Annotated in this window: 62 protein-coding genes and 1 riboswitch; of the genes, 50 read left to right on the top strand and 12 right to left on the bottom strand. The window is 39.7% G+C overall.

From position 1 onward, the window contains the following. The first annotated feature begins 117 nt into the window (after window positions 1-117). The 6 genes from MKX65_RS20390 (at window position 118) to MKX65_RS20365 (ending at window position 7,306) form a co-directional block, all read left to right on the top strand. The gene (locus MKX65_RS20390; protein WP_160546298.1) at window positions 118-1,662 is read left to right on the top strand and encodes a cobyric acid synthase; all 1,545 of its coding nucleotides are present in this window, start codon (window positions 118-120) and stop codon (window positions 1,660-1,662) included. Continuing rightward, window positions 1,659-2,441 carry a uroporphyrinogen-III C-methyltransferase gene (gene cobA, locus MKX65_RS20385; RefSeq protein ID WP_160546297.1) on the top strand — a complete coding sequence of 261 codons (783 nt, stop codon included), beginning with the start codon at window positions 1,659-1,661 and terminating at the stop codon, window positions 2,439-2,441. The genes MKX65_RS20390 and cobA overlap by 4 nt, the downstream gene beginning before the upstream one ends. A gap of 128 nt (window positions 2,442-2,569) precedes the next feature. Continuing rightward, a complete protein-coding gene (aroD, locus tag MKX65_RS20380) occupies window positions 2,570-3,346 on the top strand; it encodes a type I 3-dehydroquinate dehydratase (RefSeq protein WP_160546296.1) in 777 nt (258 codons plus the stop codon). 131 nt (window positions 3,347-3,477) lie between these two features. Then, a complete protein-coding gene (locus MKX65_RS20375) occupies window positions 3,478-3,939 on the top strand; it encodes a MarR family winged helix-turn-helix transcriptional regulator (protein ID WP_340906341.1) in 462 nt (153 codons plus the stop codon). A gap of 3 nt (window positions 3,940-3,942) precedes the next feature. Next, on the top strand, window positions 3,943-6,978 hold the full coding sequence (locus tag MKX65_RS20370) for an MMPL family transporter (protein ID WP_340905317.1): 3,036 nt from the start codon (window positions 3,943-3,945) through the stop codon (window positions 6,976-6,978). 103 nt (window positions 6,979-7,081) lie between these two features. Continuing rightward, the gene (locus MKX65_RS20365; RefSeq protein ID WP_340905315.1) at window positions 7,082-7,306 is read left to right on the top strand and encodes a hypothetical protein; all 225 of its coding nucleotides are present in this window, start codon (window positions 7,082-7,084) and stop codon (window positions 7,304-7,306) included. A gap of 35 nt (window positions 7,307-7,341) precedes the next feature. On the opposite strand, the gene MKX65_RS20360 is transcribed toward MKX65_RS20365, so the two are convergent. Beyond that, window positions 7,342-7,479: a hypothetical protein gene (locus MKX65_RS20360; protein WP_340905314.1), complete on the bottom strand. Its 138-nt coding sequence runs from the start codon at window positions 7,477-7,479 to the stop codon at window positions 7,342-7,344. A gap of 205 nt (window positions 7,480-7,684) precedes the next feature. On the opposite strand from MKX65_RS20360, the gene MKX65_RS20355 reads away from it, so the two are divergent. Beyond that, window positions 7,685-8,545: a GNAT family N-acetyltransferase gene (locus MKX65_RS20355; protein WP_340905312.1), complete on the top strand. Its 861-nt coding sequence runs from the start codon at window positions 7,685-7,687 to the stop codon at window positions 8,543-8,545. 24 nt (window positions 8,546-8,569) lie between these two features. On the opposite strand, the gene MKX65_RS20350 is transcribed toward MKX65_RS20355, so the two are convergent. From MKX65_RS20350 to spoIIP, 3 genes are read right to left on the bottom strand one after another with little or no spacing between them, the layout of a single operon-like run. Beyond that, window positions 8,570-9,319 (bottom strand): (S)-benzoin forming benzil reductase, encoded by a 750-nt coding sequence (locus tag MKX65_RS20350; protein ID WP_160546328.1) that lies wholly within the window; start codon window positions 9,317-9,319, stop codon window positions 8,570-8,572. A 59-nt stretch (window positions 9,320-9,378) separates the two neighbouring features. After that, window positions 9,379-9,567, bottom strand: a complete 189-nt coding sequence (locus MKX65_RS20345; RefSeq protein ID WP_340905310.1) for a hypothetical protein — start codon at window positions 9,565-9,567, stop codon at window positions 9,379-9,381. Beyond that, window positions 9,560-10,684, bottom strand: a complete 1,125-nt coding sequence (gene spoIIP, locus MKX65_RS20340) for a stage II sporulation protein P (RefSeq protein WP_340905308.1) — start codon at window positions 10,682-10,684, stop codon at window positions 9,560-9,562. Before spoIIP ends, MKX65_RS20345 begins: the two co-directional genes overlap by 8 nt. 237 nt (window positions 10,685-10,921) lie before the next feature. Here spoIIP and MKX65_RS20335 point away from each other — a divergent pair, with 237 nt between their 5' ends. Beyond that, a complete protein-coding gene (locus MKX65_RS20335) occupies window positions 10,922-12,094 on the top strand; it encodes an FtsW/RodA/SpoVE family cell cycle protein (RefSeq protein WP_160546290.1) in 1,173 nt (390 codons plus the stop codon). A 104-nt stretch (window positions 12,095-12,198) separates the two neighbouring features. On the opposite strand, the gene MKX65_RS20330 is transcribed toward MKX65_RS20335, so the two are convergent. Then, on the bottom strand, window positions 12,199-13,176 hold the full coding sequence (locus MKX65_RS20330) for an ABC transporter substrate-binding protein (protein WP_160546289.1): 978 nt from the start codon (window positions 13,174-13,176) through the stop codon (window positions 12,199-12,201). A 238-nt stretch (window positions 13,177-13,414) separates the two neighbouring features. Between MKX65_RS20330 and MKX65_RS20325 the strand changes: the two genes are divergently transcribed. The 6 genes from MKX65_RS20325 (at window position 13,415) to MKX65_RS20300 (ending at window position 18,728) form a co-directional block, all read left to right on the top strand. Then, window positions 13,415-14,419: a FecCD family ABC transporter permease gene (locus tag MKX65_RS20325; RefSeq protein ID WP_340905306.1), complete on the top strand. Its 1,005-nt coding sequence runs from the start codon at window positions 13,415-13,417 to the stop codon at window positions 14,417-14,419. Next, window positions 14,416-15,471 (top strand): FecCD family ABC transporter permease, encoded by a 1,056-nt coding sequence (locus MKX65_RS20320; RefSeq protein WP_340905304.1) that lies wholly within the window; start codon window positions 14,416-14,418, stop codon window positions 15,469-15,471. Before MKX65_RS20325 ends, MKX65_RS20320 begins: the two co-directional genes overlap by 4 nt. A 25-nt stretch (window positions 15,472-15,496) precedes the next feature. Next, window positions 15,497-16,318, top strand: coding sequence for an ABC transporter ATP-binding protein (locus tag MKX65_RS20315; RefSeq protein WP_340905302.1), 822 nt, complete (start codon window positions 15,497-15,499; stop codon window positions 16,316-16,318). Further along, on the top strand, window positions 16,311-17,108 hold the full coding sequence (locus MKX65_RS20310; RefSeq protein WP_340905300.1) for an IucA/IucC family C-terminal-domain containing protein: 798 nt from the start codon (window positions 16,311-16,313) through the stop codon (window positions 17,106-17,108). The genes MKX65_RS20315 and MKX65_RS20310 overlap by 8 nt, the downstream gene beginning before the upstream one ends. Continuing rightward, entirely contained in the window at window positions 17,105-17,353 is a 249-nt protein-coding gene (locus tag MKX65_RS20305) for a YusU family protein (protein WP_340905299.1), read from the top strand. The genes MKX65_RS20310 and MKX65_RS20305 overlap by 4 nt, the downstream gene beginning before the upstream one ends. Window positions 17,354-17,810: 457 nt before the next feature. After that, window positions 17,811-18,728, top strand: a complete 918-nt coding sequence (locus MKX65_RS20300; protein ID WP_340905298.1) for a proline dehydrogenase — start codon at window positions 17,811-17,813, stop codon at window positions 18,726-18,728. Window positions 18,729-19,375: 647 nt separating this feature from the next. On the opposite strand, the gene MKX65_RS20295 is transcribed toward MKX65_RS20300, so the two are convergent. Then, a complete protein-coding gene (locus MKX65_RS20295; RefSeq protein WP_160546284.1) occupies window positions 19,376-19,507 on the bottom strand; it encodes a YuzL family protein in 132 nt (43 codons plus the stop codon). Between the two features lie 223 nt (window positions 19,508-19,730). Between MKX65_RS20295 and MKX65_RS20290 the strand changes: the two genes are divergently transcribed. The 27 genes from MKX65_RS20290 to MKX65_RS20160 all read left to right on the top strand — a co-directional run bounded on the left by MKX65_RS20290 (window position 19,731) and on the right by MKX65_RS20160 (window position 45,413). Next, complete coding sequence (locus MKX65_RS20290; protein WP_340906339.1) at window positions 19,731-22,115, top strand: 3-hydroxyacyl-CoA dehydrogenase/enoyl-CoA hydratase family protein; 2,385 nt, start codon at window positions 19,731-19,733, stop codon at window positions 22,113-22,115. A gap of 44 nt (window positions 22,116-22,159) precedes the next feature. Further along, the gene (locus MKX65_RS20285; RefSeq protein ID WP_160546282.1) at window positions 22,160-23,335 is read left to right on the top strand and encodes an acetyl-CoA C-acetyltransferase; all 1,176 of its coding nucleotides are present in this window, start codon (window positions 22,160-22,162) and stop codon (window positions 23,333-23,335) included. A 17-nt stretch (window positions 23,336-23,352) separates the two neighbouring features. Then, window positions 23,353-25,137 (top strand): acyl-CoA dehydrogenase family protein, encoded by a 1,785-nt coding sequence (locus MKX65_RS20280; RefSeq protein WP_160546281.1) that lies wholly within the window; start codon window positions 23,353-23,355, stop codon window positions 25,135-25,137. 144 nt (window positions 25,138-25,281) lie between these two features. Next, window positions 25,282-25,644, top strand: a complete 363-nt coding sequence (locus MKX65_RS20275; protein WP_160546280.1) for an arsenate reductase family protein — start codon at window positions 25,282-25,284, stop codon at window positions 25,642-25,644. Window positions 25,645-25,679: 35 nt separating this feature from the next. Then, window positions 25,680-26,063, top strand: coding sequence for a glycine cleavage system protein GcvH (gene gcvH / locus MKX65_RS20270; RefSeq protein ID WP_340905296.1), 384 nt, complete (start codon window positions 25,680-25,682; stop codon window positions 26,061-26,063). 102 nt (window positions 26,064-26,165) lie between these two features. Next, window positions 26,166-26,405, top strand: a complete 240-nt coding sequence (locus tag MKX65_RS20265; RefSeq protein ID WP_160546279.1) for a YusG family protein — start codon at window positions 26,166-26,168, stop codon at window positions 26,403-26,405. Window positions 26,406-26,533: 128 nt separating this feature from the next. Then, window positions 26,534-26,890 carry a toprim domain-containing protein gene (locus tag MKX65_RS20260; RefSeq protein ID WP_160546278.1) on the top strand — a complete coding sequence of 119 codons (357 nt, stop codon included), beginning with the start codon at window positions 26,534-26,536 and terminating at the stop codon, window positions 26,888-26,890. A gap of 14 nt (window positions 26,891-26,904) precedes the next feature. Beyond that, window positions 26,905-27,210: a thioredoxin family protein gene (locus MKX65_RS20255; protein ID WP_160546277.1), complete on the top strand. Its 306-nt coding sequence runs from the start codon at window positions 26,905-26,907 to the stop codon at window positions 27,208-27,210. A 244-nt stretch (window positions 27,211-27,454) separates the two neighbouring features. Further along, window positions 27,455-27,805, top strand: a complete 351-nt coding sequence (locus tag MKX65_RS20250) for a hypothetical protein (RefSeq protein ID WP_160546276.1) — start codon at window positions 27,455-27,457, stop codon at window positions 27,803-27,805. Between the two features lie 21 nt (window positions 27,806-27,826). Then, entirely contained in the window at window positions 27,827-29,140 is a 1,314-nt protein-coding gene (locus MKX65_RS20245; protein WP_160546275.1) for an aminotransferase class I/II-fold pyridoxal phosphate-dependent enzyme, read from the top strand. Window positions 29,141-29,246: 106 nt separating this feature from the next. Then, window positions 29,247-29,352, top strand: a riboswitch (SAM riboswitch). A 178-nt stretch (window positions 29,353-29,530) separates the two neighbouring features. Continuing rightward, window positions 29,531-30,556: a methionine ABC transporter ATP-binding protein gene (locus tag MKX65_RS20240; protein ID WP_160546274.1), complete on the top strand. Its 1,026-nt coding sequence runs from the start codon at window positions 29,531-29,533 to the stop codon at window positions 30,554-30,556. Then, a complete protein-coding gene (locus tag MKX65_RS20235; RefSeq protein ID WP_160546273.1) occupies window positions 30,549-31,217 on the top strand; it encodes an ABC transporter permease subunit in 669 nt (222 codons plus the stop codon). The genes MKX65_RS20240 and MKX65_RS20235 overlap by 8 nt, the downstream gene beginning before the upstream one ends. A gap of 13 nt (window positions 31,218-31,230) precedes the next feature. Next, window positions 31,231-32,079, top strand: a complete 849-nt coding sequence (locus tag MKX65_RS20230; protein ID WP_160546272.1) for a MetQ/NlpA family ABC transporter substrate-binding protein — start codon at window positions 31,231-31,233, stop codon at window positions 32,077-32,079. Window positions 32,080-32,194: 115 nt separating this feature from the next. Then, a complete protein-coding gene (locus tag MKX65_RS20225) occupies window positions 32,195-32,566 on the top strand; it encodes a carboxymuconolactone decarboxylase family protein (RefSeq protein WP_160546271.1) in 372 nt (123 codons plus the stop codon). Between the two features lie 167 nt (window positions 32,567-32,733). Further along, entirely contained in the window at window positions 32,734-32,946 is a 213-nt protein-coding gene (locus tag MKX65_RS20220) for a hypothetical protein (protein WP_340905293.1), read from the top strand. Window positions 32,947-33,203: 257 nt separating this feature from the next. Continuing rightward, window positions 33,204-33,989 carry a Fe-S cluster assembly ATPase SufC gene (sufC, locus tag MKX65_RS20215; protein WP_160546270.1) on the top strand — a complete coding sequence of 262 codons (786 nt, stop codon included), beginning with the start codon at window positions 33,204-33,206 and terminating at the stop codon, window positions 33,987-33,989. A 16-nt stretch (window positions 33,990-34,005) separates the two neighbouring features. After that, window positions 34,006-35,316 carry a Fe-S cluster assembly protein SufD gene (gene sufD, locus MKX65_RS20210; RefSeq protein WP_160546269.1) on the top strand — a complete coding sequence of 437 codons (1,311 nt, stop codon included), beginning with the start codon at window positions 34,006-34,008 and terminating at the stop codon, window positions 35,314-35,316. Next, on the top strand, window positions 35,316-36,545 hold the full coding sequence (locus MKX65_RS20205; protein WP_160546268.1) for a cysteine desulfurase: 1,230 nt from the start codon (window positions 35,316-35,318) through the stop codon (window positions 36,543-36,545). The genes sufD and MKX65_RS20205 overlap by 1 nt, the downstream gene beginning before the upstream one ends. After that, a complete protein-coding gene (gene sufU, locus MKX65_RS20200) occupies window positions 36,535-36,972 on the top strand; it encodes a Fe-S cluster assembly sulfur transfer protein SufU (protein WP_340905290.1) in 438 nt (145 codons plus the stop codon). The genes MKX65_RS20205 and sufU overlap by 11 nt, the downstream gene beginning before the upstream one ends. A gap of 44 nt (window positions 36,973-37,016) precedes the next feature. Further along, window positions 37,017-38,414 carry a Fe-S cluster assembly protein SufB gene (sufB, locus tag MKX65_RS20195; RefSeq protein WP_160546266.1) on the top strand — a complete coding sequence of 466 codons (1,398 nt, stop codon included), beginning with the start codon at window positions 37,017-37,019 and terminating at the stop codon, window positions 38,412-38,414. A gap of 84 nt (window positions 38,415-38,498) precedes the next feature. Continuing rightward, window positions 38,499-39,341, top strand: coding sequence for a DUF72 domain-containing protein (locus tag MKX65_RS20190; RefSeq protein WP_340905287.1), 843 nt, complete (start codon window positions 38,499-38,501; stop codon window positions 39,339-39,341). A 27-nt stretch (window positions 39,342-39,368) separates the two neighbouring features. Continuing rightward, a complete protein-coding gene (locus MKX65_RS20185) occupies window positions 39,369-40,733 on the top strand; it encodes a bifunctional metallophosphatase/5'-nucleotidase (protein ID WP_340905285.1) in 1,365 nt (454 codons plus the stop codon). Window positions 40,734-40,803: 70 nt separating this feature from the next. Continuing rightward, window positions 40,804-41,106, top strand: coding sequence for a YunC family protein (locus MKX65_RS20180; protein ID WP_340905284.1), 303 nt, complete (start codon window positions 40,804-40,806; stop codon window positions 41,104-41,106). Window positions 41,107-41,333: 227 nt separating this feature from the next. Further along, window positions 41,334-42,431, top strand: coding sequence for an HD-GYP domain-containing protein (locus MKX65_RS20175; RefSeq protein WP_340905282.1), 1,098 nt, complete (start codon window positions 41,334-41,336; stop codon window positions 42,429-42,431). Between the two features lie 286 nt (window positions 42,432-42,717). After that, the gene (yunB, locus tag MKX65_RS20170; protein ID WP_340905281.1) at window positions 42,718-43,458 is read left to right on the top strand and encodes a sporulation protein YunB; all 741 of its coding nucleotides are present in this window, start codon (window positions 42,718-42,720) and stop codon (window positions 43,456-43,458) included. Window positions 43,459-43,791: 333 nt separating this feature from the next. Beyond that, on the top strand, window positions 43,792-45,309 hold the full coding sequence (locus MKX65_RS20165) for a sodium-dependent transporter (RefSeq protein ID WP_340905280.1): 1,518 nt from the start codon (window positions 43,792-43,794) through the stop codon (window positions 45,307-45,309). Continuing rightward, a complete protein-coding gene (locus MKX65_RS20160) occupies window positions 45,309-45,413 on the top strand; it encodes a methionine/alanine import family NSS transporter small subunit (protein ID WP_160546260.1) in 105 nt (34 codons plus the stop codon). Before MKX65_RS20165 ends, MKX65_RS20160 begins: the two co-directional genes overlap by 1 nt. Window positions 45,414-45,470: 57 nt before the next feature. On the opposite strand, the gene MKX65_RS20155 is transcribed toward MKX65_RS20160, so the two are convergent. Beyond that, window positions 45,471-46,385, bottom strand: a complete 915-nt coding sequence (locus MKX65_RS20155; protein ID WP_340906337.1) for a M23 family metallopeptidase — start codon at window positions 46,383-46,385, stop codon at window positions 45,471-45,473. A gap of 275 nt (window positions 46,386-46,660) precedes the next feature. On the opposite strand from MKX65_RS20155, the gene lipA reads away from it, so the two are divergent. Beyond that, window positions 46,661-47,578, top strand: a complete 918-nt coding sequence (gene lipA, locus MKX65_RS20150; protein WP_340905278.1) for a lipoyl synthase — start codon at window positions 46,661-46,663, stop codon at window positions 47,576-47,578. 43 nt (window positions 47,579-47,621) lie between these two features. On the opposite strand, the gene MKX65_RS20145 is transcribed toward lipA, so the two are convergent. Further along, on the bottom strand, window positions 47,622-48,281 hold the full coding sequence (locus MKX65_RS20145) for a YhcN/YlaJ family sporulation lipoprotein (protein WP_340905276.1): 660 nt from the start codon (window positions 48,279-48,281) through the stop codon (window positions 47,622-47,624). A gap of 109 nt (window positions 48,282-48,390) precedes the next feature. On the opposite strand from MKX65_RS20145, the gene MKX65_RS20140 reads away from it, so the two are divergent. Beyond that, window positions 48,391-48,690, top strand: coding sequence for a YutD family protein (locus MKX65_RS20140; protein WP_066055444.1), 300 nt, complete (start codon window positions 48,391-48,393; stop codon window positions 48,688-48,690). 38 nt (window positions 48,691-48,728) lie between these two features. Here the strand turns inward: MKX65_RS20140 and MKX65_RS20135 are convergent, their stop codons facing one another. Continuing rightward, window positions 48,729-48,980 (bottom strand): cytosolic protein, encoded by a 252-nt coding sequence (locus MKX65_RS20135; RefSeq protein ID WP_340905275.1) that lies wholly within the window; start codon window positions 48,978-48,980, stop codon window positions 48,729-48,731. A gap of 53 nt (window positions 48,981-49,033) precedes the next feature. Beyond that, window positions 49,034-49,300: a DUF3055 domain-containing protein gene (locus tag MKX65_RS20130; protein ID WP_160546256.1), complete on the bottom strand. Its 267-nt coding sequence runs from the start codon at window positions 49,298-49,300 to the stop codon at window positions 49,034-49,036. A gap of 177 nt (window positions 49,301-49,477) precedes the next feature. On the opposite strand from MKX65_RS20130, the gene MKX65_RS20125 reads away from it, so the two are divergent. The 3 genes from MKX65_RS20125 (at window position 49,478) to MKX65_RS20115 (ending at window position 52,106) form a co-directional block, all read left to right on the top strand. Further along, window positions 49,478-50,779 carry an EAL domain-containing protein gene (locus MKX65_RS20125; protein ID WP_340905272.1) on the top strand — a complete coding sequence of 434 codons (1,302 nt, stop codon included), beginning with the start codon at window positions 49,478-49,480 and terminating at the stop codon, window positions 50,777-50,779. Between the two features lie 38 nt (window positions 50,780-50,817). Beyond that, window positions 50,818-51,255 (top strand): type VII toxin-antitoxin system HepT family RNase toxin, encoded by a 438-nt coding sequence (hepT, locus tag MKX65_RS20120; protein ID WP_340905271.1) that lies wholly within the window; start codon window positions 50,818-50,820, stop codon window positions 51,253-51,255. Window positions 51,256-51,341: 86 nt separating this feature from the next. After that, entirely contained in the window at window positions 51,342-52,106 is a 765-nt protein-coding gene (locus MKX65_RS20115; protein ID WP_160546254.1) for a TIGR01457 family HAD-type hydrolase, read from the top strand. A 38-nt stretch (window positions 52,107-52,144) separates the two neighbouring features. On the opposite strand, the gene MKX65_RS20110 is transcribed toward MKX65_RS20115, so the two are convergent. After that, window positions 52,145-52,645 (bottom strand): phosphatidylglycerophosphatase A family protein, encoded by a 501-nt coding sequence (locus MKX65_RS20110; RefSeq protein WP_340905268.1) that lies wholly within the window; start codon window positions 52,643-52,645, stop codon window positions 52,145-52,147. A 194-nt stretch (window positions 52,646-52,839) separates the two neighbouring features. On the opposite strand from MKX65_RS20110, the gene yutH reads away from it, so the two are divergent. From yutH to thrB, 4 genes are all read left to right on the top strand, one after another. After that, window positions 52,840-53,841 carry a spore coat putative kinase YutH gene (yutH, locus tag MKX65_RS20105; RefSeq protein WP_340905267.1) on the top strand — a complete coding sequence of 334 codons (1,002 nt, stop codon included), beginning with the start codon at window positions 52,840-52,842 and terminating at the stop codon, window positions 53,839-53,841. A gap of 168 nt (window positions 53,842-54,009) precedes the next feature. After that, window positions 54,010-55,302, top strand: coding sequence for a homoserine dehydrogenase (locus MKX65_RS20100; RefSeq protein ID WP_160546252.1), 1,293 nt, complete (start codon window positions 54,010-54,012; stop codon window positions 55,300-55,302). A 3-nt stretch (window positions 55,303-55,305) separates the two neighbouring features. Continuing rightward, entirely contained in the window at window positions 55,306-56,367 is a 1,062-nt protein-coding gene (gene thrC / locus MKX65_RS20095) for a threonine synthase (protein ID WP_160546251.1), read from the top strand. Further along, entirely contained in the window at window positions 56,364-57,284 is a 921-nt protein-coding gene (gene thrB / locus MKX65_RS20090; protein ID WP_340905266.1) for a homoserine kinase, read from the top strand. The genes thrC and thrB overlap by 4 nt, the downstream gene beginning before the upstream one ends. Before the next feature lie 43 nt (window positions 57,285-57,327). On the opposite strand, the gene MKX65_RS20085 is transcribed toward thrB, so the two are convergent. Further along, complete coding sequence (locus MKX65_RS20085; protein ID WP_119709799.1) at window positions 57,328-57,564, bottom strand: NifU family protein; 237 nt, start codon at window positions 57,562-57,564, stop codon at window positions 57,328-57,330. Window positions 57,565-57,671 lie beyond the last annotated feature (107 nt).

Here is a 57,671-nt window from a genome sequence, read left to right as displayed (position 1 = left end):
CTTAACAGGAACCACATTTGAAGGTTATTAGAATGGCAAGTTCGTAGGCGATATAAGTTCTTAGGAGCTGTTCTTCATTTATAGAAACTTTTTATTTCACGGTGTAGGGGGAACATCATGCGTAGAGCACAGTCCATTATGATTCAAGGAACACATTCAGATGCAGGAAAAAGCGTGATATCAACAGCGCTTTGCCGAATTTTTTCAGATATGGGCTATAAAACAGCCCCATTTAAATCTCAAAATATGGCATTAAACTCTTATATCACGTTGGATGGTAAGGAGATTGGAAGAGCTCAAGGCGTTCAAGCTGAAGCCGCACGAACAATAGCAACTACAGATATGAATCCGATTTTAATTAAACCATCGAGGGACTATGAGGCACAGATCGTTGTTCATGGGAAGCCATATAAAAATATGCAAGCAGGAGCTTATCGTCAAGATTTCTTCCAACAAGGACTAACCTTAATTAAAGAAGCGTACGAGCGACTCGATCAACAGTTTGAGCGCATTGTGATTGAGGGGGCAGGAAGTCCAGCCGAAATTAATCTAAATGATCGTGAATTAGTAAATATGAGGGTCGCGAACATGACGGAATCACCTGTCATCCTAGTAGGTGACATTGAACGTGGTGGTGTGTTTGCAAGCTTAGTCGGAACGCTTCAGTTAATTGAAGCGAGTGATCGAGACCGAGTGATAGGGGTGATTATCAATAAGTTCAGGGGAGATGTAAGCTTACTCGAACCAGGTCTTGATTGGTTTACGGAGTATACAGGGGTGCCAGTTCTAGGTGTCGTTCCTTATACGAACGTGAAGGTGGATGCAGAGGACTCCGTTGCCTTAAAGCTATACAGCACAGAAAGAGATTCAGAGAAAGAAATAGATATCGCAGTCATTCAATTTCCTAAAATATCAAATTTTACAGATATTGACCCGTTCTTATCAGAAGAAGACTGCCATGTACGCCTTGTCAGCAGCAAGGAACAGCTTCAAGATCCTGATCTGCTTATCTTGCCTGGCAGTAAAAATACCATCGAGGATTTGATATTTCTTAAGCAATCCGGATTGTATGATGAAATTCAGAGGCTCACGAAAAATGGGAAAACTTTTGTGTATGGAATATGTGGAGGCTACCAAATGCTTGGAGCAACCGTCGAGGATCCAGAGGGTATTGAATCCAAGGTATCAATCGAAGCCGGTTTAAACCTATTACCAATCTATACAATCATTACATCTGAGAAAACGACGACCCTATCAAAAGGGACCATTCAGACAAATGGCCAAACTCATTATGTGGAAGGTTATGAAATTCATATGGGAGTCACGACGTTTCTAAAGCCATGTACACCATTAATAACTCAAGGTACCACCACCGATGGAGTCATAAGTGAAAATCAACAAATAATCGGAACGTACTTTCATGGAATCTTTGATAATGATTCGTATCGTGCAGCCCTTATTAATCAGATACGGAAAGTTAAGGGGCTAGAAGAAAAACATGACCGAGTAGCGTTTCGCTCTCAACGTGAGGAAGCGTATAACCAGCTAGCGGAACATGTAAAAGAACATATCAATCTTTCATTTATAGAAGAGAAGATGCGAGAGTATTACGATAAGAAGATACGTTTAGGAATGGAAACAACGATGGAGGGATCTCAATGAAAAAAGGGAAGGTATATCTCGTTGGAGCAGGTCCTGGTGACCCGAAATTACTAACATTGTATGGGCTGGAGTGCATTCAAAAAGCGGATGTTATTTCTTATGATCGGTTAGTGAATAAAGAATTACTGAAACATGCGAAAGAAGACTGTGAACTGATTTATAGCGGGAAAAGACCGGGGAAACACCATTTGATTCAAGATGAAATCAATCACCTGCTTGTGGATCAGGCGATGAAAGGAAAGATTGTAACAAGGTTGAAGGGCGGAGATCCGTTTGTATTTGGTCGAGGGGGAGAGGAAGCGGAGTTTTTAGCAAGACATGGAATCTCTTTTGAAGTGGTCCCTGGAGTAACAGCAGGAATCGCCGCTTCAGCTTATGCGGGTATTCCTGTCACACACCGAGATTATGCCACCTCTTTTGCGATGGTAACGGGACATGGGTGTGTGGAAAAGGGAAGTGAATTTTTAAATTGGGAGGCTCTTGCTAAAGGGATTGATACGATTGCTTTTTATATGGGTGTAAACAATCTTTCAAATATTTGTAAGAACCTAATATCTCATGGGAAAAAGGCAACAACACCGGTAGCAGTCATTCATTGGGGGACGACCTCAGTTCAAAGAACCGTAACAGGAACGTTGGAAACAATTGAAGAGATTGTGAGTAAGCACCAAATCTCTCACCCTTCTATCATTCTAGTAGGAGAGGTTGTTCAAATGAGAGAAAAGATTCATTGGTTTGAAGAAAATCACGCTGAAGCGCTAGTTAAGGCAATGGCGTAAGGAATGCAAGAAAAGGGAACGGCAGGATGGAAAAAAGGGTACTCTTTTTTGTAGAGTATCCTATTTTTTTGTGGTCATAAAGAGCAGTTGTAGGATAAAGTAGAGGATAAGAATGGAGGGATCGTAACTTGGCGAATTTCATTGCGGTAAAAAATATTCGTATTGGGGTAGGAACACCTAAGATTTGTGTACCTATGACAGGGAATACAGTGGAAGACCTTTTAGCGGAGGCAGAACTTATTCAATTGAATAAGAATTTTGTCGATATGGTTGAATGGAGAGTAGATTTTTTCAATGATAGTGAAGATCTTAGTAAGGTGATGACTGCACTTTCAACGATCCATCAGCGTTTGAAAGAGCTTCCTCTTGTTTTTACATTTCGAAGCCTTGAAGAGGGTGGGGAAAAGGAAATTCATCCTTCTTATTATTTCGACTTGAATGAAGCGGCAGCAAAGTCAGGTATGGTGGATTTAGTAGATATTGAGCTACGTCATCGAGATGAGGATATTAGTCAGATTCTCTCCATCATTCATGAGAACGGCCGATTAGGGATCCTTTCTAGCCATAATTTTGCCAAAACGCCTTCAAAGGATAAAATGGTGGAAATTCTTGAACGTGGAAAGAAGCTAGGAGGCGATATTCCCAAAATAGCAGTGATGCCGACCTCTGCTAGAGATGTGCTAGCATTGTTGGAAGCCACTGTTGAAATGCAAGAAAAACATCCAGATACTCCGATTATCACCATGTCAATGGCAGGGCAAGGCGCCATTAGTCGCCTATCTGGTGAGGTGTTTGGATCAAGTGTTACATTCGGAGCGTTAAAGAAAGCGTCAGCACCAGGACAAGTTCAAGTAAGTGATCTTAGACGTACATTAGAAATCCTTCATCATAGCTTACAAAAGTAGCGAGCCAATTTGATTGGTTCGTTTTTTTTTGTTTGACAGAAAAATGTGACTCCATTATGATAATCGAGTAGATAGTTAAACAGTTGAACAATTAAATAATGAAACTATTTTCTGGAGGTGACATGCTACAGATGCCAGACCAGCATATTAAAGAGGTTGTGAATAAATATATCTCTCTATCTTTTTCCGTTAACAAGATAGGGGAAGCGCTTGTTAAGGAGCAGTTAGATTGTGATCTAACAAGTGAGCAGCATTATATGTTGCGCTATATCTATCAAAATCATTCTTGTACATCGTCAGAGCTTGCCGACGTATTTTCTGTAAAAAAAAGTGCGATTACAGCCATCATTACCCGATTATGGACGAAGGGCTTTATTCAAAGAACAAGAGATGAAAATGACCGTCGAGTGGTGTACTTAACGTTGACGGATAAAGGCAATGAGCTTTATTTAGAAACGGAAGCTAGAATTCATAAACTGGTGGAATCGATTATCACAAAATTCGACCAAAACGAAATCGAAATGTTTATCCAGTCATACGAAAAATTGTATAGCGTACTTTTAGAAACAAAGAAGAATCAACTGGAGGATTAGCCCATGTATGCGATTATTAAAAATAAGTGGTTAGTACTAGTCGCATGGATAGCTCTCATTGTGGGACTATTTATGCTGGCTCCGAACATGGCCGATCTTGTGCGTGAAAAGGGGCAAATTGATGTTCCGGAAGGATATTCCTCTACACTAGCCTCTGACATTATGGAAAACGTCCAAGAACAGGAAGGCGGAGGGGATGATACGCAGGTCGCCCTCGTGTTTCATAGTGAGGAAAAACTAACGGAAAAAGAAATACAAGAAGCTGAAAAAGCGATTCGGGCACTTGAAAACAAGAAAGAAGAGCTGGGGATTGCAGAAATTCTGACTCATTTTAATGAAGAGGTTTTAGAAGAACAGCTTGTTTCAAAGGATGGAAAAGCGATTCTGACGTCGTTAACCATTGAGTGGAAGGACCGTGAACCGAAAGAATTAAGTGAAGCCCTTTATGAAACGATCGAAGACGTGAAGATCGACCATGATTACACGAGTAATTGGTTAATTAATGAAGACTTGATGACAAGTTCTCAAGAAGGATTGAAAAAGACAGAAGGAATAACTGTTGTTTTCATCTTAGTGGTATTGTTACTCGTATTCCGTTCGGTAGTAGCACCGGTCATCCCATTGTTAACGGTTGGATTCTCGTATTTAGCCGCTCAATCGATTGTTTCGATTTTAGTAGATAAATTAGATTTTCCCGTTTCGAGTTATACGCAAATCTTTCTTGTGGCGATATTATTTGGAATAGGAACGGACTATTGTATCCTTTTACTAAGCCGTTATAAAGAAGAACTTACACATTACGAACATCGTGCAGATGCGATCGTAGCGACGTATCGTAATGCCGGCCGTACGGTATTTTTCAGTGGATTAGCCGTAATGATTGGTTTTGCTGCAATCGGGTTTTCAAAATTTGTGCTTTATCAATCAGCAGCAGCTGTTGCGGTTGGAGTAGGACTTTTGTTGATTGCCTTGTTTACGATTGTTCCATTTTTTATGGCTGTACTTGGCGGGAAAATCTTCTGGCCTTCAAAGAGTACGGCGGAGCACGGAGAAAGCAAATTCTGGGGTGTAGTTGGTCAATTTTCTCTGAAGCGCCCAGTAATTGCACTTCTTATAGTAGCAGCTGTTTGTGTACCGTTCTTGGTCACATACGATGGAAAACTTTCTTATAATTCTCTGGAAGAAATCAGTGGAGATGTCCATTCTATTCGTGCCTTTAATGCTATTGCTGATAGCTTTGGACCGGGCGAATCGATGCCAACCCAAATCGTTTTAAAAAATGATGAGGCAATGGATTCGATAGAATATATTAATTTAGTGGAAGAAATTAGTAAGCAGTTAGCACGCGTTCCACTAGTAGACACCGTTCGTTCGGTGACACGACCAACGGGTGAACCGATTGAAGACTTTTTAATCGCGAAACAAGCTGATACCTTACAAGAAGGGCTTGGGGAAGGAAAAGAAGGACTTGATCAAATTAGCTCAGGTCTAAAGGAAGCAAGCGATGGTCTTGAGAGTTCAGCACCACAACTTGAACAGGCAACAGCGGGTATCGGGGAACTCGTAACCGGAACATCGCAGGTTCAGTCAGGATTAACCGAAATTCAAACAAATTTAGCAAAAATAGAAGATGGTATTCGCCAAGGAGCAGCAGGTTCTGCTCAAATCAAAACAGAGCTTGGAAATATGAAGTCTGGTGCTGAGCAGCTGTTAGCGGAGTATAAAAAGCTTGCTGGTGCTTATGGACAAATGGGTGCTGGGTTAAACGAGCTTTCTGCGGCACTTGCTTCTACTGAACAGTATTTTGCCGCTTTAGAAACCAGTTATCCAGCGTTACAAATGGATGAATCTTATCAAAGATTAAAGGGAACGGTTCAAACGGTCCAGCCGCAATTAGCTGGAGTAGCTAGTGGCATGGCGGAGGCTAATGCTGGATTTTCAGTCATTAATGAGAACCAGCAGAAAATTGTTTCTGGTTTAGAACAGTTTATCGTGGGAATTGACAAACAGCTTGCCGGCCTTAACCAGCTTGCAAATGGTCAAGGTCAAATTGTTGATAATATGCCAAAGCTAACTTCCGGATTAGCCGGAATTCGTGACGGTCAACAGCAGCTTGCAGATGGATTTGGTGAATTAGGCGGTCAATTGGGCCAACTAACAGATGGCTTGAACCAAAGTGTGGATGGCTTAAATCAAATCTCAGATGGATTAGGCTCGGCTCAAGACTATATTAAAGGTCTTTCTGAAAATGAGAATGGTGCGTTCTATCTACCACCTGAGGTTCTTGAAAGTGAAGATTTCGTACAGGTGTTAGACACCTATATGTCTGAAGATCGTAAAGTAATGACGATCGATGTCATTCTTGAAGCCAATCCTTACTCCAATGAAGCCATCAATCAAGTGGATAAACTCAATGAAGCAGTAAAGAGTGCCACCGCGAATACGAAGCTTGAAAATGCCGTGGTTGCTGTGGGTGGAGTAACAAGAACAAATGCTGACCTTGATGCGATTTCAGGAGAAGATTACTCTCGAACGGTTGTCTTGATGTTAGTGGGGATAACCATCATCTTAGTTATTCTATTCCGATCAATGATCATGCCAGCGTATATCATTGCGTCGTTGATACTAACGTTCTACACATCTATGGGAATAAATGAAGCGATATTTGTTAACCTCCTAGGCTATACAGGAATAAGCTGGGCCGTACCATTTTTCGGCTTTGTAATCTTAATCGCACTGGGAGTTGACTATAGTATCTTCTTAATGGACCGTTTTAATGAGTATAAAGATCTCACTATTCGCGAAGCTATGCTTGAATCCATGAAAAAAATGGGTACAGTTATCATTTCAGCAGCTGTCATCTTAGGTGGGACCTTTGCTGCGATGATGCCTTCAGGAATGCTATCCTTACTACAAATTGCATCCATTGTGTTAGTAGGATTATTCCTATATGCCCTAGTGATTCTTCCATTATTTATCCCGGTCATGGTCAGAACCTTTGGGAAAGCCAACTGGTGGCCATTCTTACGGGAAAAATAATTAGATTGTGGGAACCCCGCCATGGTTGGCGGGGTTTTTAGTTGGAAATAAATCAACGGATAAGAAAAAGGAGTAGAAAGATACTATACAAGAGGTGAGTGAATTGAAAAATAAAGAAAATGAAGTGGCGGCCATTAATGATGCCAATATTGAGCTAACTGAAAGACTTGAGGATAGTGAAGTTCATTCTTCAAGCCCTGGTGATACAGAAGCAACGAAAGCCAATTTAGAAATTGACAAGGCGTTCTCTCATGATCAAACGGCGGATCCTCTTCCTACGTATGTAATGTACAACACACCAGCAATCAAGATTAATCCAAAAAGATAGGTGCTGAAGAAATTCAGCACCTTTTTTCATTTTCATTAATCAAGATCGGTCTTATCGGTTTTAGCCTTATTATTACGCTTGTTACCTTTACTATTGTCTCCACTTCCATTCAAGACGCCATGGTTTTTAGGAGAATTTTGGTTTTTACTGCCTTTATTATACTTTTTAGTCATGTTATGAGCTCCTTTCAAAATACCTTCGATGATAGTTTGGCTCACAACGGGTTTCTTCAACCGTGAAAAAGAAAAAGACCTCCACTATTGGGAGGTCAAAGAAAAAGGGGGAATTACACTTGTACTATTATATTCGCCAATGTGTTACCATTTTATACATGTATAGGAAAAAAATTATATAAAAATTTGATAATGGAGAAAGTATATGGAGTTCGTAAGGAATTACAAAGACCAATTGACGCTTCGGCAAAGTTTTAATGACCTTGCATCATCGACCTTTGGTATTCAATTTGAAAAATGGTATAAAAGAGGCTACTGGAATGAACGGTATATTCCGTATTCATTTGTAGTGAATAACAAGGTAATTGCCAATGTGTCCGTAAATGTATTAACTCTTCTTATAAATGGGGAATTAAAAAAAGCCGTACAGATTGGAACGGTTATGACTGATGACCAATTTCGAAACAAAGGGTTATCAAAGGCTCTTTTACAAAAAGTGTTTGAGGATTATGACAAACAGGTAGACCTCTATTATTTATTTGCGAACCATACTGTTCTTGATTTTTATCCGAAATTCGGATTTAGTCGAAGAAAAGAACATCTTTTCAGCAAAAAACTCCCAACAAAACAACATGACAAAACGCTCAGAAAGATAAACCTAGAAAAAGACATCTATTTACTTGAAGACTACAGTACCAATAGAAAGCCACTATCACAAACATTTTCAAGTTTGCATACAGAAGGAATTAACTTTTTCCATTTTCTTCATGTGTTTTCAAACGATCTTTATTATGATGAATCATGTGAATCGATTCTTATCTATAAAGTGATCGACAGCGAGATTCATTTATTTGATTGTATTAGTAAAAGGGAAGTAGCCTTGGACGAGCAAATTCAAGCATTATCAGCATTAGGGGAAAACGTGTATATTCATTTTACACCTGATCAACCTGAGAATTACAGAGTTCATCCAATCGATTCGACTGATGATGTACTGTTTGTAAAAACCACTTCGCCATGTGAGTTTCCCCATTATTTTAAGCACCCAGTTACCAGTCAAGCATAAAAAAGTAGCTTCAGGAAATGGAAGCTACTTTAGTAGATTATTTACGCTATAAATTTTTCCGTTTTCAATCTCTTCAGTAAGAAGCAAGTCAATGAGTGCATCGGCAACAATTTTTGTGCTTCTTAGCATCCCATTTTCTTTATAAGCAATAAATTTATTCACCTCTTGGAAGGCATGCTCCGTTGAAGAGCGTATAACACCTTGCATATCAGTATCCATAATTCCTGGACTATAACCAATAATCGTCGCATTGTCGGAATGGTCTTGTTCTACTGCCACGGTTTTAGTAAACATATTTAAGGCTGCCTTTGTACTACAATACACACTCCATCCTTGAACCGGTCTTTCGGCAGCACCAGATGTAACATTGACAACGGTTAGCTTTGTTCCGTTTGCCTTTTGTAAGAAAAGGTTCGTCGCGAACATCGGAGCAGCAACATTGAGTTGAAGGGATATTTCAATTGCCTCATGATCTAAACTTCCAACTCGGTCAATCGGTTCAACCACACCTGCGTTATTAACGAGTAAAACTTCATTTTCTGTGCTGGAAAAAATAATCTCTGTAACTGCAGAAAAAGCTTGCTCGGTCTCCATTCTATTCGTCAAATCGCACGTTACATGCTTATAAAACAATCCATTTTCCTGAGCAAGCTGTTTTAGTGCAGGATTTTCATTTCTAGAAATAGTAATGAGCCCGAATTGTTCCTGTAGAACTCTTTCGGCAATCGAGGCACCAAGTCCTTTGGAAGCCCCAGTAACAACTGCATATTTCATCACAACACGTCCTCTCATCATATGAAATATTTTACCATACGAGATAAAAAATCAGCACATCATAAGTCTTTTTCAGATTGCTGAAATTTAAGGAGCTGATCCTCAATCAGAATGTAAATCGAGGTAATAATCCCTGCTGCAAGCCAAGCAATTGTAATTAAGTGGTAGCCTAAAATGAGATACAGTAAAAAGGAAGAAATAAAAGTGAAAAATAAATAGTGGTGAGGGAGAACATGTACTTTATCCATTTACCTTCTCTGCCTTCCAATAGTATTCACTAAAGATCTCTGCAAAGGCCTCAACCGTGTTATACAGTTCGGTTAAGTCATTATCCACTCCGCCAAACTCTACGAGAATCGACCCAGATGATAAATCTTGATTGTAGACTCCATTTCCTTCCGTTAGTCCTTTTGCTAAAACCCCACGGCTCAGGTTCGGATATTTCTCATCTATCATTGCATTTAATTCTGTTGCCACTTGTAGATTCTGTTCGTAATTTTTATTTGCTTTACCGACAACAAAGAATAGCCTCGCATAAGACTTGCCATTAATCACCTGTGTTGTTTTTTCTTTTCGAAGCGCGTCTCGGTGGATATCAATGACGTAATCAATAGCATCATTGCCTCCAAGTGCTTCTTGGACGAGTTGTCGGGAAAGATCGTAGGAATGATCAGTTGTTAGATTATTTTCTTTTAATAGGTTAGGCATGCTGGTTGTATCGTGAAGAACACTAATGCCATTTGTATTTAATTCCTCTGTAAGCTTTTTCCCGACCGCAATAATGTTTGCGGATTCATTGTTACTCGTCGCTTCTTCAGGTTCCTTAGCATCTTTTAATAATGGTAAAAATGATTCCCAGCTATGTGTATGATAGATAAATACACTTTTTTTCCCTGCCACAACTGGGGTGTTACCGCCTTCCGCCTCTTTAAGCATTTCCTTTGCTATTTCTCTTTCTTGTAATAAAATTTCTACCGGTGGAGCGGATTCGATCGGAAGGTTAGTGAAATTCGTACCGCTACCAGCAACGACGATATTTGTATCAAACACGGAAAATCCAGGGAGTTCTCTGCCAAGAAACGTTCTTGTATCCTCCGGTTGGATATTGGTTGCTAGTTTTAGAGCGAGCTTTGATAAGGAGGAAACCGTTATACTCGCTTTTTCGTTGTATATATGATGGTTCTCTGACTTTACGAAATAAACAAGCCATTCATGGGTGTCAATATTCGAAATCCACTTCTTGACGGTTTCAGATGCAAAGGTATTTGTGTAGGTGGTTGTTATTCCTGCAAGTAAGAACGTAGCTAGCATGATAGCCAACCAGCCTTGAAAAAAGGTCCATAATGATAGTTTTGAAGACTTCATGTCAACACCTCCTTAGCTACTATATGAGCCTTTCCACCTTTTCAGAAGAGAAAAAAGAAACAAGCAGGTCCTTTACAGTCTTAGAAATATCAATTTCTCACTTTTTTCACATTTGTAATGTACATTAGGTAGAACCGATATGTAATCATTCCCAAACAAGAAAGAAGAGTTGTGCTTTACAAGAATTAAAAATATAATGGAGAATTGAATACCATGTTTTCAGATGGGAGTATTACTATGTCTTCAAATCAACAGCCTTCGTCTAAAATAGACTTTCATTTAATATTTATCTTAATTCTTTTGTTTCTATCGAGCTGTATTGCTATTTACAGCGCGCAATCAACAGGACAGTATGATTCAAACTTTTTATTAAAACAGATCATTTGGTATGGAATTGGAATAGGGATTATTGTTGCAGTCATCACCCTTGATTCGGACCAGCTTAAAAAGCTCTCATGGTATGCCTATGGATTTGGGGTATTTCTATTGGCCTTTCTCATTATTGCTCCATCTAGTATTGCGCCTGTAATCAATGGGGCAAAGAGTTGGTATAAGGCACCGTTTATCGGATCGCTTCAGCCAGCTGAGCTGATGAAGGTTTTTATTATCCTCGCACTTGCCAGAGCAATAGGAGATCATCATGAAAAATACCGAATCAAAACGATTCAAACGGATTTTATTTTATTAGGAAAAATTGTTCTTATTACGATGGTGCCGTTACTGCTCGTCATGCAGCAACCGGATTTAGGGACTTCTCTTGTGATGATAGCGATAATGATAGGGATGATCTTTATTTCGGGGGTATCATGGAAGATTCTTCTGCCGATCTTTTCGTCAGGAATCACTTTGATCGGAGTCATTTTCTACTTAGTACTATGGAAACCTGAAATACTTGAAAAGTATCTTGGAGTAAAGGAATATCAGTTTGGAAGAATTTACTCCTGGATTGATCCTTACAATTATCAAAGTTCTACCGGCTTCCAGCTTACCCGTTCGTTGCTAGCTATTGGTTCAGGAGAAACGACAGGGAAGGGCTACGGTACGAGAGAAGTATACTTGCCAGAAAGTCATACGGATTTTATCTTTAGTATTGTAGGAGAAGAATTTGGTTTTGTTGGAGCTAGCGTTATTATTAGTTTGTTTTTCTTACTGATCTACCATATTACAAAGGTTGGTATGGAAACGAAAAATGAGTTTTATACGTATATTTGTGTCGGAATTATTAGCATGATAACCTTCCACGTGTTTCAAAACATTGGAATGACGATTGGTCTATTACCAATCACAGGAATTCCGCTTCCGTTCATTAGTTATGGGGGAAGCTCAATAATGGGGAATTTCCTAGCAATTAGCTTAATTTTCTCGATACGATATCATCATAAAAAGTATATGTTTTCAAGTGACGATTAAAAAACCTCGCCGTTATGGCGAGGTTTTTTAGGGGAGTGCTCGATTTCCGTTGAGGGGGGTAAGAAATCAGAGCTAGTCATATATATCAAATTTAAGAAGTTAACTTATTGTAAGAAATACTTTTCGATGTCATCAAGCATCAGGTTCGCTGCGATAACTCCGCCAGCTGTATTCCAGATGGCATCGTCAATTTCATGAACATTTCCTTGCTTGGCTACTTCTAGGTTTTTAAATAATGGATCTTCAATCCATTCTTTCGCTACTTGAGTTGCTGCTCCGTCACCTGTTTCATAAGTGAAATAGAATAGAATGTCTCCATCCATCAATGGAATCTGTTCTTTTGTTGCACCTTTGATCGCGAATTCATTCACATCTTGACTTTCAGGACGTGCAAAACCTAATTGATCTAATACCACACCAGAGAATGAATCCTTTTGATAAATACGAACATCAGCTGCTAAGAAACGAACAATAGATACTTTTTTCTGAAGTTGGTCTCCAAGCTCTGTTTTCAAATCAGATACACGAGTATCGTAATCAGAAATTACTTTGTTTCCTTCATCTACTTTATTTAACGCTTTTGCGTAAAGCTCAAAGTTTTCCTTCCAATCTCCACGTAATGTTTCAGAGAATACAGTAGGAGCAATGGCACTTAATTGATCGTAAATCGATTCTTGACGCATTTTGTTTCCAATAATTAGATCCGGTTGTAATGCAGCAATGGCTTCAAGATTTACTTGTGTATCTGTTTCAAATCCAACCACTTGAACATCCTTCATATCATCAGCAATATGTTCATACCAAGGGTCTCCATTTGCTGTCCAAGATTGAACCGCTCCAACAGGTGTTACTCCTAATGCTAATAAGGCTTCAGTTCCTTCATTTGTTAAAATAACAACCTTTTTAGGTGTATCAGGAATAGTGGTTGTCCCCATTGCATGCTCAACGGTATAGCTTGTATTTTCCGTCTTTGCATCCTCATTTTTAGTACCTGTGGACGCTTCTTCGTTGCTTCCGCATGCTGCTAGAAGACTAAGAATCAAAATGGTTAACATAGTGAAAGAAAATTTAATAAGTTTCATAAGTTCCTCCTACAATGAATGTATGTAATTGTTAATGATAATCATTTTCACTTACGGTTATTATCATAAAATGAATTGTAAAGGGTGTCAATAGGTAATTGAGATTTATTTTCAATTAGATAATAAAAAACAGTTGTTTACATCATTGAAAATGATTCTCAAAATCATTGACAGTGTGTTTGGCATCCAATAGACTAAAACTTGTAAGCAGTAATTATATAGGAAAAGGATAAGAAGGATGCTGTTAAAAAATAGTTTTCAAAGAATCGCTGGACTCATTTTTATCGTTTTATTATTTCTCTATTTAATAGGTGCAAGCATTGTATATGGTTATACCGATACATCGTGGAAAATGGCATGGGAAGCATTTCAAAACAATAATGGATCAAACGAGCATTTAGTGATTGAAACCGTTCGATTGCCAAGAGCATTGATTGCAGCGGCAGTGGGGAGTAGTCTCGCCATTGCTGGTGCTTTAATGCAAACATTAACAAAGAACCCATTGGCGTCACCTAGCATTTTCGGTATCAATGCTGGAGCAGGTTTTGCTGTGGTCATAGCCGTATCGCTTTTTCAAATCAGTCATTTACAAGCTTTTGCGTGGATTGCTTTTCTAGGTGCAGCGGTTGCTGCCATCAGCGTCTATTTCATCGGGTCGCTCGGACGAGAAGGACTCACTCCGATGAAACTAACATTGGCAGGTGCAGCCATTGCTGCGATGTTTTCTTCCTTTACACAAGGTTTTCTTGTATTGAGTGAAGTTGCACTGGAACAAGTATTGTTTTGGTTAGCTGGTTCTATTCAAGGGAGAAAACTTGAAATTCTTGTGTCTGTTATCCCTTATCTCGTTGTTGGTTGGTTGGGTGCATTACTTCTTGCCTCCAAGCTTAACGTTTTATCGATGGGAGAAGATGTCGCTAAAGGACTTGGTATTCGTACCGGTTTATTAAAAATCGGAATCGGGACCATTGTCATTTTATTAGCTGGAGGGTCAGTAGCGGTAGCGGGTCCTGTCGGATTTATTGGTATTGTGATACCGCATATAACTAGAAGTATTGTAGGAATTGATCATAAATGGGTCATTCCTTATTCCGCATTTTTAGGAGCCATTCTTTTGCTATTGGCTGATATTCTTGCAAGGTATGTCATTATGCCTGAGGAAGTACCAGTCGGTGTGATGACAGCTATCATTGGGACTCCTTTCTTTATCTATATTGCTAGAAGGGGGTTTAAAGCAAAGTGAAGCAGTATCAAAATCTTCGATGGTTTCAAGGAAAAGTGTCTATATTAATAGATAGAAAAGCAAGCTTTGTGATGCTTTGCTTGCTGCTAGTGACAATGGCTATTTTTATTATTAGTACCGGATTAGGTGATATGAAAATAAACCCAGTCACGGTTGTCTCGGTATTCTTTGGCGGGGGAACGGAAATGGAACAGCTCGTGATTCAATCCTTTCGTTTGCCAAGGATCATTGTTGCTTTAGTTGTCGGAATGTCACTGGCTGTGGCTGGGGGCATTTTGCAAGGAATGATTAGAAACCCATTAGCTTCACCAGATGTTCTGGGAATTACTGGTGGAGCATCAGCTGCCGTTGTGTTATTTTTGGCCATTTTTAGTAATGAAAGTAATGCGTTAACGGTTAGCATACAATGGATGCCGCTTGCCGCTTTTATTGGTTCGGCTGTTGCTGGATTACTCGTCTATTTCTTTGCTTGGAAAAACGGAGTGTCCCCAGTTCGCCTTGTATTAATAGGAATCGGTTTATCAGCCCTTTTTCAAGCACTAACTACGATGATGATGCTCCTTGGCCCGATTTACCGGGCAAGCCAAGCGAATATTTGGATTACAGGAACGGTCCATGGCTCAACTTGGACCAATGTGTTTACGATCGTTCCATGGGCATTCGCTCTCATGTTGGTGGCCTTTTTTATGGCTAGAAAAGTGAATGTGCTCGGGTTAGGTGATGATGTAGCCACCAGTGTAGGGACTTCTGTGCAAAGACTAAGATTCGTGCTGTTGCTTATAAGTACAGCTTTAATAGGTAGTTCTGTTGCTTTTGCCGGAGGAATTGGATTTGTGGGCTTAATGGCGCCACATATGGCTCGCCGTCTTGTTGGCTCAGTCTACGGGGCATTACTCCCGGTCTCTGCTTTGATCGGTGCCATTTTAGTGATGGTGGCCGATTTGATTGGTCGAACCTTGTTCTCTCCATTAGAAATTCCAGCAGGCGTATTTACAGCAGGCATCGGTGCACCGTACTTTATTTATCTTCTTTTTAAAACTAGAAATGGATAATGTCAGGGAAGGAGTGCGAATAAAGATGAAAAAAGCCATTGAAACGAAACAATTAACGCTATCATATGGTGACTCCATCATTATAGATGAATTAAATTTGAAGATCCCGAAAGGCGAAATTACTGTATTTATCGGTGGCAATGGATGTGGAAAATCCACTCTTTTACGGTCGATTGCTCGGTTATTAAAGCCCAAAAGCGGAGAAATCGTATTAAATGGAAAAGAGATTGTAAAAATGTCCTCCAAGGAAGTGGCAAAGCAAATGGCCGTGTTGCCGCAAGGACCGGTGTCACCTGAAGGTTTGACGGTTCTTCAACTGGTGAAGCAAGGGCGCTATCCTTACCAAACATGGCTTAAGCAATGGTCTAGTGAGGATGAAGAGAAGGTCTATAAGGCACTTGAAGCAACCGGGTTGCTCGATTTAAAGGAACGGTCTGTGGATTCACTTTCAGGTGGTCAACGTCAAAGAGCATGGATTGCGATGACATTAGCACAGGATACGGACTTTATTCTTCTGGATGAACCAACCACCTATTTAGATATGACCCATCAAATTGACATACTTGATTTATTATTTGAGCTGAATGAGAGGGAAAATCGTACGATCGTGATGGTCCTTCATGATTTGAACCTAGCTTGTCGTTATGCGCATAATATCGTGGCAGTTAAGGACAAGAAAATCGCAGCAATGGGAAAGCCAGAGGATGTCGTGACAAGAGGGCTTGTGAAGAAGGTATTTGAAATGGACTGTGAAATTTCCATTGACCCATTATTCGGGACACCGCTTTGCATCCCCTATGGAAAGGGAAGAACGGTATTTAGACATGCAGGAGCAGTCAATGGATAAATTTTTTTCAGAAACAGAATTAAGTCAACTGAAGAATTACCGATTTACATTAGAAAAAGTTCATGGGGAATCTGATCTATCGATTACGTTAAATGAGCTTCTTCAAAAAGATCAGCTTCGGACCTTTATCAGTCGTGCTTCCGAGCATATTGGGTCGCCCAATGTAAAAGTAACAGCTTCCATGTTTATTAAGAGATCCGCTTTTTTATCCGCCATTTATTTGTATGCAATGACCGCATTTAACAAACGATTTCATATACAGCTCGAGCATATGCATCTTCAAACAGACGAACAAGATCCACTTTGGCTACCTACGTTCTATTTTTCAAAGTGGAGAATCAGTGAACCCACTGGTGATAGAGACCAATGGAGATATGAAGCCATAGCTGACTTTTTTTCCAATATCGTAACTCCTATTGTGGAGAGTGTGAAGACGGAGTCCAAACAATCTAAACTCGTATTATGGGAAAATATTGCGATCTATATTTTTTGGCTGTATGAATCGGTGTTAGCTGAAAATGAAGATGAAGAGGTTTGTGGACGTGCTGTGGAAGATTTACAGTTCATTGCTCAACTTGCACCTGGATCATTGTTTGGACATTATCATGAAAACCCCATTAAAAGACATTTTCATGATAAACGTTATATTCCTGAGCTTGGAGAAGAAGTTCGTGTACGAACCACATGCTGCTTCTTTTATGCCTTAACAGGAACACCGGACCGCTGTAGAATTTGTCCACAAACTTGTAATCGACCCAAAAAGGCACTAAAGAACGGAGGGAACTCGTGAGCAATCAACTAGATGAAAAGATCAATGGATTACTAACCAAATATACCGAATTGCTACTAGGTGAGGCAGATGCTGATCATGTGGAAAAAGTAAAAGCGTGGATCCTTTACTCTCACATGAGCAAATCAATGCCTGCTCTCGTTAAGCATTGGAACGACACATATCCTGATGCGAAAAATGAGGTTAAGGAAACAATTAATGAAATCAAACAATTAAATGAAGCGCACCGACAAGCGAAAAAATAAAGATAACGGGTTCTATTACCTATCACAAAAAACCAAAACGTATATTAAAATGACCATCAATTTGTTTGTGAATTTGATGGTCATTTATTTTGATATAACGTGAATATTTATAAAAATAGGCTTGAAACTGTAGTCCAATTTGTAAATCAAATCATAGATGATTTCGTATAGGTAAAAGAATTAATAGGCGGAGAATTTCCGGCTAATTATGTAGAGGAAGCTTAAAAAGCAGATATAAGCGGAGGAATTCCGGTTAACTGCTCTAAATAAGCCAAAATTCAAAGATTTTGATCATATAAACGGAAAAACTCCACTTATACTTAAGAAAATATGGGGTTTTCCCAATTTAAACGGAATTTCTACGGTTATATTTTAAACATAGTGAATCAACATCAGTAAACGCTTAGCCTTTCCATTTCATATAGCTATAGTAAACGCTTGCAGGAGGGATATCAAAATGGAACAATTGATGAGAGATTTCTTTTTATTCCTTTCTAAAAATCGAGCATTAACGAAATTAGCCAAGCGATATGGATTACGATTCGGTGCGTCACGATTTGTTGCTGGTGAAACCATTGAACTCGCAACACGCGTTATTCAAGACCTTAATAAAAAAGGGCTACTCGTTACCATCGACTATTTAGGTGAATTTGTCGACAATGAGAAAGAAGCAAATGAAATGGCCGATAACTCAATACTAGCGATAGAGTCAATCGGACGGGAAAAACTTCAATCACAATTATCACTAAAAATGACTTCGATGGGATTAGATATATCAGACCACGTCGTTCTACACAATATGAGAAGAATACTAGAAGCAGCGAAAAAGAACGATGTGTTCGTCACGATTGATATGGAAGACTATTCTCGTGCGCAGAAAACATTAGATATTTTTAAAAAATTAAAAAGGGAATATGAGAATGTAGGTACAGTTATTCAAGCGTATTTATATCGAACGGAAAAGGATATCGAGGAGCTTAATGAGTACCAACCCAATTTACGGCTTGTGAAGGGGGCATACAAAGAATCTCCGGAAGTAGCATTTCCAGTAAAAAAAGACGTGGATGAAAATTTTAAAAAGATTATTAAGATGCATATGTTAAACGGAAATTACACGGCCGTTGCTACACACGATGATGCAATCATTGAATATACAAAACAACTAGCTAGTGAGCATCGCATCAACAACGACCAATTTGAGTTCCAAATGCTATACGGCATCCGCCCGGAAAAGCAAATCGAGCTAGTTGAAGAAGGATATAAGATGAGAGTATATGTCCCGTATGGAACCGACTGGTACGGATACTTCATGCGCCGCCTAGCCGAACGCCCAGCGAATGTAGCGTTTGTCCTGAAGGGAATGTTTAAAAAGTAAGTGAGGAACTACCCATTCGTTTGAGTGGGTAGTTTTTTATGTCCTTCGAAGGATGAAGGGAGTTAAAAACTTTAAAATGAACAACATTTTGCAGCTACTTAAAGGGGGAAACGTCTTTCATCAGGTGAATGAAGAACGTTAGGAAGGCTTGAAAAGGGGGAACGTCTTTCATCAGGTGAATGAAGAACGTTAGGAAGACTTGAAAAGGGGGAAACGTCTTTCAACAGGTGAATGAAGAACGTTAGGAAGGCTTGGAAAAGGGGAAACGTCTTTCATCAGGTGAATGAAGAACGTTAGGAAGACTTGGAAAGGGGGAAACGTCTTTCATCAGTTGAATGAAGAACGTTAGAAAGGTTTGAAAAGGGGGAAACGTCTTTCATCAGGTGAATGAAGAACGTTAGGAAGGCTTGAAAAGGGGGAAACGTCCTTCAACAGGTGAATGAAGAACGTTAGGAAGGCTTGAAAAGGGGGAAACGCCTTTCATCAGGTGAATGAAGAACGTTAGGAAGGCTTGGAAAAGGGGAAACGTCTTTCATCAGGTGAATGAAGAACGTTAGGAAGGCTTGGAAAGGGGGAAACGTCTTTCAACTACGGCCCCAACTAAAAAAAACGTACCCGACACCTATTCAGTGCGGGTACACTCCTCATTATCTCTTATACTGGTTGTTCTGGCTGTTTCTTTTTCCACCACCATCATTTTCAACAGTTGGGCCAGCATCACCCTTAACGCTAGCGGCACTTACGCCAGCCTTTGATGGGTTTTTCTTCATCTTTGCCATAGGTACACCCCCAAACTTTTTTCCTCGTGTATAACATATCCACAATCATAGGATTCTATTGGTCGCATAAAATAATGTAACTTTCAAAAAATTTTTAAATTTCAACGACAAAGGATTGCGTAAAATATTTAAATATCATATGATAAAAGTAACCAAAAATGAATGAGTATTCATTCAAAACGACGAATCCACTCAAAAACGTTAAAGGGGGAGACTGAAGTTGATCCAACAAATTAAAAAAGCTGCCGTATTAGGCTCGGGGGTAATGGGGTCTGGTATTGCCGCACACCTTGCCAATATTGGGATTCCAACCTTGCTATTAGATATCGTTCCGCGCGAGCTAACTGATGACGAGAAGAAAAAGGGGTTAACTCTAGAAGATAAAGCGGTAAGAAATCGAATTAGCCAAACAGCTCTTCAAAAGCTGTTAAAACAAAAACCTGCACCATTAACCTCAAAAAATAATTTAGCCCTCATCGAAGCAGGAAATTTTGAAGATGATCTATCACGACTAAGTGAAGTTGACTGGATCATTGAAGTGGTAGTAGAAAACCTAGCCATTAAGCAGCAGATTTTCGAGAAGGTTGATGAATATCGAAAGCCTGGTAGCTTTGTAAGCTCAAATACATCAGGTATTTCTGTAGAGGCGATGGCAGAAGGCCGCTCTGAAGACTTTCAAAAGCATTTCCTTGGTACACACTTTTTTAATCCTCCTAGATACTTAAAGCTTTTAGAAATCATTCCAACTCAACATACTTCACCGGATGTACTTCATTTTATGAAGCAGTACGGGGAAGATATTCTCGGAAAAGGTGTGGTTGTGGCTAAGGACACGCCAAATTTTATCGCCAACCGAATTGGTACGTACGGTCTCTTAGTAACAGTAAGGGAAATGTTAAAAGGTGGATACAGCGTTGGGGAAGTGGATTCTGTAACGGGACCGCTAATCGGACGACCAAAGAGTGCAACCTTCCGTACGTTGGATGTGGTAGGACTTGATACATTTGCGCATGTTGCAAAAAACGTGTATGACCAAGTGGATGGTGAAGAGAAAGAAGTATTTGAGGTTCCTGCCTTTATGAATCAAATGCTTGAAAAAGGTTGGCTTGGCAGCAAATCTGGTCAAGGATTCTTCCTGAAAAAAGGAAAAGAAATACTTGAATTAGATCCGGTCACTCTTGAATACGTGGAACGAAAAAAATTAAAAACGGCCTCTATTGAAATGAGCAAACAGGAAAAAGGCTTAGCGAATAAATTGAAAGCGCTTGTATATGCGAATGACCGTACTGGAGAACTACTTTGGAATATTTTTAGTCCTGTACTTGTGTATTCTGCGAATCTACTTGGTACGATTGCCGATGACATTGTCGCGATTGACCGTGCCATGAAATGGGGCTTCGGTTGGGAGCAAGGACCTTTTGAAGTATGGGATGCGCTTGGATTAGAAAAATCGATTGCAAAAATGGAGAAAGACGGTCTTGTTATTCCAAGCTGGATAAAGGAAATGCTAGCAAATGGTCAAACAAGCTTTTATAAGGAAGAAGAAAACGGGGATGTTTTCTTTTATACCAATGGTGATTACAAGCTAGTAGAAGAAAACCCAAAGGTGATCAACCTGAAAAAAATCAAAAAACAGCGTGGTGTTATCAAGAAGAATAGTGGTGCCAGTTTGATTGATCTTGGAGATGGAGTAGCCCTTCTAGAATTCCATTCACAAAGTAATGCGATTGGGCTTGATATTGTGCAAATGATTAATTTTGCTGTTGAAGAAGTGGAAAAGAACTTCAAGGGCTTGGTCATTGGGAATCAAGGTAAGAACTTCTGCGTCGGTGCAAACCTTGCCATGATTCTTATGGAAGCACAGGATGATAATATTTTTGAAATTGATATGGTCGTTCGTCACTTCCAACAAGCCATGATGAAAATTAAGTACAGCACAAAGCCAGTCGTTGCTGCACCATTTGCGATGACCCTTGGTGGTGGAGCAGAGGTTTGCCTACCAGCTGCGCATATTCAAGCGACAATGGAAACGTATATGGGACTTGTGGAAGTTGGGGTTGGTCTTATCCCTGGAGGTGGCGGGAACAAAGAGCTATACATGAAGTTTTTAAACAGCATGCCAAACGGAGTTCCATTTGACCTTCAAAACGTGGCAAATAAAGTGTTTGAAACGATTGCAATGGCAAAGGTTTCCACATCGGGAGAGGAAGCGCGTGAAAACAACTTCTTGAATAAAGCAGATGGTGTCAGTGTAAACGGAGACCACCAGCTGTATGATGCGAAGCAGGCAGTTCTAGCTCTTTATGACAAAGGGTATAAGCCGCCCGTCCGAAAGAAGATTCCCGTCGTCGGTGAAACGGGCTACGCCACCTTACTTTTAGGAGCACAAACGATGCATTACTCTGGATATATTTCAGAGCACGATTTGAAAATTGCAAAGAAACTAGCTTATGTGATTGCGGGCGGAAAAGTGCCATTTGGAACGGAAGTCGATGAGCAATACTTGCTTGACCTTGAAAAAGAGGCCTTCTTGAGCTTAATTGCAGAGCCAAAATCGCAAGCAAGAATGCAGCATATGCTTTTAAAAGGAAAACCATTACGTAATTAATAGGTTAATAGACTTGTAGCATAAATAGGAAGCGAGGGAACGTGATGAGAGAAGCGGTGATCGTTGCTGGAGCACGAACTCCAGTGGGAAAATCAAAAAAAGGATCGCTTGCCAGTGTTAGACCTGATGATCTAGGTGCATTGGTTGTAAAAGAGACCTTAAAGCGGGCAGGAAATTATGATGGAAATATTGATGACTTAATTATTGGCTGTGCGATGCCGGAAGCAGAGCAAGGGTTAAATATGGCAAGAAATATTGGGGCGCTTGCAGGACTTCCTGACACAGTGCCTGCCATTACCATCAACCGCTATTGTTCATCAGGGCTTCAGTCAATTGCCTATGCGGCAGAAAAGATCATGATTGGTCATGCCGACACGATCATTGCTGGTGGAGCAGAATCCATGAGCTTAGTACCGATGATGGGTCATGTGGTAAGGCCCAATGCCAAACTGGCTGAGTCAGCACCACAATACTATATGGGGATGGGACACACAGCAGAAGAGGTAGCAAGGAAATTTGGAATATCTCGTGAAGATCAAGATGCTTTTGCGGTAAGAAGTCACCAAAAAGCAGCAAAAGCTCTCCAAGAAGGAAAGTTTGTTGATGAAATTGTTCCAGTAGACGTTATTCTACGCTCGGTTGGAAGAGACAATAAATTAGTTGAAAAACCATTCGTTTTTAGCCAAGACGAGGGAGTGCGTCCTGAGTCAACGGTAGAAACATTGGCAAAGCTTCGTCCGGCCTTTTCCGTAACAGGAACGGTTACAGCAGGAAATTCCTCACAAACAAGTGACGGAGCGGCGGCCGTCATGGTTATGGATCGTGAAAAGGCAGAGGCTGGGGGACTCACGCCACTTGTCAAATTCCGATCATTCGCCGTTGGAGGCGTGCCACCTGAAATTATGGGAATCGGTCCAGTTGTAGCCATTCCTAAAGCATTAAAGCTTGCCGGTTTAGAGCTATCGGATATCGGATTATTTGAACTAAATGAAGCCTTTGCTTCTCAATCGATTCAAGTGATTCGTGAGTTAGGAATTGATGAGGAAAAGGTGAATGTAAATGGAGGTGCCATTGCACTAGGTCACCCACTTGGCTGTACTGGTGCGAAGCTAACCCTTTCTCTTATCCATGAAATGAAGCGACGCAATCAACAATTTGGGGTTGTTACCATGTGTATCGGAGGCGGCATGGGTGCTGCTGGAGTATTCGAACTTTTATAAAAAACGGAGGCAAAAAGATGACTAATCACACAGATAAATTAATTAAGGGTGGAAGCTTTTTAATTGAAGATGTTTCCTATGATCGAGTCTTTACTCCAGAGGATTATACAGATGAGCAAAAAATGATTGCAAAAATGACAGAGGATTTCGTCACGAATGAAGTTCTCCCACAAGTGGAGCATATTGAAAACCATGAATTTGATCGTTCAGTAAAGCTATTAAAAGAAGCGGGTGAACTCGGTCTTCTTGGGGCTGATGTTCCGGAAGAGTATGGCGGTCTGGCTCTTGATAAAATCAGTTCTGCACTAATCGCTGAAAAAATGTCTCGTGCGGGTGGTTTCTCGATCTCACACGGTGCACATGTTGGGATCGGATCGTTACCAATCGTATTGTTCGGAAACGAAGACCAAAAGCAAAAATACTTACCTACACTAGCCACTGGTGAAAAGTTGGCTGCCTATGCATTAACTGAACCTGGCTCAGGGTCAGATGCATTGGGGGCAAGAACAACGGCTGTTTTAAATGCAGAAGGAACGCATTATGTTCTTAACGGAGAAAAGCAATGGATTACAAATGCAGGTTTTGCCGATGTATTTGTTGTTTATGCAAAAATCGATGGCGAGCACTTCTCTGCTTTTATCGTTGAAAGAGAGTTTTCGGGAGTGTCTGTTGGTCCAGAAGAGAAGAAGATGGGAATTAAGAGTTCTTCCACTCGTACGTTGATTTTAGAAGATGCTCAAGTACCGGTTGAAAACCTATTAGGAGAGTACGGAAAAGGTCATATTATCGCCTTTAACATTTTAAATATTGGTCGTTATAAGCTTGGGGTGGGAGCCGTCGGAGGTTCAAAAGCTGCATTTGAAATTACGACGAAGTACACGAATCAGCGCCAACAATTTAAAACAAAGCTATCTCAATTCAATTTAACAAAAGAAAAACTAGCAACAATGGCTTCCAAAATCTTTGCGGCTGAAAGCTCTGTCTACCGTACTGTCGGACTTTTTGAAGAGCGCATGAGCAAGTTATCGGATGAAGAAGTGAAAAATGGGAAAGCGGTAGCAGCATCCATTGCTGAATACGCAATCGAATGTTCACTAAATAAATTCTTCGCCACGGAAGTGTTGGATTATGTAGCGGATGAAGGGGTACAGCTTCACGGTGGTTACGGCTTTATGAGCGAGTATGAAATTGAACGAGTGTACCGTGACTCTCGAATTAACCGAATTTTTGAAGGTACAAACGAAATCAATCGCCTTTTAGTACCTGGCACGTATTTAAGAAAAGCATTTAAAGGAGAACTTCCTTTATTCCAAAAAGCACAAGCCCTTCAAGAAGAGCTTATGATGCTTATGCCAGAAGAGCCAGGCGATGAGCCACTTGCTCAAGAGAAGTATTTAGTGAAAAATGCGAAGAAAATCGGCCTTCTTGCAGCAGGGCTAGCGGCGCAAAAGTTTGGAAAAGCACTAGAGAGTGAGCAGGAAATCTTAGTGAACATCGCCGATATCGTATCCAATGCTTATGCGATGGAATCAGCCGTGTTACGAACAGAAAAAGCAATCGCTAAGGACGGGGTAGAAAAGAGCAAGCAAAAGCTTTTATACACACAAATCTTCTGTCAGGAAGCATTCAACGAAATCGAGCAGCACGCAAAAGAAACACTTGTCGCAACAGAAACAGGTGACGCATTGCGCATGATGATCTCTGCCCTTCGCAAATTTACAAGACACACACCAATCAACGTCATTGCGAAAAAGCGTGAAGCTTCAGAAAAACTAATCGAAGCTGAAAAATTTGTCCTATAACTAGAGCGAATCCCCCCTTCATCTATTTGAAGGGGGGATTTATTTGCAAACGAGTAAATTCGCCAAAAAATTTGTAGTCAAAGTTATGAATTTGTACCTAATTATGTTAATATGCAATTGAAAGTGTAAAAGGATGGTGGTAACATGGCATTGACCTTCTATTGGTATCCGAAATGTGGAACCTGTCGAAACGCGAAAAAATGGCTGGATTCTCACAATCTTGAGTATCAAGAGGTACATATCGTAGAGCAGCCTCCTTCAAAAGCGGAACTTGAATCCTACTATAAGGCAAGTGGACTTGAATTGAAAAAATTCTTCAACACGAGCGGACAAAAATATCGTGAGCTTGGTGTGAAAGATAAAATAGCAACTTCTTCAGAGGACGAGCTTCTTGAGCTTCTTGCCTCGGACGGGATGTTAATCAAGCGCCCACTGTTAACAGATGGAGAGAAAGTAACGCTTGGCTTTAAGGAAGCAGACTATGAAAAAGTATGGCTTACAAAGTAACTAACAATTAATACATATTATGGAGGGGTTTTATCGTGAGTACACCAAAGGATCTACGTTATTCTGAAGAACATGAATGGGTAAAAACAGAAGGAAATACCGTTCGTATCGGTATTACACATTTCGCTCAATCGGAGCTTGGTGACATCGTTTTTGTTGAACTTCCAGAAGTAGGTGACACTGTAACAGCTGATGAGCCATTCGGTAGCGTTGAATCTGTTAAAACGGTTTCTGAACTTTATGCTCCAGTAAGTGGAAAAGTAGTAGAGGTAAATGAAGATTTAAACGACAGCCCAGAGTTCGTAAATGAGTCACCATATGAAAAAGCTTGGATGATTGTTGTTGAGCCATCTGACGCTAGTGAAGTGGATAACTTAATGACAGCTGAGCAGTATGAAGAAATGATTAACGAAGACTAAAACATGAGGCACCTTTCTAGGTGTCTTTTATTTGTTTCTTTTTTTTCTAGCAAACATGGGCATGCTACACGTATAACAGAAAAGAAAGGGATGGCTAACAACATGACTTTGCAGCAAGGAAAATTAGATATTACAGACCGTGTTGTCGGAAAGCTTCAAAATGGTGAAATCGTGCTTTATCTAGAAAATGAACAAATCGGAAAGGTCCCTTTACCGAGTGGAAGTGATATTCAGCTTGAACATCATTTTGAAAGTGCTGGAGAGAAGATTTTTCAGCTGGTATCCACTCCATCTCGTGACGAACCAAGATATACAGATTGTGATGAAGGTGGATGGTGTTAATCCATGGACAGCGGGTTTCTTTCCGCTGTTTATTTTTTTATAATCGTAAATAGTTAGAGGAATTGTACACCTCTTTCGAGAATAATGAATAAAGTAAAGAAAATACAACATGTTCACAGGTGATGCATATGACTGAAGTGAGACCTGAAAAAGTAATTATTGTAGAAGGTACGTCAGACAAAAAGAAGGTGCAAAAGGTTATTAAGGAGCCTGTAGACATTATTTGTACGAATGGAACGATATCTCTTTCGAAGCTTGATGAAATCATTGATGAATTGTTTGGAAAGGATGTCTATATTCTTGTTGATGCTGATGAAGCTGGAGAAAAGCTTCGAAGACTTTTTAAACGCGAGTTTCCTGAAGCAGATCATTTATACATCGATCGAACCTACAGGGAGGTAGCTACCGCACCAGAACATCATTTAGCTACTGTACTGCTTGGGGCAAACATCGATGTCTTTACGCAATTTTTAGACAAAGTGTAAGAAGGAGTAACAACATGCAAGAATTGCTTGAAAATAACAGGGAAATACTCTTCTCGGCGGAGGAAACAAATTTTCTCTACTTGTACACACCGTTATGTGGTACATGCCAGGTAGCAGGAAAAATGCTCTCAGTCGTTGAACAGCTTTTACCACAATATAACTGGTTAAAGGCTGATCTGAATTTTGTGCCAGCATTAGCTGAGCAATATTCGATCGAGTCTGTTCCCTGTTTACTTGTTATAAGGAAAAACAAATTAGTTAAGAAAATTTATGCTTTTCAATCGGTACCATTTTTATATGAAAGCTTAAAGTCCTTATAGGAATCAGACGTTTTTTGTCTGATTTTTTTTATTTGTCGATTTCCGAATCCCTTCGACAGCAAAAGTAACTTCATTTTAAAAAGTGACATATTTCTCGGGAAATGAACTCTAATTACAGCATTCGATATAAAGCTTGTTAGGTACCCCTGACAAATGTTCGAAAATTTGTCGAAGAAATATTAAAGGTAAGGATTCTCTCCAAGTGGAATATATATATAGTTAGATGTTGAGAGGGGGAAGACCGTTGCTTTTTCATTTACAAAAAACAGTGAATGAATGGAATAGCCGAAGCCATTTACTGCCTTTTTTAAGAAAGGCATCAGTCGTTATTTGTATTCAATCCGAAGATGATACCTTCTTTATCCATATAAACAAAGGGAACGTTGAACTGTTAATCGAAGAAAATCATCATCATATTGACGCATATCTCCAAGGACAGAAGGAACATATCATCTCCTTACTCAGTGGGGAGATCAAGCTAAGGCAAGCAACCGTATCAAATGTAATTACCTTACAGGCAACCTTTAGAACAGCTCTTTACTTAGAAACCTTATTCTATCTAGTAAAACCATATAAGTATGTAAATAATATTTGAAGTTTTATGGGAGGGAATGGAATGTCAGAACAGAAGAAGTATCGGTTAGAAACGCTTGGTGTACATGGTGGATTAAGCCCAGATCCTGTTACAGGAGCTAGAGCGGTACCAATTTATCAAAATAATGCTTATCAATTTAAAGACACAGAGCATGCGGCTAATCTGTTTGCACTTGCTGAGCCTGGATATATTTATACACGTATTCATAATCCAACGACTACGGTATTCGAAGAAAGAGTGGCCCTATTAGAAGGTGGAGTCGGAGCGCTTGCCGTTTCGAGTGGAATGGCAGCAATTACACTGGCCATACTCAACTTGGCAGAAGCAGGAGATGAAATTGTTGCGGCTTCAAATTTATATGGTGGTACATATAATTTATTTGCAGTAACTCTCCCTAAATATGGGATTCAAGTGAAGTTTGTGGATTCAACTAATCCAGAGAACTTTAAACAAGCTATTACAGATAAAACAAAGGCGGTATTTGCCGAGACCATCGGAAACCCAAGTTTGCGTATTTTGGATATCGAAAAGGTTACAAAGATTGCACATGATGCAGGTATTCCGCTTGTAATCGATAATACCTTTGCGACTCCTTATTTATGCCGACCAATCGAACATGGTGCAGATATTGTCATTCATTCGGCAACCAAGTGGTTATTAGGGAATGGGACTACTCTTGGTGGTATCATCGTGGATGGCGGAAAGTTTGATTGGAATTCGTCTAAATTCCCTGGTTTTACAACTCCTGATGCAAGTTATCATGATATTGTATATAGTGAGGCAATTGGTGCTGCAGCTTATATTGTAAAAGCTAGAGTGCAATTGCTTCGTGATTTAGGTCCAGCATTAAGCCCTCAAAATGCCTTTCAATTCACACTTGGTCTAGAAACTTTGCACGTGAGAATGAAGGAGCACGTGGCAAATACTGAAAAGGTAGTAGAGTATTTAGAGGCGCATCCAGGTGTTAATTGGGTGATGTATCCCGGAAATCAAAAGCATCCAGACTTTGAGCTTGCGAAGAAATACTTACCTAAAGGAGCAGGTTCTATCGTTGTCTTTGGAATTGACGGAGGCCGTGCGTCAGGAGCAACGTTTATAAATAGTCTAAAGCTTTGGGCACATGTTGCTAATGTTGGCGATGCAAAAAGCTTAGTTATTCATCCTGCAAGCACTACTCATCAACAGCTAGACACAGAGCGGTTAAAAGCGGCAGGAGTTCCAGAGGATTTAATTCGTCTATCGATTGGAATTGAAAATGTGGAGGATTTAATTGAAGACTTAGAGCAAGCGATTACATTGGCAACAGGGAAAACCTCACTTACAAGCAATGTGTAATCAATAAGATTTTTGTCGAATTTTATCGTTGACACTCCAATTTATCCATGATACGATATCACTCGTGATTAAGACTACAACGTAAAAGTTCATATAGATTGATAAGCTCTTATCAAGAGAGGTGGAGGGATGTGCCCTATGAAGCCCGGCAACCGTCAAATTATTGAAATGGTGCCAATTCACACAAAGCGTATTGCTTTGATAGATGAGAGAAAGGTGACTGTTTCTGCCTTTCTGCTCATGCAGGAAGGTTTTTTTTGTTCATATAGAAAGCTCTCATTCGAATAGGAATGGTGCGGATGATAGAACCTAAGTTATAATGAAGCTTTCTTGATGCATGATACCATGTAGTTTTATCAGAATAATCGGAAATGGAAGGAGGAGAAACCTTTGATCTCGATAAAAGATGTGAAAAAGATTTATTCTTCAAGACAAGGAAAAGTAACGGCTGTTGATAATGTAAACCTAGAAATTACTGAAGGAGAGATCTTTGGGGTAATCGGTTATAGTGGAGCAGGAAAAAGTACGCTTATTCGTATGCTCAACGGGTTAGAAATTCCTACGGTGGGATCTGTTATCGTAGCAAATAATGAAGTATCGAAAATTAAAGGTAGTAGCCTTCGAAAAGCTAGACAGGAAATAAGCATGATTTTCCAACATTTTAATCTGTTATGGTCTCGTACCGTTAGAGAAAATATTGCATTTCCACTTGAAATTGCAGGAGTTCCTAAAGCTCAAAGAATGAAAAGAGTGGACGAGCTTATTCGTTTAGTTGGATTAGAAGGAAGAGAAGACGCTTACCCATCTCAATTGAGTGGAGGGCAAAAACAAAGAGTAGGAATTGCAAGAGCACTTGCTAATAATCCAAAGGTTCTTCTTTGTGATGAGGCAACATCTGCACTTGATCCGCAAACAACCGATTCGATTCTAGAGCTATTAGTTGATATTAATAAGCGTTTAGGATTAACCATTGTCCTTATCACACATGAAATGCACGTAATCCGAAAGATTTGTCATCGTGTAGCTGTGATGGAAGGTGGAAAGGTCGTTGAACTCGGTCCTGTTCTTGATGTATTTAAGAACCCTAAGGAAGAAATTACGAAACGATTTGTTCAGCAGGTAACAGAGCCTGAAGAAACGAAGGAAACGATTGAACATTTATTAGAACTTTACCCGCACGGTACGGTTGTTCAATTAGGCTTTGTTGGAGAAGCAGCAGAGCAACCGCTGATTACCAATCTTATTCGTCATTACCATGTGACTGTTAATATCCTGCAAGGGAAAATATCACAAACACAAAATGGATCTTACGGAACGCTTTTCATCCACTTAGATGGGGAAAAAGAAGAGCTTTCAAAGGCCATTGCGTATATCGAGTCACAACAGGTTGGAGTGGAGGTGATTTCGAATGCTTGAGACACTTTTACCAAACGTAAACTGGGAAAAAATGATTGAGGCAACGAATGAAACTCTTTATATGACAGCTATATCAGTTGTTATTACATTTGTTCTTGGATTAATTTTAGGACTTTTATTATTTTTAACAGCTAAGGGTAATATTTGGGAAAATGCAATTGTAAATAAAGTGATCAGTTCTGTAGTGAACGTCTTCCGCTCGATTCCCTTTATTATATTGATCGTTCTTCTTATCCCTTTTACAAAGCTTATACTAGATACGATGATTGGTGAAAATGCAGCTTTACCGGCATTAATTATAGGTGCGGCTCCGTTTTACGCGAGAATGGTGGAAATCGGATTGCGTGAGATTGATAAAGGAGTTATTGAAGCGGCTAAATCCATGGGAGCTAAAACAAGCACGATTATCTTTAAGGTGCTTATTCCTGAATCACTGCCAGCTTTAGTATCTGGTATTACGGTTACGGCTATTGCTTTGGTGAGTTATACAGCAATGGCTGGTGTGATTGGTGCGGGTGGTTTAGGTAACCTTGCGTATTTGGAAGGGTTCCAAAGAAGTCGTAGCGACGTCACCTTGGTAGCAACAGTCATCATTTTAATTATTGTGTTTATTATCCAATTTATTGGAGATTCTATAACATCAAAACTAGACAAAAGATAGGAGAGAGACAAAAATGAAGAAATTTTTAAGCTTATTTTTATCATTAGCAGTTGCTTTAGTTCTTGCAGCTTGCGGTACAGCAAAAGAAGATGAGTCTAACGCTGGTGAAGGCGAAGAAGCAGCAGAAACTACTGAGTTAGTAGTTGGAGCTTCTAACGTACCACATGCGGAAATTTTAGAAGAAGCAAAGTCACTTTTAGCGGAAAAAGGAATTGAATTAAAGATTGAAACATTCCAAGATTATATCCTACCTAACCAAGCGTTAGAGTCTGGTGATCTTGATGCAAACTATTTCCAACATATTCCTTACCTTGAGTCTCAAATGGCTGAACATGGTTATGATTTTGCTAATGCGGGTGGAATCCATATCGAACCAATGGGTGTGTACTCTAAAAAGTACAAGAGCTTAGAAGAGCTTCCAGAAGGAGCACATATCATCATGAGCAGCTCCGTTGCAGACCACGGTCGTATTTTAACTATGCTTGAAAAAGAGGGATTAATCACTCTTAAAGAAGGCGTTAATAACGTAGAAGCAACAGTTGAAGATATCGCAGAAAATCCTAAAAATCTTCACTTTGACACAGAGTACGAAGCATCATTATTACCACAAATCTTTAACAATGATGAAGGTGATGCAGTACTTATCAACTCGAACTATGCGATCGATGCAGGTCTAAACCCAATTGAAGATTCAATTGCAATCGAAGACAAAGAGTCTCCGTACGTGAACGTAATCGCGGTTCGTAAAGGTGACGAAAACTCTGAAGCAATCAAAGCTTTAGTCGAAGTACTACACTCACAAGAAATCCAAGACTTTATCCTTGAAAAATACGAAGGTGCTGTAGTACCAGTATCTGAATAATAGAAAAAACAGGTGTCTCTTATAGGGGCATCTGTTTTTTTGTGTAATAATTTGTTTCAATTCAAGGATACTAACATATGTGATACTACATAACTTAAAGACTGGAGTGGGACAAATGGATCAAGGATTTATTGCAAGAAATCCGAGTGAAGAAGCTCTACATGATTATAAACAAGGTCTTGGTGCGTTTACTCAAAAAATGCCAGATATCGCTAGCCATTTTAATGCATTCACAGAAGCATGCTTCAAAGAGGGAGTCTTAACTCAAAAACAAAAGCAACTAATTGCTCTGGGAATTAGCCTGTATTCTCAGGATGAATATTGCATCATCTACCATGTGAAAGGATGCTTGGACCAAGGCGCAACCGAACAAGAGATTCTTGAAGCGATTGGTGTAACTGCAGCCTTTGGTGGAGGCGGTGCCATGAGCCAGGCTGTTACCCTTGTACAAAATACGATGGATGATTTTAATCAATTAAAACAGTGAGTTAAGCTCTTATCGAGAGGATTTAGCAAGAAAAGAATGGAAACCACAAGGTGAGTTTTTCTAACAAAGTCTTATTCGTACTCATCCTTAAATATCGTGTTTTTTCGGCTTTGTTCCAAAGATTTAACCTATGTTACGATAGATGTGACCAAAGAAGTCGAAAAAAAGTGATAGTTGGAAGGGATGGATTCATTATTAGTCAACTAAGGTTGAACTACACGAGTGAGATGGAAAAGGCGATGTATGGAGCTCATGGAGTGGGATATGAAACCTACAGTCGGAAACATAAGGTTAGAATGAAAATTGAAAAAGTAAGGCAACAAGATTATTTGCAAAGTCAAAGGATGATTGCAGATTTGGATCGTAGGGTTCATGCCTAGTAACATATATATTTATAGAAGAAATTCGTGAGCCAGTGGAGAATTCCACTGGTTTTTCTGTTAAGCAAATGGTATCGTACATAGAAAAGATAGTCGAAGAAAAAAATAGGTAAGTAATAGAGCGATAACAGGTTCTTAAGAGTTGATATCACATTTCATTTGTTATAAGATTGTAATGAGAATAAAATGAGAATGAAAATAAAGTTTTTATAGTAAAGAGATAACTAATTTTCTTTCAAATTATGGAGGTAATAGATATGTCAGGATCAACTTTATCCATTAAGGATTTACATGTGTCAATCGATGAAAAGGAAATTCTAAAAGGGGTAACTCTTGAAATTAAAGGTGGAGAAATCCACGCAATCATGGGACCTAACGGAACAGGTAAATCTACTTTGTCTTCTGCCATTATGGGACATCCTAAATATGAAGTAACTTCGGGTTCAATCTCTCTTGATGGAGAAGATGTACTTGAAATGGAAGTAGATGAGCGCGCTCGTGCAGGTCTATTTTTAGCAATGCAGTACCCAAGCGAAATTAGCGGGGTAACAAATGCGGACTTCTTACGTTCAGCTATTAACAGCCGTCGTGAAGAAGGAGATGAAGTTTCTTTAATGAAATTCATCCGTCAGATGGACAAAAACATGGAGTTTTTAGAAATGGATCCAGATATGGCTCAACGTTACTTAAACGAAGGGTTCTCAGGTGGAGAAAAGAAGCGTAACGAAATTCTACAATTAATGATGATTCAGCCGAAGATTGCCATCCTTGACGAAATCGACTCTGGATTAGATATCGACGCGTTAAAGGTTGTTTCAAGAGGAATTAACGAAATGCGTAGCTCTGAGTTTGGTTGCTTAATGATCACTCACTACCAACGTTTATTAAACTACATTACACCTGATTTTGTTCACGTAATGATGCAGGGACGTATTGTAAAATCTGGTGGCCCTGAGCTTGCTCAACGTTTAGAAGCTGAAGGATATGATTGGATTAAAAAAGAGCTTGGCATTGAGGACGAAACTGTCGGGCAAGAAGCGTAAGTTAGGGGGACCAGACATGACTACAGAAACCGTATTACCATTCGATAAGGAATATGTGACTTCTTTTTCAAAAGAGATGGGTGAACCAGCTTGGTTAACGGAACTTCGCGTAAATGCGTTAGCCTCAGCTGAAAACCTATCCCTTCCAAGACCAGATAAAACAAATATTACAAAATGGAACTTTACTCAATTCGATAAGCATATCGTTAAGAGTGAAGATTATGCTTCACTTGCTGACCTTCCTGACGAAGTAAAATCATTGATCGGTACAGAAGAAGGCGAGAAAACCTTATACATTCAACGCAATAACCGCCCCACAATTCTTTCTGTTTCAGAAGAATTGAAAAATCAAGGTGTGGTGTTTGTAGATATCTTTACAGCAGCTCGTGAGCATGGAGATCTTTTACAAAAGTACTTCATGAAAGACGGTGTAAAGGTTGATGAGCACAAGCTTACAGCTCTTCATGCGGCATTTATGAACGGTGGAGTATTCTTATATGTTCCTAAAAATGTTGAAGTTTCAACACCGGTTCAGGCTGTATTTATCCACGATGATAAAGAAGCGACGGTATTTAACCATGTTCTTGTAGTGGCTGAAGACAATAGCTCTGTCACATACGTTGAGAACTATATTTCAACTGTGGAAGAAGCTAATTCAATCTTCAATATCATTACAGAAGTAGTTACAGGGACAAACGCAACGGTTCAATACGGTGCAGTTGATACATTAGCAAAAGGTGTAACGACATACGTGAATCGTCGTGGAGTAACTGGACGTGATGCTCGTATTGAGTGGGCACTTGGTTTAATGAATGATGGCAACACTATTTCTGATAACGTAACAAACCTTGTTGGAGATGGCTCTGTTGGCGATATGAAAATGGTAACTGTTGGACGTGGCGAGCAAACACAAAACTTCACAACAAGTGTTGTTCACTGGGGTAAACACACGGATGGCCAAATCCTTAAGCATGGTGTAACGAAAGACAGTGCCACTTCTATCTTTAACGGAATTGGAAAAATCGAGTATGGTGCAACCAAGTCAAATGCGGAGCAAGAATCACGCGTATTGATGTTGAGTGAAAAAGCACGTGGAGATGCTAACCCAATTCTTCTTATTGATGAAGATGATGTAACGGCAGGACACGCAGCTTCAGTAGGACGTGTGGATCCACTTCAGCTTTACTACCTAATGAGCCGTGGAATTCCTAAAACAGAAGCAGAACGCCTTGTCATTCATGGCTTCTTAGCTCCTGTTGTTAATGAGCTTCCAATCGAAGGCGTGAAAAAGCAATTAGTGGAAGTTATCGAAAGGAAAGTAAGATAATGAATATCCAAGATATTCGCAGTCACTTTCCGATTCTTCATCAAGAAGTGAACGGCAAACCATTAGTGTATCTTGATAGCGCCGCAACTTCTCAAAAGCCCGTTTCGGTTATCGAAACGCTTGAAAAGTATTATAAAGAATACAATTCAAATGTGCACCGAGGTGTTCATACACTTGGTACAAAAGCAACCGATGCTTACGAAGGGGCACGTGAAAAGGTTAGAAGGTTTATTAATGCAAAATCTACCGAAGAAATTATCTTCACTCGTGGAGCGACTACCGCATTAAACATGGTCGCCCACAGCTATGGTTTAGATAATCTTCGTGAGGGTGATGAAATTGTGATCACCTTTATGGAGCATCATGCGAATATTATTCCTTGGCAGCAAGTAGCTAAGAAAACCGGTGCAACACTTAAATACATTCCCCTTCAAGAGGATGGAACCATTAGTCTAGAAGATGTAAGAGCAACCGTTACCTCTAATACAAAAATTGTGTCCGTGATGAAGGTTTCAAATGTTTTAGGTGTTATGAACCCGATTAAAGAAATTGCCAAGATCGCTCATGAAAATGGTGCAATTATGGTGGTGGATGGTGCTCAAGCTGCTCCCCATATGAAGATTGATGTACAAGATCTAGACTGTGACTTCCTTGCTTTTTCAGGCCATAAAATGTGTGGACCAACTGGAATTGGAGTTCTTTATGGAAAGAAGCAGCATCTAGAAAAAATGGAGCCAGTTGAGACAGGTGGAGAAATGATCGACTTTGTAGATTTATACGAATCTACATGGAAAGAGCTTCCTTGGAAGTTTGAAGCAGGTACTCCAATTATAGCGGGAGCTGTTGGACTTGGGGCTGCGATTGATTTCCTAGAGCAAATTGGTTTAGAAAATATAGAAGCACACGAGCATAAGTTAGCTGCTTATGCGATGGATAAGTTATCACAAATTGAAGGAATGACGATATACGGCCCGAAAGACCCAGGTCTTCGTGCTGGAGTTGTTACTTTCAATATTGAAGATGTTCATCCGCATGATGTGGCAACCGTGCTTGATGCAGAAGGGATAGCTGTTCGTGCTGGGCATCATTGTGCACAACCGCTTATGAAATGGCTAAAAGCTTCTGCAACGGCTCGTGCCAGCTTTTACCTGTATAACACCGAAGAAGAGATTGATAAGCTTGTGGAAGGGCTTATCAAAACAAAGGAGTATTTTAGCGATGTCTTCTAATCATTTAGATACCCTCTATAGACAGGTAATTATGGATCATTACAAAAACCCTCGTAATAAAGGGATTTTAGAAAACGATAGCCTAACCATCAACATGAATAATCCTACATGTGGAGACCGGATTCAGCTTACACTTAAGCTCGAGGAAGGTGTCGTAAGGGACGCGAAATTTGAAGGAGAAGGCTGCTCCATCTCTATGTCATCTGCTTCCATGATGACGCAAGCCATCAAAGGAAAAAAACTTGACGAAGCATTACAGTTATCGGAAGTGTTTTCCCAAATGATGCAAGGCAAGGAATACGATGATAGCCTAGACTTAGGTGATATAGAAGCGTTACAAGGCGTTTCCAAGTTTCCAGCGCGAATTAAGTGTGCGACACTAGCATGGAAAGCAATGGAAAAGGGCATTAAAGAAGAACAACAATAAGGGGTAGCATAAACGCATGCTCCTACGAATGGAGGAACACGACAATGGCTAAAAAAGCGCCTGAAATCGGTGATTACAAATATGGCTTTGCCGATAAAGATGTGTCTATCTTCCGCTCGAAGCGTGGATTAACACGTGAAATCGTGGAAGAAATCTCAAAAATGAAGCAAGAGCCACAATGGATGCTTGATTTCCGTTTGAAATCACTAGAGCATTTTTACAATATGCCAATGCCACAATGGGGTGGAGATTTAGCGGCATTAAACTTTGATGAAATTACGTACTACGTAAAACCATCTGAAAAGACAGAACGTTCTTGGGATGAAGTTCCTGAAGAAATTAAACAAACATTTGATAAGCTAGGTATTCCAGAAGCTGAACAAAAGTACTTAGCAGGTGTATCTGCTCAGTACGAGTCAGAGGTTGTATACCACAACATGCAGGAAGATCTAGAAAATCTAGGAATTGTGTTTAAGGACACAGATTCTGCTCTACGTGAAAATGAAGACATCTTCCGTGAGCACTGGGCAAAAGTGATTCCTCCAACGGATAACAAATTTGCTGCATTAAACTCGGCTGTATGGTCAGGTGGATCATTCATCTATGTACCAAAAGGTATAAAGGTAGAAACTCCACTTCAAGCCTATTTCCGTATCAACTCTGAAAACATGGGGCAGTTCGAGCGTACGCTGATCATTGTTGATGAAGGCGCACACGTACACTATGTAGAAGGTTGTACAGCACCTGTTTATACAACAAACTCCCTTCATAGTGCGGTTGTTGAAATTATTATCAAGAAAGACGCTTACTGCCGTTATACAACAATTCAGAACTGGGCAAATAACGTGTTTAATCTAGTTACAAAGCGTGCGGTTTGTGAAGCAAACGCAACAATGGAATGGATTGACGGAAACATCGGTTCTAAGTTGACGATGAAATACCCAGCAGTAATCCTGAAGGGTGAAGGTGCTCGTGGAATGACATTATCTATTGCACTTGCTGGTAAAGGTCAACACCAAGACGCTGGAGCGAAGATGATTCACTTAGCTCCTAACACGTCTTCTACCATCGTTTCGAAGTCGATTTCGAAGCAAGGTGGAAAAGTAACGTACCGTGGAATCGTTCATTTTGGACGTAAAGCGGACGGAGCACGTGCGAATATTGAGTGTGACACACTAATCATGGATAACCAGTCTACTTCAGATACGATTCCTTACAACGAAATCTTAAACGACAACATCTCTTTAGAGCATGAAGCGAAGGTTTCAAAGGTTTCTGAGGAGCAATTGTTCTATCTAATGAGCCGTGGTATTTCAGAAGAAGAAGCAACAGAAATGATCGTAATGGGCTTTATTGAACCATTTACGAAAGAACTTCCGATGGAATACGCAGTTGAAATGAACCGTCTAATCAAGTTCGAAATGGAAGGTTCAATCGGTTAAGAAATAAAGGAAACGTTCACCTTAGAAGGTGAGCGTTTTTTCATACATATGATATGATGATGACACATACTTGGAGGGGTGGAATTGATCTATATTGGAGTGACTGGTTGGGGCGACCAGGATCGATTATACGGTCCACATACCTCACCTAGAAATAAGTTAAAAGAGTATGCCGGCTTTTTTCCAACTGTCGAAGTCGATTCCTCCTTTTATGCGATACAGCCTATAAAAAATGCGCAAAGATGGGTCGAGGACACCCCACCTTCCTTTCAATTTATTGTAAAAGCATATCAAGGGATGACGGGGCATTCGAGAGGAGACATCCCTTTTGAAACCAGAGAGCATATGTTTCAAGCGTTTAGGGATTCTCTTACACCTTATATAGAGAGCAACAAATTAGCTATGGTCTTGTTTCAGTTTCCGCCCTGGTTTGATTGTAAAAGGGAACATGTGGAATACTTGCGTTGGTGCAAGAAACAGATGGGTGATATCCCGTGCGCTCTCGAATTTCGTCATCAATCGTGGTTCCGTTCTTCCTTTTATGATCGTACGATTCAATTTATGAACAAAGAAGAATGGATACATAGCATTTGCGATGAACCGCAATCAGGAGAGGGCTCTGTCCCTATTGTACTTGAATCATTGGGAAAAAAGAGTGTGTTGATTCGTTTTCATGGAAGAAACGTACATGGATGGCAAAAACGTACAGAAAATTGGCGGGAAGTCAGATACTTGTATCGATATAATCAGAAGGAATTGCGACAATGGGTAGAGCATATAAAAAAGCTAGAAAAAGAAACGGAACATCTATATATTGTATTTAATAATAATTCTGGTGGAGATGCCGCAGATAACGCACTTGATTTGATTGATCTTCTTGGAATCGAGTATGAAAACTTAGCTCCTCGCCAGCTTGATTTGTTTTAGCATTTTGGTGATGAGGGGAGAAACAGTATGACCTTAGAAGATATTCATATTTATCACACAAATGACCTACATAGTCATTTTGAGCACTGGACCAGAATCAGCTCGTTCTTACAGAGAAGGAAATACCTTCATCAAAGTGCAAATGAAGAAGTTCTTCTTTTTGACATAGGTGACCATATGGACCGTTGGCATCCTCTGACAGATGCTACACGAGGAAAACGGAACACCGAGTTATTAAATGAAGTGGGATACACGGCGGTAACGATTGGAAATAACGAAGGAATTACTCTCTCCTTCGAAGACTTAGACACTCTCTATCAAAGAAGAAGATTTGATGTGGTTGTAGCAAATTTCTTTACGGCTAATGGCACACGTCCTCAGTGGGTAAAACCATACCAAATATATGAGTTGAAAAATAAAGCACGTGTGGCTGTTATCGGTTTGACCGCCTATTTCTCACATTTTTATAAACAGCTTGGCTGGACATTATCCGAGCCATTGGAAGAATTGAAGCACCAGTTAGCAGAAATAAAAGAAAAAGCAGACATGATCATTCTGCTCTCTCACCTAGGCATACATGATGATGAAGCCATTGCTGAACAATTTCCGGAAATAGATGTGATTTTAGGGGCGCACACTCATCATGTGTTTCATGAAGGAAAAGAAATAAATGGGGTCATTCTTGGGGCAGCAGGAAAGTATGGGATGTTTGTTGGCCATATCACACTGACGATTGATAGTGAAACACTTCACGTGAGGAAAAAGCGAGCCATAGCGTATGATTCCAATCAACTACCATATGTTGAAGGTGAAAAGGAAGAGGAGAATCAGCTGTATGAGGAAGGAAAGGCATTGCTACTTACCGAGGTTGCTAGAATAGGAGAACCTTATCGCTCAAGGGAGGTGCTAGCTCGCCTTCTTTGTGAAACTCTTCGCAGCTGGTGTAACGTAGATAGTGCCTTCTTAAACGAAGGGTTAATACTAAGGGATTTACCGAATGAAACAGTTACGGAATATGATTTATTATCGATTTGTCCGCATCCCATAAATCCTACGGTGGTTGACCTCTCAGGAGCTGAATATCAAGAAGTTATCAGGCTGGCATTAGAAGAGAAGTGGAGAAATATGATGATCAAGGGGCTAGGCTTTCGTGGCACGTTCATGGGGCAAATGATCTTTGAGGGTGTTGAGGTGAAGCATGGGAAAAATGGACTCTCTTTCTATATTAATGGTAAGCAAATTGAAAGAGAAGCACGCTATAAAGTAGCGATACCAGACATGTTTACTTTTGGACAGTTGTTTCCTGAAATTAGAAGAGCGGAGTATAAAGTATACTTCTTCCCAGAGTTTATGCGTGATTTATTACGCTGGAAGCTCCAAAACTTGCAATAGCTAGGCAAATGAAACTCACATTTTTCTTCCTACTACATAAGTTGATAAGGAAGAAAGGAGAGTGTAGCAAGTGATTGAGCTTTCACCAATTGAAATCAATGGTCACACTTTTTTAAGTGTATCAGTAAAACTCCCAAAAACAAATTTGCTCGTCGTGAGTAATGATAAAGGATACATCATGTGTGGTGCTCTTGATGTGGCACTTCTCAATGAAAAGCTAAAGGATAGAAAAGTCATTGCCGGTAGAGCCGTTGGTGTTAAAACCATTGAGCAACTTTTAGAGGCACCTTTAGAATCCGTTACGTATGAAGCAGAAAATTTAGGGATTACAAAGGGTATGCTTGGAAAAGATGCGATGTTAAAAATGATTTAAAAAGGTGCTGAATAGGCGCCTTTTTTATTTTCACTAGGAATAGTGGGAATAGGAAAGGGTTTGTTCTTATTTGTAAGCAAATAAAGTCATTTGGCCTATTTATTTTTTCAATTAGGTACTAAAGTATGTTGAAATTAAGTCGATAATAGAGTTATCTTAGAAGATAAAGTAGGATTTTGTCAGAACTTGTTGAATAATCTCAGTCAGACGAATACAGGAGAACTATAATGAGACTAGTAGCTACCGCTAATGTAGAATCTGGAACAATACTAGGAAAAACGGTTAGAAATGATAAGGGACAGATTTTACTAAGCGAGGGAGTAGAGTTAAACGAAAAAATGCTTAGGCGATTACTTTTGCTTGGCATTACTTACATATATATAAAAGATTCTGTAACAGAAGGGATTGAGTATATCGAGGTTCTGCCGGATTCGGTTCGAAGAAAGGCTGTACAAACGATTGAAACGACCTTCCAAGAGCTTCAGAATGATAGTAAATTTGATACGTCATTTGTTATTGAAAAAGCGTCCAAAAGATTTAAAGATCTGATAAGACAGCTTTTATTTGAGTTGAAAAATAACGAAAATTTGCTAACCATGTTAGCTGACGTTTATACATATGATAACTATATCTTTACTCACTCCTTACATGTGACGATGTATTCTCTTGCGATCGGGATGAAATTGAAACTTACTCCAAAAGAACTTGAAATACTAGGGATGGGAGCCATACTTCACGATGTGGGGAAAATGAAAGTACCATTTGACATTCTACAGAAACCTGGTAAATTAACAGATCAAGAATACGATGAAATTAAAAGGCATCCTGAAGAAGGATTCCAAATGCTTCGTAATGTTCCAGCGATGTCACTTATTGTTGCTCATTGTGCGTATCAGCACCATGAACGGCTAAATGGGACTGGCTATCCACGCGGTATTGAAGGTGAAGATATACATCAGCTTGCGAAAATTATTGCGGTAGCTGATGTGTTTGATGCGGTCACCTCCAATCGAGTGTATCGGGATGCTATGCTGCCCCATCATGGTCTGGAAATATTATTTGCCGGCTCAGGAACTCTTTTTGATCCAAAAATAATAGAGGCATTTCGTAAGGGAGTAGCTATATACCCTGTTGGGATTACGGTCATACTTGATGATGGTCGAAAAGGCGTTGTGTCTAAACAAAACATGGGAGTCAGCGACCGACCGATTGTAAGGATTATTGAAGAAAATGGCAAAGACACGGATCCCTATGAATTAGACCTGAGTGTAAGTTTGTCCACAATGATTGTTGAATGTGACACGACCTTTCCTAAAAACGTATAACTTGTCTTAAAGATAGGCTGTTTTCGTAAAGTTTGTTGTTTTGGAAAAATCCCAGAAGCCGGATTTTTCCCCGTATAACACTGGGTTTATTGGTCTATTTTGAGAGTAGCTCTTTTCTAAGGATGATAAAATCCTGATTAGCTGTTGAAACATATAGTTTATTTCCGAAAAACTGTGTATATAGCAACAATGTTTTAGAAAAGAGCCTAAAGATAAAAAAATTCATATTTTTGCGCTAGTTCCCTCCTTTATAGCATACATATAGCTTGTAAAGGGGGGATTTGTCTTGCGTAAATTTCGCGGTCGTCTGCCGCGGAGAGGTCCATTGCCGTTCAGATATGTATTTTTACTTACCTTTGTGTTTTTCATCTTCTCAACAGCAGCTGGTCTTTGGATAATAAATGAGGGGCTAAAGCCTACACTTGTTAGCTATGCAAACTCACAAACTCGAAAAATTGCTTCACTTGTCATAAATAACGCAGTAAGTAAAAAAATAACAAACGTTATGGATATAAAATTTGAAGAAACCGGAAACGGAGATGTGGTGTTTCTAAACGCAGAACATCTAAACCGTGTAAAAGCAGAAGTAACTGAGTTGGTACAGGACAATATTAAAAAAGCTGAAAAAGGAGATCTTTCGGAGCTTGAATCCTTCACCGATATTGAGATCAATACGGATAAAAAGGAAAACGGTATTGTTTATTATGTTCCATTGGGGCAAGCTACCAACAATGCCCTATTAGGTAACTTAGGACCAAAAATACCAATAAAATTTAACTCCATTGGTTCAGTAACCTCCACCTTTAGGACAGTGAAAGAAGAAATGGGAATTAATAATACATGGGTGGAAATTCATGTTCAAGTAGAAGTAAAGGTACAGATTATCATTCCATTTGCTACGGAGATTATTACCGTTAGAGAGGATGTTCCGGTTGCGACTGGTTTAATAAAAGGAGAAGTTCCACAGTTTTATAACGGTGGCGGCGGGGATTCTGGTGCATCTATTGAGCTGCCTATAGACAACTAATCAGTGAGTGAAAAAGTCAGAGGATATCTGTTTTCTTCTGACTTTTTTTCTAAAGAAAAATAGGAAGTGAGGGATGGATGAAAGGGGAGAGGAGGAGGAATCAGTATGCAAGAATAATATTCTGAAATGTTAGTTTTTTCACATTTATCACATATTCTACTATATTAACGTGATAAAATTTATTATTATTCTGAAAATAATGTTTTGACAGATGGACAAAAAATAGCTATACTAACTTTAGATTAAATTAAATAATCAGAAAATATAAAAAGTTCCAACTATTTTCTAAAATAAGGAAATAAGGCTGGGACACAGTAGGAGGTCATTTTTACTATGGATAATCGTCCACAATGGGGGACTCGTGCAGGTTTTATCATGGCAGCAGTTGGATCAGCTGTAGGACTAGGAAACATCTGGCGTTTTCCCGCAGTAGCATATGAAAATGGAGGAGGAGCATTCTTTTTACCGTACTTATTCGCTATCTTAACTGCTGGTATTCCGCTTCTCGTTCTTGAGTTTACACTAGGTCATAAATATCGCGGATCAGCTCCGTTGACATTCGCTCGTCTGAACAAAAAAACTGAATGGCTTGGCTGGTGGCAAGTTGCGATTTCATTTGTTATCTCAACATATTATGCTGTTATTATCGCTTGGGCAATGTCATTCGCTTACTTCTCTTTCGGAGAAAAATGGGGCAAGGATCCAGGAGCTTTCCTATTCGGAGACTATTTAAAGCTTGCTGAAGCACCAGGTCAAGTTGGAAGCATCGTTCCTAGCGTTTTTATTCCATTAGTACTTGTTTGGGTAATTGCACTCGGTGTTCTTTTCAAAGGTGTTAAAAAGGGTATTGAAGCAGCGAACAAGATCTTTATTCCGGCACTTGTTATTTTATTCCTTGTAATCGTCGTTCGCGCTGTAACATTAGATGGTGCGGCTCAAGGTTTGGATGCATTCTTCAAACCGAACTGGAGCTTAATTGCAGAACCTAAGGTTTGGGTTGCTGCATACGGTCAAATCTTCTTCAGCTTATCTATTGGTTTTGCCATCATGGTTACGTATTCTAGTTATCTACCAAAGAAGACAGATTTAACAAACAATGCATTTATCACTGCTTTTGCTAACTCTGGTTTTGAATTATTAGCAGGTATTGGAGTATTTGCTGCACTTGGTTTTATGGCCCAGCAGCAAGGTGTGGGTGTTAGTGAGGTTGTTGCAGGTGGATTAGGGTTAGCTTTCGTTGTTTTCCCGCAAATCATTAGTGAATTCCCTGCATTTAATGGTTTATTAGGATCAATTTTCTTCTTATGTTTAGTATTAGCAGGTTTAACATCATTAATTTCAATCATTGAAACATATGTAGCTGGTATTCAAGACAAATTTAAAGTGTCACGTAACAAAGCGGTAGCGATTGGTGGAGGAATTTCTGCAGTTATTTCAATTTTATTTGCTACTCAAGGTGGATTATACTTCCTTGATGCTGCTGACTATTTCATCAACCAATTTGGTATTGTAGTGGCTGGATTTGCTGAGGTAGTAATAGTTGCTTGGGTACTACGTGAAATGAAGGTTCTTCAACAGCACGCTGATAGCATGTCCGATATGCTTTTAGGTGCTTGGTGGAAAATCTGCTTAGGAGTTATTACACCTGTTGTTTTAGGATATATGATGATTCAAAACTTCATCAATAACTTAAAAGAAAACTACGAAGGATATCCTACAAGCTTCCTATTATACACAGGCTGGGGAGTTGCACTAGCTGCGATTGTAGTTGGATTTGTATTCGCTGCATTCAAGTGGCAAAAAGGGTCATTAGACTTACCTTCAGCAGATAACAAGGGGGTTTCAAAATAATGTCAACAAGTGCGATTGTTATGATGGTTGTTGGTATGGTTATTCTATGGGGTGGATTAGCAGCTAGTATTGCTAATGCTTATAAAAAATCTAAAAACGCTTAATCGAGAGTAATAATAAAAGAGGACTAACGGGTTCGAACCGTTCGTCCTCTTTTTATGTTATTTCCGTCGAGCGCGTTCTTGGCGTTCCCAAAGTTTTAAATGTGGAAAAGGATCATAGCTCCATTCTGTATATCCATTATCACGATACATTCCATAATGAAGATGTGGCGGGAACTTACCTGACGTACCTGGAGGTCCATAACCAGAACTTCCGACTCCTCCAATGACCATTCCTGGTTCAACGATTTGTCCAACTTTTAAGTCCTTACTAAACCCACTTAAATGGGCAAAATAATGATAGTTATTGTTAATATCACGTATCCCAATTCGCCAGCCACCAAAACGGTTCCAGCCTTTCATCTCGACAATACCATATGAGGTTGCACGAACAGGAACTCCATAATGAGCAAAAATATCTGTCCCTTCATGCATCCGTCGTCCACCCCAGCCACGAGCGTCTCCCCATGTGTTTCGATAACTATAATCGGATCTAAGTGGTACGGGAAAGGCATGACTATCAAGATCTAGTCGACCATATTTTTTATAGATTTCGGACTTTCCAATAATAATCCCTACTGTTTTGTCCCGTTTATAATAATCCCAAAGACCAATTTTTATATTATCGTGATCCGTCCCGTAAGATAGGATGAAATTGGCAAAAGCAAAGAGAACATCTTCGTCATCTTTCAAACTTGCCTTGCCGTCTCCGTTCCCGTCTACTCCAAAACCGTTAAAGTACTTGATCGACATCGGATTCTCATCTTCAAGATTTGGGTTTAGCGGTCCAACCCATTCCTCTGGTTTGTAGTAAATGCCAGTTAGACCCTCTGCTTTCGGCAAATCTCGTCGAGACTGCCTAAGACTTCTTTCATATTGGTCAACAGCGGCCATATAGTACCAAGGAATATTGGTAGCTGCTTCCACTTCTTTATATAGCTCAAGTCGCTTTGCGTAAATGGTCTGTTGATCCATTTCAGCCTGTGCGTGTCGAACAGAAGGTAATAAAGCAATAATAACATGAAAAATAAAGATTCCTTTTAGCAGTTTCCGCACGATGATCCTCCTTCAAAAGAATTAACATGCTTTAGTTTGTCTTAAAACATTTAAAACAATATATATCAATTACTGGTAATAGTAACTCTCTTGCTTGTCGTATAATCTTCATTATGTTAAAGTGATTCAGGAGTAGTCTGAAATAGCTACATAGTGTGAAAAAAACACTTATCATATAAGGATGGTGTGGGAAGTTGAGCAAAAACCAAGAACATTTACGTAAACCCGAGTGGTTGAAAATTAAATTAAACACGAACGAAAATTATACAGGCTTGAAGAAAATGATGAGAGAAAAAAAGCTTCATACCGTATGTGAAGAAGCAAAATGCCCTAATATTCATGAATGTTGGGCTGTTAGACGTACTGCTACATTTATGATCCTAGGTGATATTTGTACTCGTGCATGCCGTTTCTGTGCGGTTAAAACGGGTCTTCCGACAGAACTTGACCTTCAAGAGCCAGAGCGTGTCGCTGATTCTGTTGTGTTAATGAATCTAAAGCATGTGGTTGTTACTGCTGTAGCTCGTGACGATTTAAAAGACGGTGGTGCAGCTGTATTTGCAGAAACCGTTCGTGCCATCCGTAGAAAGAGTCCGTTCACAAGTATTGAAGTGCTTCCGTCAGACATGGGTGGAGTAGAAGAGAATCTTCGTATGTTAATGGATGCACGTCCAGACATCCTGAATCATAATATTGAAACGGTAAAACGTTTATCAGATCGTGTGAGAGCACGAGCCAAGTATGATCGTTCACTTGAGTTCTTAAGAAGAGCGAAAGAAATGCAGCCGGATATTCCTACAAAGTCTTCTATTATGATTGGTCTTGGCGAAACGAAGGAAGACCTACTAGAAGCTATGGATGATTTACGAGCTAATAACGTGGATATTTTAACCATTGGACAGTATCTGCAGCCATCTAAAAAGCATTTGAAAGTTGAAAAATACTACCGCCCTGAAGAATTTACTGAACTAAAGGAAATTGCTCTAAGCAAAGGCTTTAGCCACTGTGAAGCGGGTCCGCTTGTTCGTTCTTCTTACCATGCAGACGAACAGGTAAATGCTGCTGCTAAGCACAAGCAATTATTAGGTGAAAAAGAAGCGAAAGAAGCATAATATAAAGAAAAGAGGCATTACGAAGTTCGTAAGCCTCTTTTTTTTATTGGTTCATTTTCGCCTTCATCTGTTGGCTTATATCATCTTTGTCCATGTCTTCATTAAGCTCTCCCTGAGCTTCACCGTTTGCATTTTCACCTGTGCTCATGCTTTTCCCTTGAGGGGAAGCTAGCATTTGCTTAATAAGTTGGTTGATTCCCGTTTCCGTATTTGCACTTTTCGGACCAAGGTTGGAAAAATTCTCTACATTTGGTCGAAGAGCTTCATTATCACTAACATACACATGGTACCATCTTGGTACAACAGACATAGCCATACGCTTTACTTGGTCAGCTGTTAAATTGCGATCACTAGAATCGGTATGGTACACTATGAGAACTTCCTCATCAGTTACTAATGTGGAGATATCGTCTACATTAGGTACATCTGTGCAATATTCTCCGATGATATCGGCCACCTTTTCACGATCAATGGCAGCATAGTGATTTTGGGACTGTGTACGAGCCATTTCGTCCTTTTTATGTCTTACATAGCCAAAATCCTCAGAACCATCCTTATCTCGAGTGTATATATCACCGGTTGGGTCATTCACGCTTAGAGCATGGCTTCGCTCGTTTTGAACATCATCACGCCCTAGATTATTTTGACAAGCAGTAAGAGTGGTCATTGCACAAATTCCAAGGATTATCATTGAGTTTTTCAAGATTTACACCCCCTCTTTTATAGAATGACCACGATAATTCTTTTTTCCTCTTAGTAATTCATGGAGAATCAGTTATAATTTAAAATAGATGAGTGAGTGAGGTGGACAAATGATCTGTATCGGGAATATATGTTACGAAGTTGTAGAAGAACGATCAAATGGATTCAATGAAGATGCCTTTAAGGCTCGTTACAGCGATATATTGACGAAGTATGATTATATCGTGGGTGATTGGGGTTACGGTCAACTCCGTCTACGAGGGTTCTTTGAGGATAGTAATCATAAAGCAACATTTGACACGAAAATCAGTACATTAACAGAATATCTGTATGAATACTGTAACTTTGGTTGCCCCTACTTTGTAGCTAAGCGTGTAAAAAATACCAATACGATAAAAAATGACGTGTAGCGGATACACGTCATTTTTCGTCCATGAATGGATCATTTTTATAAGGAGTCTGAATGCGTTGGATGTGCTCCGTCCATTTGCCTAGGAAGCCCTTCGTGGAGCGTCTTATTTTCGTAGTTGAATGCACTATAAGAACGCTGTTCCGTTGCCCCTGCAAGTTCCTGTTTGCCTTGTAAAGGCTCGTCTGCTTTATAAGGAGAGCCATATGGACCTTCAGGTGTTTGTTGAGGAGGAATATAACTTCTCCCCACCTCTACATTTGAAAAATCTGTATACTTCTCATTACTCATGGTCTTTCCCCCTCTTACATTAGTATGTGAGAGGTTTAGGAAAGAATTCAAACTTACACTAATTCCATTAAAAAGGAACGTAATTCTTCTGCATCTTCTTCAGAAAGCTGGAAAGCATACTCTAAATATCCTTCTTCTTTTAAATCATCCGGACCAATGATCGCAAAGCGACTACCTTGAATATCTAGAACGATATGTTTGCCATAATATCTATCTGATTGAATAATGGCCAAGTCAAATCGAGTGTTTTCCCCCATAAAGCTTATAAAACGTGTTTTTGTATTCACTAATTCATCGTATAAAAAGAAACGATCTCCCATCCTAGTCACCCCTATGTCTCAATGTAACGCCTACTATCATCTTAACAGAACAAACAAGCCCATACTAGATGCATGTTCTGAAGAGAATTATCGAATGGGAAAAGCATCTCGGACTTCCTAATTTATGTTACAATGGAAATAGTTTTCACCGTGAACTTCTGAGAGGAATGAGACGAAATGGCATGGACCACGAAGTCATTTAACAACTTATTACAGTGGAGAAAAGTAGTCTGGCCTTTAAGGTCCATTCGAATGTATCCTCCACAATTCGTCATAAGAGATCCGATTATTCAAGCGGTACAAAAATCCTTCAATCAAGGCCATGAAGTGGCTGTTATTGTGTTTAACATCTCTAATATGAAAGATATTTATGAGCAGTTAAGTGAGATGCAATATATAGATTTTATTAAGGAAATGAAAATGAGTTTTCAACAGGTTATTCAAGAGCAAATTGAGGATGATGATCTGCTTTTGTTGCATGATTACAACAGTGATGGAGTTACTTTATTTATTAAGGTGGATCATGAACAACACTGTATTTCTGAAATCGATCAGGTGATGAAGAAGGTCTTACGGAATACAGAAAATAGGATTTGCGACCAATTTCCATGCTTATTCATTCAATTCGAGTCTGGATATATGTTTGTTGAAAAGAAGCAATACTCCATTCAGGAAGCGATCTTAAAAGCTGGGCAGCAAGCGTTGGCGATGGCGGAAAAGCGAGTGCAGTCAGAGTTTAATGAGCTTCTTTATAGCTTGAGCAGAATTGTCGCACAAAAGAATATTTTACTTCTTGCCCAACCAATATTTGATGTAGCCACCAAGGAAATTCGTGCCTGGGAGATGCTGACAAGAGGACCAAAGGGAACGGAATATGAAAATCCATTACATCTATTTTCGGTTGCACGACAAACAGGAATGTTATATGACTTAGAGCTAATCGTTCTAGAGAAAGCACTACAACAAATTAATGATACAGGTTGTACACATGATATTTTTATTAACTTTACCCCGATTACAGTGGGAAATCAAAAGTTCATTCGTGATCTAAAGAAGCTGATGGGGAAATATAAAAATATCTCGCCGACTCAAATTACGATTGAAATTACAGAGAGAGATTCGATCGACGGTATGGAATACTTTATTTTTAATATCAACCTGCTAAGAAATTTAGGATTCCGTATTGCGGTGGACGATACGGGTGCAGGTTATGCGTCATTAAACACCATTAGTGAAATTATGCCTGATATTATTAAAATTGACCGTTCCGTCATTCAGGATATTGACAAAAACTCAGTGAAAGAATCGATGCTCAAGGGTCTTCTTCTTGTAGCCCGTGAGGCAGGATCCCTCGTAGTCGCTGAAGGAATTGAAAGTGAAGAGGAAGCCTCTGTCTTATCCAGAAATCGTGTCGATTTAGCACAAGGATACTTATTTGCTAGACCAGCTTCGTTAATTCATGGACTAGCATCTGTATAAACTGATTTTTGCTCAATTAGAAAAGGAGCTGAAGATACGTGTACTTTGTTGATAGAGAATTGATTGAGGAAAGACTAATATATTTAGAAAAGCAAATACAGCAGTTTGAAGGTACGAATGAGTGGAATACAGCACTTGAACAGGCTGCACTTGAGCGCCTTACACAAATGATGATTGAATCGATCCTTGATGTTGGCAATGCGATGATCGATGGATTTATCATGCGTGATCCGGGTAGTTATGAGGATATTATCGATATCCTTGAGGACGAGTTGGTTATTTCGTCTGATATGAGTCAAGACTTAAAAGTAATGGTCCAATACCGCAAAACACTCGTTCAGGATTATACAAGGATTGATCATGATGATGTGAAGAATACTTTTTCACGGGTCCTTCCATCGATTAAGCTTGTAGCTGATTCTGTGAGACAGTACTTAACGAACGAACTCGGTCCAGTCACCGCATTTAAAAACTAAGCGAAGCCTCTGTTGTTGAGGCTTTTTTGTGCTTTCTATCAGTTTTGTGCAGAATAAAAAAAATAAAAGATACAGGAGCGAAAAAGATGAAAAAATATAAAGGCTACCTAATTGACCTTGACGGGACAATGTATAGAGGAACTGAGTTAATTCAAGAAGCAGCAGATTTCGTAAAGCAGTTAGTGGAGCAAAACATCCCGTATTTATTTGTAACCAACAATTCATCAAGAACACCTAGTCAAGTAGCAACCAAATTACGTGATTTCGGCATTCCAACGACCGATGATCAAGTATTTACAACTAGCATGGCAACGGCAAACTATATTGCTAAGCAAAAACCTGACGCAACCGTGTATTGTATAGGAGAAGAGGGACTTCAAACCGCATTAGCTGAAAAGGGATTTCAGCAAGCTGAGACAGATGTTGACTATGTGGTATGTGGAATTGACCGTGACATTACATATGAGAAGCTTGCAACTGCTTGTTTAGCGGTTCGAGCGGGAGCGACCTTTATCTCAACGAATGCAGATATTGCGATTCCAACGGAGCGTGGATTGTTGCCGGGGAATGGATCACTTACATCGGTGATTGCTGTCTCCACAGCAACAAAACCAATTTTTATAGGAAAGCCAGAGGCCATTATTATGGAGCAAGCGCTTGAGGTTCTCGGGACAGGAAAAGAAGACACCATCATGGTAGGAGACTATTATGACACGGACATTCTCGCTGGAATGAACGCAGGACTAGACACATTATTGGTTCACACAGGCGTTACGACGAAGGAGCTTTTACAGGGGTACGAAAAGCAACCAACTTATGTCCTCGATTCATTAGATCAGTGGGAAGTATAAGGAAAGGGATGAATACTCGTATTCATCCCTTCTTTATATTAATCCGTATTCTGGGCTCGGTGTGCCAATCTACTTGAAGCCGCCGCCGCAACTGCACCAACGATGTCATCTAAGAAGGTATGGCATTTTCCTGAAGACTTGTCATTAAGGTCTTTTAGTATCCCAGGTTTTAACTTATCAATGTATCCGTAATTCGTAAAACCGATGGAACCGTACACATTGACGATCGAGAAAGCCAGAACCTCGTCAACTCCATAAAGACCTTCATCCACCTCAATAATGGACTGCAATGGCTCTTCCATCAATTTTTTTTCAGCCATAATGTCTAACTGAATTCCGGTTAAAATGGCATTTTGAACTTCTCTTTTCGAAAGAACTCGTTCTACATTTTCGATGCAGTCTTCCATCTTTAAATCAGGATGATACTTTTCCTGTAGAAAATAGACAAGGTCAGCAATGTCTTGAACTTCCACGCCTCGCTCGTGTAGCCATTTACGTGCTGTTTCTTCTGATAGACTCATCTTCTTCTCTTCAGCCATTCGCTTCACCTTTTCTCTCTCATTTTCACTATATATATAACTATATCATTAAAATTATGCACGGAACCAACTTTGGGTGCACGGTCTACCTTTGAAGCATTTGTCACTTCGTTCGCTCTTATACAACAAAACACAAGTTTTCTTTGATATGAACATATACATAGGTAGTAAATCAAACAAAAGTGGGTGAACGTATGCTTCGAGAAATATTAAATGAACATTTTCAACTCCAAATAGAAGAGCCACTCTCGGTAGGGCGTTATGAGTCCGGAAGAATTAAAAACCAAATGTATATGCTCGTACCTGTAAGTTCCCTGGCAGAGGATGATTTATCTGAGCTCATGCAGCTTTCTACACATGTCATAAATCAAGGGGATCGGAGCACTTGTCAGTTTTTGCAAAAAGAATCAGGAGAATCGGTAATTGAAAGTCAGCAGGGAAAGTATGTGGTCCTAGTTTGTCTGATGTCTACAAATAGAATTCAGCAACATATAGGTCGCAAACTGTCTAAATTTCATTACAGGGGAAGAACAGTAAATTTTCAAACAAACAAAATCAATCGGATCGGGAAATGGAAGCAGTACTGGGAACAACGGTTAGATCAAATGGAACGGGTATGGAATGAAATGCTTTATAAGCAACCAGACCATGAATTTGAACGATTGTTTTTAGAAGCATTTCCTTATTATATGGGCCTTGCGGAAAATGCAATTCAATATTTAGTTGATACAGAGCTTGATGATGATCCACAAGCAGTTGATAGTGGAACGGTCTGTCATGTTCGATTTACAAAACATACATGGGGAAATCAAATCTATATGAAAAATCCATTTGATTGGGTGTTTGACCACTGTAGTCGGGATTTAGCTGAATGGACAAGAGAACGATATTTTGCCAATATTAAGTTATATGAGCCAGAGGTAAGTCAGTTCTTCCAGGATTATCAAACCGTGTTGCCTCTATCCTCTTTCTCATGGAGACTGTTGTACGCTAGATTGCTATTCCCCCTTCATTTTTTTGATAATGTTGAGAATTATTATATCACCAGCTCAGAACAGGAGAAAAATAGGCTTCAGGATCAGTTCGTCAAAAGTCTGGATCAAACAAAGGAGCACGAAGAATTTTTATCGTCCTTTTATCAACTGGCAGAGGTGCCAGTCCGTAGAATGAAGATACCAAAGTTGGATTGGTTATAATATAGAAAAAATATATTTCTCGAAATAATCAAATAATACAAAGGGTAAAGCGTTTGCAAACAAATTATCCCTACAATTACCCCTTGTAATATTGAGCCCCTCCATCTATAATGTCTACTATACACAAACAACTGTTCATTCCAGAAATACACATAGGAGGGGAAAAGGATGAAAGCTATCTCAATTGGATTATTAGGTTTAGGCACGGTCGGTACGGGTGTAGTGAAAATTATTGAAAATCATCAAGACAAACTCATGCACCAAGTTGGCTGTCCTGTTCAAATAAAAAAAGTGTTAGTAAAAGATATCGACAAACAAAGAGATGTAAGTTTAAATAGAGAAATGTTAACAACAAATCCTAATGATATACTACAAGATCCGGAAATCGATGTAGTTATTGAAGTAATGGGTGGGGTAGAAGACACGAGACAACATCTGCTATCAGCTCTAAATAACAAAAAACATGTGGTAACAGCAAACAAGGATTTAATGGCACTCTATGGTTCGGAACTACTCACTGCAGCTTCTGATAATGGCTGCGACTTATTTTATGAAGCAAGTGTTGCAGGTGGAATTCCTATTTTAAGAGGTCTAGTAGATGGTCTAGCTTCTGATCGAATTACGAAAATGATGGGAATTGTAAATGGAACAACCAACTTCATACTAACGAAGATGGCACAGGATGGAAGTGCGTATGAAGAGGTACTAAAAGAAGCGCAAGACCTTGGTTTTGCTGAAAGTGATCCAACGGCTGATGTAGAAGGGCTTGATGCTGCAAGAAAGATGGCCATCCTTTCAACACTAGGTTTTTCAATGAAAATTGATTTAGATGATGTAAAAGTAAAAGGAATTACCGATATTACTGAAGAAGACTTAGAATACGGAAAGCAGCTTGGATATACAATGAAGCTGATTGGTATTGCCGATCTTGACGATGATAAAGTTGAGGTAAGTGTTCAGCCAACGTTCCTAGTAGAGTCGCATCCGTTAGCATCTGTTCATAACGAATATAATGCAGTGTACGTTTACGGGGAAGCAGTAGGAGAAACGATGTTTTACGGACCAGGAGCTGGGAGCCTTCCAACTGCGACAGCTATCGTATCAGATCTAGTTGGAGTGATGAAAAACATGCGTCTTGGTGTAAATGGTACAAGCGCGGTTACTCCACAATACCCAAAAAAGCTGAAAGAAGCTCATGAAATCAGATCCAAGTACTTCTTACGTCTACTAGTGAGAGATGAAGTAGGGGTATTTGCAAACATCACTTCAATTTTCTCAGAGCATCATGTTAGTTTTGAGAAAATTCTTCAGCTTCCAGTGAAGGAAAAAGGTTTAGCTGAAATTGTGTTAGTTACACACCATGCTTCTTTACAGGATTACGAGGATATTTTAGTAAAATTAAGAGACCTAGAAACAACAAAGCAAATCAAGAGCTCGTATCGAGTGGAAGGGAGCAAGTAGAACATGAGGTGGCAAGGGCTAATTCAAGAATATAAAGAGTTTCTTCCTGTAAGTGAGAATACTCCGAAATTAACATTAAACGAAGGAAATACTCCATTAATTTATCTTGAGAATCTTTCAAAAGAGTGGGGAGTAGAACTTTACGTTAAGACAGAGGGAACAAATCCAACTGGTTCTTTTAAAGACCGTGGAATGGTTATGGCAGTTGCTAAGGCGAAGGAAGAAGGCAGCGATACAGTTATCTGTGCATCTACAGGAAATACGTCTGCAGCAGCAGCGGCATACGCAGCAAGAGCGGGAATGCGTTGTATAGTTGTCATTCCTGAAGGTAAGATTGCCATGGGTAAACTTGCGCAAGCGATCATGTACGGAGCAGAGATTATCTCTATCGAAGGGAACTTTGACCAAGCTTTAACAATGGTACGTAAAATCAGTGAAACGGAGCCTGTTGCATTAGTTAACTCGGTGAATCCATACCGACTTGAAGGGCAAAAAACAGCTGCGTTTGAAGTGTGTGACCAGCTAGGTGGAGCTCCAGATATTTTAGCTATTCCTGTTGGAAATGCGGGAAATATCAGTGCGTATTGGAAAGGCTTTAAGGAGTACCATGAGGCAAAGGGAACGGCCCTACCAAAGATGCATGGTTTCGAAGCAGAAGGGGCAGCAGCAATCGTTCATAACCGTGTGTTTGAAAATCCGGAAACCATTGCAACTGCCATTCGTATCGGAAATCCAGCAAGCTGGCATTTAGCTTCTGCTGCTGTCGAGGAATCAGCAGGGAAAATTGATGAAGTGAGCGATGAAGAAATTCTGGCTGCTTATCAAAAGCTTGCATCTACAGAAGGTGTATTTGCAGAGCCTGCATCATGTGCGTCAATTGCTGGTGTGTATAAGCAATTACAAAATGGTACTATCGCTAAGGGCAGTAAAATTGTTGCCATTCTAACTGGAAATGGATTGAAGGATCCTAATACAGCGATCGAATGCAGCCCAATAAAACCTGTTTTATTACCAAATGATGAAGAAGCCGTTGCTAACCATATCCGAGGGGTTGTTCATCAATGAGTGAGGAAGCTGTACTTATCATCGATGTACCAGCAAGTACGGCCAATCTAGGACCTGGTTTTGATTCTGTCGGGTTAGCCTTAAATCTTTATTTATCACTTGAAGTGGAAAAAGCAGACAAATGGCAAGTTGAAATGCTATCAGAAGAGCTTGGGGTATTTCCGAAGGATGAAACAAACTTTGTTGTTTCAACCGCTATTAAAATTGCTGACACATATGGAAAGAGTTTATCTCCATGTTTGATTAAGATGAAAAGTGATATTCCATTAGCGAGAGGTCTTGGTTCAAGTGCTGCAGCGATTGTTGCAGCACTTGAACTTGCTGATCACGTAGCTGAACTAGGCCTTTCAAAAGAGGAAAAAATGAAGCTTGCTTCTGTTATGGAGGGGCATCCAGATAATGCGGGTGCAGCCCTTTACGGAGGTTTGATCGTAGGTACGCAAATCGGGGAAGAGGTTGATTTTTTAACCTATACAGACCTTGCTTTTGATATAGTCATGGTCGTTCCAAAAGAAGAATTGCTAACAAAAGCCTCCCGAGGTGTCTTGCCTTCAGAGCTTTCATATTCTACAGCTGTACGTGCTAGTTCTGTGTCAAACGTGCTAGTGGCGGCCCTTTTACAAGGGAATTTGACTTTAGCTGGTAAAATGATGAGTAAGGATCTGTTTCATCAGCCTTACCGAAAAGCGATCGTACCTGAACTCGAGCAAGTTGAAGACTTAGCCCTTCAATACGGTGCCTTTGGAGTTGCGCTAAGCGGTGCTGGCCCAAGTGTCATCTGTTTTGTAGAAAAAGGGCTTGGACAAGAGGTAATTGGTCGTATGGAGCCGTATTTGCCTCACGTATCGTTTTACTCTTTGCAAATAGACAAAGATGGAAGCCGTGTGCAAAAAAAGGTCAAAAGACTAGAAAAATAAGAAAAGCGATTTCGCAGGAAGTCGCTTTTCTTTAATAATTGAATTAGAAAACTTGTTCTACTTCTACTACACCTGGAACTTCCTCTAATAAAGCACGCTCAATTCCAGCTTTTAAAGTAATTGTTGAGCTTGGGCAGCTACCGCATGCGCCTAACAAACGAAGCTTAACAATGCCATCCTCAACGTCTACTAATTCACAGTCCCCACCATCACGAAGAAGGAATGGACGTAATTTATTTAGTACCTCTTGAACTTGTTCAAACATTTCTTGCTCTGCCATCTAAATCGCTCCCTTCATACCCCTTATTATAATCATTTTAATTAAAAAAATCTATTGGTAATACTCAAATCCAAAAATCGTCAAACTAGTGTGTCTGTTCCTTTTAT

This window comes from Robertmurraya sp. FSL R5-0851, assembly GCF_038002965.1.
Classification (GTDB): domain Bacteria; phylum Bacillota; class Bacilli; order Bacillales; family Cytobacillaceae; genus Robertmurraya_A; species Robertmurraya_A beringensis.
This window is presented reverse-complemented; position numbering and strand designations above follow the sequence as displayed.

Coding starts and splice junctions, on each gene's coding strand:
- MKX65_RS20390 (WP_160546298.1), top strand. CDS start 118: ATGCGTAGAGCACAGTCCATTATGATTCAAGGAACACATTCAGATGCA.
- cobA (WP_160546297.1), top strand. CDS start 1,659: ATGAAAAAAGGGAAGGTATATCTCGTTGGAGCAGGTCCTGGTGACCCG.
- MKX65_RS20375 (WP_340906341.1), top strand. CDS start 3,478: ATGCCAGACCAGCATATTAAAGAGGTTGTGAATAAATATATCTCTCTA.
- MKX65_RS20370 (WP_340905317.1), top strand. CDS start 3,943: ATGTATGCGATTATTAAAAATAAGTGGTTAGTACTAGTCGCATGGATA.
- MKX65_RS20360 (WP_340905314.1), bottom strand. CDS start 7,479: ATGACTAAAAAGTATAATAAAGGCAGTAAAAACCAAAATTCTCCTAAA.
- MKX65_RS20355 (WP_340905312.1), top strand. CDS start 7,685: ATGGAGTTCGTAAGGAATTACAAAGACCAATTGACGCTTCGGCAAAGT.
- MKX65_RS20350 (WP_160546328.1), bottom strand. CDS start 9,319: ATGAAATATGCAGTTGTTACTGGGGCTTCCAAAGGACTTGGTGCCTCG.
- MKX65_RS20345 (WP_340905310.1), bottom strand. CDS start 9,567: ATGGATAAAGTACATGTTCTCCCTCACCACTATTTATTTTTCACTTTT.
- spoIIP (WP_340905308.1), bottom strand. CDS start 10,684: ATGAAGTCTTCAAAACTATCATTATGGACCTTTTTTCAAGGCTGGTTG.
- MKX65_RS20335 (WP_160546290.1), top strand. CDS start 10,922: ATGTCTTCAAATCAACAGCCTTCGTCTAAAATAGACTTTCATTTAATA.
- MKX65_RS20330 (WP_160546289.1), bottom strand. CDS start 13,176: ATGAAACTTATTAAATTTTCTTTCACTATGTTAACCATTTTGATTCTT.
- MKX65_RS20325 (WP_340905306.1), top strand. CDS start 13,415: ATGCTGTTAAAAAATAGTTTTCAAAGAATCGCTGGACTCATTTTTATC.
- MKX65_RS20315 (WP_340905302.1), top strand. CDS start 15,497: ATGAAAAAAGCCATTGAAACGAAACAATTAACGCTATCATATGGTGAC.
- MKX65_RS20310 (WP_340905300.1), top strand. CDS start 16,311: ATGGATAAATTTTTTTCAGAAACAGAATTAAGTCAACTGAAGAATTAC.
- MKX65_RS20300 (WP_340905298.1), top strand. CDS start 17,811: ATGGAACAATTGATGAGAGATTTCTTTTTATTCCTTTCTAAAAATCGA.
- MKX65_RS20295 (WP_160546284.1), bottom strand. CDS start 19,507: ATGGCAAAGATGAAGAAAAACCCATCAAAGGCTGGCGTAAGTGCCGCT.
- MKX65_RS20285 (WP_160546282.1), top strand. CDS start 22,160: ATGAGAGAAGCGGTGATCGTTGCTGGAGCACGAACTCCAGTGGGAAAA.
- MKX65_RS20280 (WP_160546281.1), top strand. CDS start 23,353: ATGACTAATCACACAGATAAATTAATTAAGGGTGGAAGCTTTTTAATT.
- MKX65_RS20275 (WP_160546280.1), top strand. CDS start 25,282: ATGGCATTGACCTTCTATTGGTATCCGAAATGTGGAACCTGTCGAAAC.
- MKX65_RS20265 (WP_160546279.1), top strand. CDS start 26,166: ATGACTTTGCAGCAAGGAAAATTAGATATTACAGACCGTGTTGTCGGA.
- MKX65_RS20260 (WP_160546278.1), top strand. CDS start 26,534: ATGACTGAAGTGAGACCTGAAAAAGTAATTATTGTAGAAGGTACGTCA.
- MKX65_RS20255 (WP_160546277.1), top strand. CDS start 26,905: ATGCAAGAATTGCTTGAAAATAACAGGGAAATACTCTTCTCGGCGGAG.
- MKX65_RS20245 (WP_160546275.1), top strand. CDS start 27,827: ATGTCAGAACAGAAGAAGTATCGGTTAGAAACGCTTGGTGTACATGGT.
- MKX65_RS20235 (WP_160546273.1), top strand. CDS start 30,549: ATGCTTGAGACACTTTTACCAAACGTAAACTGGGAAAAAATGATTGAG.
- MKX65_RS20230 (WP_160546272.1), top strand. CDS start 31,231: ATGAAGAAATTTTTAAGCTTATTTTTATCATTAGCAGTTGCTTTAGTT.
- MKX65_RS20225 (WP_160546271.1), top strand. CDS start 32,195: ATGGATCAAGGATTTATTGCAAGAAATCCGAGTGAAGAAGCTCTACAT.
- sufC (WP_160546270.1), top strand. CDS start 33,204: ATGTCAGGATCAACTTTATCCATTAAGGATTTACATGTGTCAATCGAT.
- sufD (WP_160546269.1), top strand. CDS start 34,006: ATGACTACAGAAACCGTATTACCATTCGATAAGGAATATGTGACTTCT.
- MKX65_RS20205 (WP_160546268.1), top strand. CDS start 35,316: ATGAATATCCAAGATATTCGCAGTCACTTTCCGATTCTTCATCAAGAA.
- sufU (WP_340905290.1), top strand. CDS start 36,535: ATGTCTTCTAATCATTTAGATACCCTCTATAGACAGGTAATTATGGAT.
- sufB (WP_160546266.1), top strand. CDS start 37,017: ATGGCTAAAAAAGCGCCTGAAATCGGTGATTACAAATATGGCTTTGCC.
- MKX65_RS20185 (WP_340905285.1), top strand. CDS start 39,369: ATGACCTTAGAAGATATTCATATTTATCACACAAATGACCTACATAGT.
- MKX65_RS20175 (WP_340905282.1), top strand. CDS start 41,334: ATGAGACTAGTAGCTACCGCTAATGTAGAATCTGGAACAATACTAGGA.
- MKX65_RS20165 (WP_340905280.1), top strand. CDS start 43,792: ATGGATAATCGTCCACAATGGGGGACTCGTGCAGGTTTTATCATGGCA.
- MKX65_RS20160 (WP_160546260.1), top strand. CDS start 45,309: ATGTCAACAAGTGCGATTGTTATGATGGTTGTTGGTATGGTTATTCTA.
- MKX65_RS20155 (WP_340906337.1), bottom strand. CDS start 46,385: ATGGATCAACAGACCATTTACGCAAAGCGACTTGAGCTATATAAAGAA.
- MKX65_RS20140 (WP_066055444.1), top strand. CDS start 48,391: ATGATCTGTATCGGGAATATATGTTACGAAGTTGTAGAAGAACGATCA.
- MKX65_RS20135 (WP_340905275.1), bottom strand. CDS start 48,980: ATGAGTAATGAGAAGTATACAGATTTTTCAAATGTAGAGGTGGGGAGA.
- MKX65_RS20130 (WP_160546256.1), bottom strand. CDS start 49,300: ATGGGAGATCGTTTCTTTTTATACGATGAATTAGTGAATACAAAAACA.
- MKX65_RS20125 (WP_340905272.1), top strand. CDS start 49,478: ATGGCATGGACCACGAAGTCATTTAACAACTTATTACAGTGGAGAAAA.
- MKX65_RS20115 (WP_160546254.1), top strand. CDS start 51,342: ATGAAAAAATATAAAGGCTACCTAATTGACCTTGACGGGACAATGTAT.
- MKX65_RS20110 (WP_340905268.1), bottom strand. CDS start 52,645: ATGGCTGAAGAGAAGAAGATGAGTCTATCAGAAGAAACAGCACGTAAA.
- yutH (WP_340905267.1), top strand. CDS start 52,840: ATGCTTCGAGAAATATTAAATGAACATTTTCAACTCCAAATAGAAGAG.
- MKX65_RS20100 (WP_160546252.1), top strand. CDS start 54,010: ATGAAAGCTATCTCAATTGGATTATTAGGTTTAGGCACGGTCGGTACG.
- thrC (WP_160546251.1), top strand. CDS start 55,306: ATGAGGTGGCAAGGGCTAATTCAAGAATATAAAGAGTTTCTTCCTGTA.
- thrB (WP_340905266.1), top strand. CDS start 56,364: ATGAGTGAGGAAGCTGTACTTATCATCGATGTACCAGCAAGTACGGCC.
- MKX65_RS20085 (WP_119709799.1), bottom strand. CDS start 57,564: ATGGCAGAGCAAGAAATGTTTGAACAAGTTCAAGAGGTACTAAATAAA.